The following is a 46,362-nucleotide window of genomic DNA, read 5'->3' on the forward strand; positions in this document are numbered from 1 at the left end:
CCGCCGAGCAGAACCTGTACGCGGCCATCCCCCGCCGGTTCAGCAACCGTGCCCCGTTCTGGCCCGACCCGGTGCCGGCCGACGCCCGCTGGCAGCTCGGCGAGGCGGCCCGGGCCGAGCACTGCTGGCTGGAGCTGCTGATCGGGGTCAGCGCGGTCAACGCGTTCGCCGAGATCGCCCACGGCGCGCACCGGGTGCTCGAACGTGACCCGGCCTACCGGGCGGAGCGGGAGGCGTGGGTACGCGCCGCGCACGCGCCCGACGGGGTACCGGCAGCCGCCGGCGGTCCGCAGGCCGAGCCGCAGGACCTGCTCCCGGCGCGGGGCTTCGGCGGCCCGCAGCGGGCGCCGGGCCGGGACTTCGAGGCAGAGCCGCTGGTGGCGGTGCTCGGTTCGGCCGGCAACACCGCCGTCGACCAGGTCGTCGCCGGCCAGGCGTTGCAGCGGGTGCTGCTCACCGCCACCGACGCCGGGCTGTCCGTGTCGATGCTTTCCCAGCCGATCGAGGTGCCGCCGGCGCGGGAACAGCTGCGGATGTCGCTGGGGCGGTTCGGCACCCCGCAGATGGTGATGCGGATCGGGTACGGCCAGCCGGGACGACCCACCCCCCGCCGGCCGGTCGACGAGGTGCTGGACCTGCCGGTGCGCCTGTCGTAGGACGATCCGGCGTCACCCGGGCGGCATCGGAGCCGGCTGTTCCGCGCCGATCGCGGCAAGTAGGGTGGCTTCCCGGGCCGGGTCGAGGCCGACCGGCGCCCGGGCCGGCCGACCGGCTCGGGCCGGGACGGCACCGACCCGGCGCAGCCACGACCAGGTGTCCGTCACGGTGTCGGCCACCGGCCGGCAGGTCAGCCCGTCGGCGTACGCGAGGCCGACGTCGAGCTGCTGCATCCACCGGTACTCGTGGCCCGGGGGGATCCAGATCGGCAGGTCGTTCCACGGCTCCACGCCGGCGGCGAGGAGCTGTTCCGGGTCGGCCCAGCGCAGCCGGGCGTCGGCGCCGGTGGCCGCAAGGCAGGCGGCGAGCAGCTCACCGGTGGTGGTGTGCCCGGGCCGGCTCACCACGTTGACCGCTCCACCGCGACCGGCGGCCCCGGCGGCCAGCAGGTAGGCCGCCAGGTCCCGGACGTCGACGTACTGCACCGGCAGGTCGGCCGGGCCGGGTGCGAGCACGTCGCCGCCCCGGGCGATGCGGGTCAGCCACCACGGCAGCCGGCCGATGTCCTCCCCCGGGCCGATGATCAGCCCGGCCCGGGCGAGCAGCACGCGGTCGCCGAGGACCTCGCGCAGCGCCCGCTCGGCACCGGCTTTCAGCGTCGGGTAGTCGCCGTCGACGGCGCCCGGGTCGGCGTCGGCCACCGGCGCCTGCTCGGTCGCGCCGGCCGCCACGGGTGGGGCGTAGACGGACGCGCTGGAGACGTAGACGTAATGGCCGACCTGGCCGGCCAGGGCCCGCGCGGTCGCCTGCGCGGCCCGGGGTGCGCCGTCCCAGGTGTCGACGACGAGGTCCCACTCGCCACCGGCCAACGCGGTCAGCCCGTCGGCTGCCGTCCGGTCACCCACCAGTCGGCGTACGCCCTGCGGAGGCGCCCCGTGCCGTCCCCGGTTGAACACGGTCACCGACCAGCCACGGTGGACCGCCTCGGCGACCGTCGCCCCGCCCACGAATCCCGTCCCGCCCAGCATGAGAAGTCTCATGCCGTCCACCCTGCCGGGCCGCTGCACCGGTCGGGTACCTCGTTCACCCTCAGCGGATCTGCCGAGGGCAGAAGGCGGGGCGGGTCGCCCGCGCCCGCCGGACGACTGGTTGTCCGGCGGGAGCGCGGGCTCGGTCGGGCGGTGCCGCGCGGGCACGGCGGGCACCCCCGGCCGGCTCCTTCGTCGAAGGTTGGCGATTGCCATCGTCGGCCCCGGCCGACGCGGGCGTCAACAACTTCCGGAAGACTATCGATAGACTGCTATCCGAGCGGGGCGGCGCTGTCCCGGATGACGAGCTCGGTGGCCAACTCCACCCGGGGGCTCTCCACGGTCTCGCCCCTGGCCAGCCGCAACACCGTCCGGGCGGCCAACATCCCCATCTCCGCCAACGGCTGACGCACCGTGGTCAACGGCGGCGAACACCACCGCACCTCCGGCAGATCGTCGAACCCGACCACACTGATGTCGTCCGGCACCCGCAGCCCCCGCTGCCGCACCGCCTCGTACACACCCAACGCCATCTGGTCACTCGACGCGAAAATCGCCGTCGGCGGATCCGCCAACCCCAACAACCGCACCCCACCGGAGAAACCGGCCTCGTGATAGAAGTCCCCGGGGCACACGAGGTCGTCGTCGACGGCCAGCCCGGCGGCCTCCAGGGCGGCCCGGTAGCCGTCCATCCGGGCCCGGCTGCACATCAGCTGCGGCGGCCCGGCGATGAATCCGATCCGCCGGTGCCCCAGACCGATCAGGTACTCCGTCGCCCGCAGGCCGCCGACCCAGTTGGCGGCGCCGATCGTCGGCGCCTCCCGGGTCGGCAGGCCGTCGGCGTCGACGACGACCAGCGCGACGCCGAGCCGACGCAGCTCGTCCTGCAACGGCGGCTCCACCATCGAGGTCACGAAGATGACGCCCTCGGTGCCGCGTCGGCGCATGCCGTCGAGCCACTGCTTGGCCGACGACGTGCGGCGGTGGATGGCGGAGACCACGGTGCCCACTCCGGCGGCGTGCGTGACGTCCTCCACACCCCGGATGATCTCCACCGCCCACGGGCTGTCCAGGTCGTTGAAGACCAGATCCAGCAGGCCCGAACTCGTTCGCACGCTGGACGGCCGGCGCTGATAGCCGTGCCGGGTCAGCAGCTCCTCCACCCGCTCCCGGGTCTGCGGGGCCACGTCCGAACGACCATTGAGCACCCGCGACACCGTGGGCACCGAAACCCCGGCCAGGTCCGCGATCGCCGAGATGGTGACCTTGCGGGTGTCTCTGGCAACCACAGCACTCCCTAGCCCAGCCGATATGGCGACAGCCCGTGCGGCGACCAGGGGCGACCGGGACGGGCGGCCGGCTGCCGTCCCCACCCTAGTGCCGGAATTTTCGCGCGCCTACCGGTAGTTGGTGCAGGTCACACGGAGCCGCCCGGTGGACCCGGGACAGCCGCCGGGCCGGCCGACCAGCGGGCCGTCAACCCTTGGGCGCCGCCGCACTGTCCCGGACGACGAGTTCGGTGGCGAGTTCGATCCGTGGGCTCTCCACCTTTTCGCCCTTGGCCAGCCGCAACACCGTCCGGGCGGCCAACATCCCCATTTCCGCCAACGGCTGACGCACCGTGGTCAACGGCGGCGAACACCACCGCACCTCCGGCAGATCATCGAACCCGACCACACTGATGTCATCCGGCACCCGCAGCCCCCGCTGCCGCACCGCCTCGTACACACCCAACGCCATCTGGTCACTCGACGCGAAAATCGCCGTCGGCGGATCCGCCAACCCCAACAACCGCACCCCACCGGAGAAACCGGCCTCGTGATAGAAGTTGCCCGGCTGGATCAGCCGGTCGTCGATGGGGATGCCGGCCGTTTCCAGCGCCGCGCGGTAGCCGTCCATCCGGGCCCGGCTGCACATCAGCTGCGGCAGCCCGGCGATGAATCCGATCCGCCGGTGCCCCAGACCGATCAGGTACTCCGTCGCCCGCAGGCTGCCCGCCCAGTTGGTGGCGCCGATCGTCGGCGCGTCCTGGGCCGGCACCCCGGCCGGGTCGACGATCACCACGGGGATGTTGAGCCGGCGCAGATCGGCCTGCTGCGGCGGTTCGAGGGTGGAGGTCACGAAGATGACGCCCTCGGTGGACCGGGTCCGGATGTTGTCGAGCCACTGCTTGGCCGACGATGTACGGCGGTGGATGGCGGAGACCACCGTGCCCACCCCCACGGCGTGGGCGACATCCTCCACGCCTCGGATGATCTCCACCGCCCACGGGCTGTCGAGGTCGGGAAAGACCAGATCCAGCAGGCCGGAACTCGCCCGCATGCTCGGCGGCCGGCGCCGGTAGCCGTGCCGGGTCAGCAGCTCCTCCACCCGCTCCCGGGTCTGCGGGGCCACATCCGAACGACCGTTGATCACGCGCGACACCGTCGGCACCGAAACCCCGGCCAGGCGCGCGATCACGGCGATGGTCACTGTCCGGTTGTCGTTGGCAGCCACACCGGTGCCCTCCTCTGCTCGCTCATCCCTTGACGCTGCCGGCCAAGCCGCCGACGAGCTGACGTTCGGCTATGGCGTAGAAGCCCAGCGCCGGAACCATGGACAGTACGACGTACGCCAGCACCCGGGCGGTGTCGTCAGCGTACTGGCCCTGGAACGCCTGGACCCCGACAGGCAGTGTCCACCAACTCTGGTCGGTGAAGACGACCAGCGGCAGCATGAAGTTGTTCCAGCTGGCCACGATCGCCAGCACCGACACGGTGGCCAACGCCGGCCGGGCCATCGGCAGCAGGATCCGCCAGAAGAACCCGAACGCCGTGCAGCCGTCCAACGTCGCCGCCTCCTCGACCTCGGCGGGGATGGTCCGGAAGAACTGGCGCAGGATGATGATGGTGACCGGCAACCCGAAGGCGGCCTGCGGCAGGACCACGCCGAGCGGATTGTCCAGCAGGCCCATGCTGCGCAGCAGGATGAACAGCGGCAGGATGGCCACCGCGAACGGGAACATCAACCCGACCGCGAACAGGGTGAACAGCAGCTCCCGGCCGCGGAACGCGAAGCGGGCGAAGACGAACGAGGCCAACGCCGCGGCGCCCACCACCACGACGGCGGTGGCCAGCGCGATGAGGGTGCTGTTGCCCAACTGCCGCCAGAACACCCCGGAACCGACGATGCCGACGTAGTTCTCGAACACCCACGGCTCCGGCAGCCCGAGCGGGTTGGTCGACAGCTGCCCGTTGTCCTTGAAACCGCCCAGTACGCCGAAGAGCACGGGCACCACGATCAGCCCGCCGATGGCGACGGAGACCAGGTGCAGTCCAAGGTGGCGGGTCCGCTGCACGGGTTTCGGCGCGGTCATCATTGGACTCCCCTGGTGGTGATCGCGCCCTCGGTGTCCCGCCGCATGACGACCCGCTGGTAGAACAGGGCGAACACGAGGCTCAGCAGGAACATGATGATGCTGATCGCGCTGGCGTAGCCGACCTCGAAGCGGCGGAAGCCGTGCTGGAACATCGTCACCGCCATGGTCTCCGAGGCGTGGATGGGCCCACCGCCGGTGAGCACCCAGACCATGTCGAACAGCTGGATGGTGCCGATCACGGAGAGGAAGACGCTGATCCGGATGGTAGGCCCGAGCAACGGCAGCGTCACGTGCCGGAACACCTGCCAGCTGGACGCCCCGTCGGTGGTGGCGGCCTCGGTCAGCTCCCGCGGGATGTTCTGCCGGCCGGCCAGGTAGAGGATCATGTGGAAGCCGAAGTACTTCCAAGAGATCACCAGGAACAGGGCGAACAGCACGGTGTCCGGGTCGGCGAAGACGGCTTCCACCCCGAGCAGACCCGACAGGGCGTCACCCAACCCCCGGTTCGGCGAGAACACCAGCGTGAACAGCACCGCCGTGGTGACCTCGGAGAGCACGTACGGGGCAAAGAACAGCAGCCGGTAGACGCTGCGTCCGCGCAGCGGCTGGTTGAGCAGCATCGCCAGACCGAGCGACGCGGGCAGCTGGATCACCAGCGACAGCACGATCAGGATCCCGGCCCGCCACAGGTCACCCTGGAAGACGGGGTCGCTGAAGGCCCGGGTGAAGTTGTCCAGGCCGACGTAGTCCTCCGGCAGGCCGAAGCCGTTCCACTTGTACATGCTGGCGTACGCCGCCACCAGGATCGGCGTGATGACCAGCAGCAGGAACAGCACCAGGGCCGGGGCCAGGAAGAGGGCGATGGTGACCAGCCCGCGGGAACGGTCCCGGCGGCCACTGTGGGCCGCCGGGACCGCCGGCGCGAGGTCGGGCACCGCGACGTCGCGTCGCAGACCGGTCACCGGTGAGGGACTCATCGTGCCCGCTCCACTCGGTCGTCGTACGGGGTTCGGCTCGCGGGCATCGCTACTGGCTCTTCGCCACCGTGGTGATGTCCTTGACGATCTGGTCCGGCCGCTTGGTGCCGGCGACCAGTTCGGCGACGCTGTCGTTGATCTGCTGGCCGACCGCCGGCGGGTACGCCTGGTCGAGGTAGAGCTGGAAACCGGTCGCGCTGGCCAGGCTGGCCGCCACGACCTGGTTGTTCGGGTCCTTGATCCCGTCGGCGGCGGCCTTGTTGGTGGGCAGCACGGCACCGGTCGCGGCGGACCTGCGCTGGTTGCCCACCTCCAGCAGCATTCGCAGGAAGTCCACGGTCGAGGCCGGCGCGTTGCGGCCGACCGCGAAGCCGTTGCCGCCGCCGAAGGCGTCCGTGCCCACGCCCTTGCCACCGTCGACGGCCGGGAAGGTGAAGAAGCCGAGCCGGTCGCCGATGCCCTTCTTGCTGGTCGACGACGACGCCTGGACGGCGGGAGCCCACTGGCCCATCAGCTCCATCGCGGCGCCGCCGTTGCCCATCGTCGCGGCCTGGCCGTCGGGCGAGCCGTACTCCGCGCCCAGGAAACCCCGCTGGAACGGCTTCAGGTCGATCAGCTCCTTGAACCGTTCGCCGGCGGCCACGAAGTCCGGGGTGTCGAAGTTCTTCTGCTCGGCCGCCTGCTTCAGCGCCTCCAGGCCACCGATGCGCATCGCGAGGTACGCCCAGTAGTAGTGCCCCGGCCACTTGTCCTTACCGGCGAGGGCGACCGGCACCGTGCCGGCGGCCTTGAGCTTGCCGACCGCGTCCAGCAGGGCGGCCCAGGTCGCCGGCGGCGAGGTGATGCCGGCCTTGTCGAAGTGGTCCTTGTTGTACCAGAAGCCGATCATGCCGATGTCGAACGGAATGCCGTAGATCTTGCCGTCCAGGGTGTACGGCTGCAGCGCCGCCGGCAGCAGCTCGCCGACCCACGGCTCCACGTCCTTGGTGATGTCCTTGACCAGGCCCGCGTCGACCTGCTGCTGCAACACGCCGCCGCCCCAGGACTGGAACAGGTCCGGCGGTGAACCGGCCTGGGTCGCGGTGGTCAGCTTGGCCTTGAACGCCTCGTTCTCCAGCGGCTGGATCTCGACCTTGACGTTGTTGTGCGCGGTCTCGTACTCCTTGGCCATCTCCGCCCAGACCGGCAGCATGGGCTCGGTGTTCTGGATGTGCCACCAGTTGATCGTCTGTGGGCCGTCCGGGTCGCCGGACTCCCCGCCGCCACAGGCGCCGAGCAGGAGCGCGCCGGTGCCCATGCCGGCCAGACCCAGCAGCGACCTGCGGGAGATGTGCGCTGTCATCGTTCATCCCTTCGAGAACGTCTGAGGTGCTCGGAGTGCCGCCCCAGTCGGCGGAAGGTGCGGAAACACGGCCCGGAAGTTTCAGCCCGCTGCCGGTATTTTCGATGTGATGGCCGGCACGTTACGACGCGTTGACGCGTGCGGTCAAGGGGGTGTCGCACGCGGACCCCAGCCGCTACCGTGAGCGGAATTCTGGAGCTTCCGGAGTGGAGACTTCCGGAAAAACACCGGGACCAGAAATTGAAGGAGTCGAACATGTCGACCGAGATCGCAGACGTGGCCACAGCCCGGTCGATCCGCAACCCCGTGCTCACCGGCTTCCACCCGGACCCGTCCATCCTGCGTGTCGGCGACGACTACTACCTGGCCACCTCGACCTTCGAGTGGTACCCGGGCGTACGCGTGCACCACTCGAAGGACCTCGTGCACTGGCGCGCCCTGGGCGGCATCGTCACCGAACGCCGCCTGCTCGACCTGCGCGGCTGCGGCGACTCCAACGGGATCTGGGCACCGGACCTGACCTACCACGACGGGCTGTTCCACCTCGTCTACAGCGACGTGGCCAGCTTCGCCAGCGGGTACTGGGACGCGCAGAACTTCCTCACCACCGCGCCGGACATCGCCGGCCCATGGTCGGACCCGGTGCGACTGCACTCGCACGGCTTCGACGCCTCGCTGTTCCACGACGACGGCACGACCTGGCTGCTGTCGATGAGCGCCGACTGGCGGCCGGGCCGCGACCGATTCGGCGGCATCGAGATCCAGCAGTACGATCCGGCCCGGCGGAAGCTGGTCGGCCAGGCCCGAATCATCTTCACCGGCACCGAGGTCGGCCTGACCGAGGCGCCGCACCTCTACCGCCACGACGGCTGGTACTGGCTGGTCACCGCCGAGGGCGGCACCAGCTGGGAGCACCAGGTCACCGTCGCCCGCTCGCGCGAGCTGTTCGGCCCGTACGAGGTCGACCCGGCCGGGCCACTGCTCAGCTCCGTCGGCCGGCCGGACCTCGCCCTGCAGAAGGCCGGCCACGGCAGCCTGGTACGCACCCAGCACGGCGACTGGTACCTCGCCCACCTGGTGGGCCGCCCCTACACCCCGCTGGGCAACTGCGTGCTCGGCCGGGAGACCGCCCTGCAGAAGGTCGACTGGTCGGCGGGCGGTTGGCCCAGCATCCCCGGCGGCGTCCCGGCCGACGAGATCCCCGCCCCGGACCTGCCGGCCCAGCCGTGGCCCCACGAACCGGCCACCGACCACTTCGAAACGCCCGAGCTGGCCACCTGGTGGTCGACCCTGCGCCGGCCGGCCACCGACGACTGGATCGACCTGCGGTCCCGTCCGTCGCACCTGCGCGTCTACGGTGGACAGTCGCCGGTCGGGAAGCAGACGCCGAGCCTGGTGGCGCGGCGGGCGGGGGCGGCACACTGCTCGCTGGAGACCGTCGTCGAGTTCGACCCCGGCGACCACCGCCACCTGGCCGGGATCACCGGCTACTACAACACCCAGAACTGGCACTACCTCTACCTGACCCGCGCCGACGACGGGCGGATCGTGCTGGAACTGCTCAGCTGCGACAGCGGCCGGCGCACCGCGTACCCGCAACTCACGGTCGACACCGGCGGCGCCCGACGGGTCGTCCTGCGGGTGACGTTCGACGGCCCGGTGCTGCGCTTCGCCTACGACCTGGGCCACGGCTGGCAGCCGGTGCCCGTCGAACTGGACGCCACCATCCTGTCCGACGAGCACGCCGCGCTGATCATCGACGGCGAACCCGCCGCGTGGGGCTTCACCGGCTCGTTCCTCGGGCTCTGGGTGCAGGACCTCGGCGGGGACGGCCGCTACGCCGACTTCGACCACGCCACCTATCTCGAACACTGACTCCGGCCCGACCGACCCGGGCCGGGCGGCCTCCGCCCGGCCCGACACCACCACCTGGATTCACCCGGCACGAAACGTCCGCCCGCACCGGCTCCCGCCGTCGTGGCAGGTCGAGCCCGCCGGCCAGCCACCGACCGGCGATGCCGCGCTGCGACCTGACGGCTCCGAAAGTTTCCGGTCACCTGGCCGACGGCCCCAGCAGCCCACACAGTGGATTTCCGGAAGCTTTCGTGGTTGACCAAGGGCATCGATAGCCCTAATGTTTCGACCAAGTTTCCGGTTTCGATCTGGAACTATCGGCGTCACCCGCGATCGGCACGAGCTCTCGACACCCGCGGCCCGATCGCCGCTTCCACCCGAGCAGAACCTGGCCCGGGGCCCACCCTTCAAGATCGACGTCTCTCGATTGAGTATCGAAAGGAAGGCAGATGAAGCTGAGACGATGGATGGCCGTCGGCGCGGTCGCCGTCGCGACCGTCACGGCGCTGAACACCGTGCCGGCCACCGCGAGCCGGCCCTACGACCCGACCGCGCAGAGCCTGCGCACGCTCGCCCTGCGCCACGGCCTCCAGATCGGCACCGCGGTCGACATGGCCGCGCTCAACAACGCCAACGACCCGCGGTACCGCCAGATCACCGCCACCGAGTTCTCCTCGGTCACCGCGGAGAACGTGATGAAGTGGGAGAGCCTGGAGCCCACTCGCGGCAACTACGACTGGGCCCCGGCCGACCAGCTCATCGACTTCGCCAAACGCAACAAGCAGACCGTACGCGGCCACGTGCTGGTCTGGCAGAACCAGCTGCCCGGCTGGCTGACCAGCGGCGTCGAAGACGGCTCCATCAGCAAGCAGGAGCTGCGCGAACTGCTGCGCAAGCACATCACCACCGTGGTCAGCCGGTACAAGGGCAAGATCTCCCAGTGGGACGTGGTCAACGAGGCCGTCAGCGACCCGTGGGACAACCCGCCCACCCTGCACTACAAGGGCTTCTGGGCCCAGCACCTCGGCCCCGGCTACCTCGCCGACGCATTCCGCTGGGCCCGCGCCGCCGACCCCAAGGTGCTGCTGTTCTACAACGACTACAACATCGAGGCGTTCGGCTCCGGTAACCCGGCCAACGACAAGACCCAGTTCGTCTACGACATGGTCAAGGGACTGCTCGCCCAGCGCGTCCCGATCGACGGCGTCGGCAGCCAGGGCCACCTGGGCACCCAGTACGGCAACTACGACACCCTCCAGGTAACCGACGCGCTGAAGAGGTTCACCGCGCTCGGCCTGGCAACCGCGTTCACCGAGGTCGACGTCCGCAGCGAGATGACCGAGGCGGTCCAGGCCGGCGACTCGGCGGAGATCAACCCCAGATTGCAGGCGTCGGCGGCCAACTTCAGCGTGCTGATGAAGGCCTGCCTCGCCGTCCGCAGTTGCATCTCGTTCACCGTCTGGGGTTTCAGTGACAAGCACTCCTGGGTGCCGACCTGGTTCGACAACCCGCCTGAGGGCCTGGCCACCATCTACGACGAGAACTACCAGCCCAAGCGGGCGTACCACGAGATCAAGTCCGACCTGATCTTCGCCGGGCCGCCGTACGTCCTGCCGCGCATCACGCCCAAACCCCGCCGCTGACGTGCAAGGAAGGGCCCCTTGTTAACGCCTGCGATAGAGGAGGGGCCCCTTTAACAATCGATCTCCGAGTGAGCCGGGTGGAGCGCGCAGCTCCACCCGGCCCACCGGTCCCTCAGAAACGCCAACCCGGAAGGTCCGACCGATGGCACTCCGCACCCACCCCCCGCTGGCAACACACCGCGCCCGGTCCGGGCCGGATGCGACGGTACGGCCCGTAGAGACGATCGACACCGACCACGTCCTCTGCCTCACCTTCGACGACGGACCGCACCCGGTGCACACCCCGCGCCTGCTCGACGTCCTGGCCGGCCACCAGGTCCACGCGGTCTTCTTCCTCCAGGGCAACCGCGTCACCGAGCATCCCGATGTGGTTCGCCGGATCGCCGGCGCCGGGCACGCGCTGGGCAACCACGGCATGCGCCACGACGACATGGGCGCCTGGACCGCCGGCCGGATCGCCTCGGACCTGCTAGAAACCAACGCGGTCATCCGGCAGGCCGTGCCGTACGCCCCGGTGCCCTACTTCCGAGCCCCCTACGGCGCCTGGGGTCAGACCCCCACCGTGGCGACCGCGCTGGGGATGCGGCCGATGGGCTGGCAGCTGGCGGTGACCGACTGGGAGCCGCCCGGCACCGACGAACTGGTCCGACGCCTCACCGAGGGCGTCGCCCCCGGCGCGGTGGTGCTGCTGCACGACGGTGGCGGCGACCGCAGCCAAACCGTCGACGCCGTCGACCGGGTCATTCCGGCGTTGCGGGCCGACGGCTGGCACTTCGCACTGCCCGACGCCGGTACCCGATAAAGCCAGACGGGTCACTGCTGGTGGGCGGCGTGATACTGCTCGTCGGTGACCGGTTCCCGCCAGCTGGTTCCGTCGCCGCTGCCGTCGCCTTCGAACATGGCGAGGTGGCTCATGAGGTTGCCGGCCGTGGCCCCGTGCCAGTGTTCCTCGCCGGGCGGGGTGTGCACGGTGTCCCCGGGACGCAGGGTGATGGTCCGGCCGTCCCGGGTCTGCACCAGGCCGATCCCCTCGGTGACGTGCAGGGTCTGGCCGAGAGCGTGGGAGTGCCAGTTGGTACGGGCACCAGGGGTGAAGCGGACACGGCTGACGATCATCTTCGACGGCTCTTCACCGCGGTGGACGAGGTCGACGTACACGTCTCCGGTGAAGGTCGTCGCCGGCCCTCTGGTGGTCGCCGGGACGGGCTTGAGTTCCATGGCGGTTCTCCTCTCGTCAGTCGATGGCTTCAACGGTGAGCGGGGCGGTGCCGACGTGGTCGGCGCGGGTCAGGGCTGCAGCAGCGCCTTGATGGCGCGCCGTTCGCTCATCGCCCGGTAGCCCTCGGCGACCTGGTCGAGCGGCAGGGTGAGGTCGAAGACCTTGCCCGGGTTGATGTCGCCCTTGAGCACCAGGTCGATCAGCTCGGGCAGGAACCGGCGCACCGGCGCCGGACCGCCGTGCAGCCCGACGTGCGTGAAGAACAGTTCCTCGCCGTTGAGCCGCACGCCGTGCGGGACCCCGACGTAGCCGACGTACCCGCCGGGCCGGGTGGAGGCGACAGCCTGCCGCATGGACTCGGCGGTGCCGACGCATTCGAGTACGGCGTCGGCGCCGATGCCGCCGGTCAGCTCCTTGATCCGGGCCGCGCCTTCGTCGCCGCGTTCGGTGACGATGTCGGTGGCACCGTACTCGGTGGCGAGCTTCTGCCGGGTCTCGTGGCGACTCATCACGATGATGCGTTCGGCGCCGAACCGGCTGGCGGCCAGGACGCCGAGCAGCCCGACCGCGCCGTCGCCGACGACGGCGACGGTCTGACCGGGCTTGACCTGGGCCGCGACGGCGGCGAACCAGCCGGTGCCCATCACGTCCGACAGCGTGAGCAGGCTCGGGATCAGCTCCGGCGCCGGGAGATCCGGCGTCGCGACCAGGGTGCCGTCGGCCAGCGGTACGCGCAGCGCCTCGGCCTGGGCCCCGCCCACGAGTTCCCGGTGTACACAGGAGCTCTGGTAGCCGGCCCGGCAGTTCGGGCAGGTGTTGTCGGAGGCGAAGAACGACCCGATGACGAACTGGCCCGGCTTGATCGTGGCGACGTCGCTGCCGACCTCCTCGACGACGCCGACGTACTCATGGCCCATCGGCACGGGCCGGGTGACCGGGTTGACGCCTCGGTAGTCCCACAGGTCGGAGCCGCAGACGCAGGCGGCGGAGATTCGGATGATCGCGTCGGTTGGCACGATGAGACGAGGGTCGGCGCGATCTTCGAGCCGCACGTCGCCGGGGGCGTAGATGACAGTTCCACGCATCACTGGGTTCCTCTCAACGGATGCGGAAATCGCACATTTACGAATTGGCGTGCCAGCGGACGGGGTCAGCCGTCGCAGCAGGCCAGACCCAGGTAACCGGCTGTCCGCGCGCAATGGGAGGGCTTGTTGAGGCAGGTAATGACAGAACCCCTCAGGCCCACGGCGCGGGTCGTACCGTGGCTGTCGTGGACCACCGGAACGACATCCGCGAGTTCCTGGCCTCCCGGCGGGCCAGGATCACTCCCGAACGGGCCGGGCTGCCGAACTACGGCGGCACCCGTCGCGTCGCGGGGTTGCGCCGGGCCGAGGTCGCGATGCTGGCCGGGGTGAGCCCCGACTACTACACCCGTCTGGAACGCGGCAACCTCACCGGTGTCTCCGACAGCGTGCTGGCCGCCATCGCCCGCGCCCTGCAACTCGACGAGGCCGAGCGCTCCCACCTGTACGACCTGGCCCGCGCCGCCAACACGACACCGCGCACCCGGCGGCGACCGGCCAAGCAGCAGATCCGCCCCGGCGTGCAGAGCCTGCTCGACGCGATGACCGAGGCGCCCGCGTTCGTCCGCAACGGGCGTCTCGACGTGCTCGCCGTCAACCGCCTCGGGCAGGCCCTCTACGCGCCGGCCTTCGACGCCCCCGGCCGGCCGGTCAACCTGGCCCGGTTCTGCTTCCTCGACCCGCGCGCCGACGACTTCTACCCCGACTGGGACGACGCCGCCAACACCACCGTCGCACTGCTACGCACCGAAGCCGGCCGCGACCCGTACGACCGGGCCCTGACCGACCTCGTCGGCGAACTCGCCACCCGCAGCGACGACTTCCGCAACCGGTGGGCGGCGCACAACGTGCGCCTGCACTACACCGGGTTCAAACACTTCCATCACCCCGTGGTCGGTCGGCTCGATCTGGCTTTCGAGGCCATGCCGATGCCGGCCGACCCCGGCCTGACCTTGACCGCCTACAGTGCCGAACCCGGCACGCCCGCGTGGGACAGCCTGCGACTGCTCGCCAGCCTGGCCGCGACGACCACCCAGACCGATGACCCGCACCAGGCGGAACGCCCCTGAGACCGGGCCAAACAAATGAGAACGCATTTATGGTGGGCGATACTGGGTTTGAACCAGTGACCTCTTCCGTGTCAAGGAAGCGCGCTCCCACTGCGCCAATCGCCCGTGGAGACCACCCACACCGGCAGGTGTGGACGGATCGCGAGCGGACGACGGGATTCGAACCCGCGACCCTCACCTTGGCAAGGTGATGCGCTACCAGCTGCGCTACGTCCGCATGCCCCCGGTATCGCCGGGGACGTGCCAACTCTACCCGATGACAAGATCGCCCGAGCGGTGCCCCCGGCGGCCGGGTGATTGCGCAGATCACCGCCGGGGTACAGATCTCCCCCGACAGCACACCGCATCCCTGACAAAGGAGGCTGTCATGGGTATCGGCACCAGCATTTTCCTGCTCGCGGTCGGCGCCATCCTCACCTTCGCGATCGACGCCAGCATCGGCGGCCTCGACCTCGACGTGGTCGGGTGGATCCTGATGGCCGCCGGCGTGCTCGGCCTGATCATGACCACCATCGTCTGGGGGCGCCGCCGCCAGGTGGTCGCCACCACCGAGGAGCCGGTGGAGTACCGCCGGGTCGAGGAACGTCGGGACATCGCACCGCCGCTGTGACCCGGGGTCCGACGGAGCTGATCGGTCGCCCGATCCACATCCCGGTGGCGACCACCTTGCATGGTGGTCGCCACCGGGCTGGGGACGGACAGCAAAAGGCCCGCCATCGGGCTGGGACGGACAGCAGAAGGCCCGTCACCGGATGTCCGGTAACGGGCCTTTTGGTGCCTGTTTCAACTGGTGGGCGATACTGGGTTTGAACCAGTGACCTCTTCCGTGTCAAGGAAGCGCGCTCCCACTGCGCCAATCGCCCTCGCTATCTTGCCGAGGTGGGGACGGGATTTGAACCCGCGTACACGGCTTTGCAGGCCGTTGCCTCGCCTCTCGGCCACCCCACCGAGGTTGCCCCCGTCACGCGTGGCGGCAGCTCCGAGCGGACGACGGGATTCGAACCCGCGACCCTCACCTTGGCAAGGTGATGCGCTACCAGCTGCGCTACGTCCGCACGCCCCCGGCGTTTCCCGGTGACGGATGAGAACTTTAGCCGAGCGATGGAACGGTTGCCAAATCGGGGCCGGTCCGGGCGCGTCCGAAATCCATTCCCTAGAGCTTCCTAGGAGACTGGATCGATAGCCCCGGGCGACAGGGACGGGAGGGGCCGCCTCCGGCGGCAGTGGCCCTGAGCAGCCAAAACGTGAAACTTACGTGCCGGCAACTGTCCGGCTTCCGACTGTCGCAAGCCAGATCAACCGGGTTTCGGTGACTGACTGTGTCCGATTCGATGGGCTACGGTGACGGGCGTGACGAGACGTGCGGCCGAGATCCGCCTGGATGCCCTGCTGCGGACCGCATGTGACGTGATCGTGCAGCGCGGGCTCGCGAACACCCGCACCTCGGACGTGGCGCAGGCCGCCGGCGTCAGCCAGGCGCTGGTCTTCTACCACTTCGCCACGAAGGAGCGGCTGCTCGCCCAGGCCTTCGCGTACGCCGTCGAGCAGGATCTGGCCCGGCTGGACGCGGTCACCCGGTCCAGCGCCCCGCCGCTGACCAAGCTCCGGCGGATTCTGCGGCTCTACACCCCGGCCGGGCGCCCCACCTCCTGGTCGATGTGGATCGACGGCTGGGCGGAGTCGCTGCGTACGCCCGAGTTGGAGAAGGTCTCCCGCAAGCTGGACCTGCGCTGGCGGCAGGACCTCGCCACGGTGATCTCCGACGGGGTCAGCGAGGGCGTCTTCGAGTGCGCGGACCCGGCGGGCGCGGCCTGGCGGATCAGCGCGGTGATGGACGGCCTGGCGGTGCAGCTCGCGGTGCACGAGCGGGTGATCTCCCGGCGACAGCTCGCCGAGTGGGTACGCCTGGTGACCGCCCGCGAGTTGGGGCTCGACCCGGCGCAGCTCGACTGATCGGCGGCAGCCCCGGCCACCGTCGGGCGAACCGGCCGCCGCCGGGGCCGCAGCCGGCAACAATGACGGCATGGACCTGCTGGAGACGTACCGGCGCAGCCTGGTGGAGTTCACCGACCGGGTGGAACAGGTCGGCGCCGGGCAGTGGTCGGCCCCGACCCCGTGCCCGGACTGGGACGTCCGCACCCTGGTCAACCACGTGGTCGGGGAGGACCGCTGGAGCGTGCCCCTGTTCGCCGGCCGGACCATCGCGGAGGTCGGCGACCGGTACGACGGCGACCAACTCGGCACCGACCCGGTCGAGGCCGCCCGCGACGCGGCGGCCCAGGCCGAACTGGCCGCCACCCATCCCGGGGTACTGGAACGCACGGTCCATCTCTCGGCCGGCGACACCCCCGCCGAGGAGTACCTGCACCAACTGATCGCCGAACACCTCGTGCACGGCTGGGACCTGGCCGTGGCGATCGGCGCCGACCCCCGGCTGGACGCCGACGCGGTCGCCGAGTGCGCCCGCTGGTTCGCCCGCCGCGTCGGCGACTACCAGCAGTTCGGGCTGACCCGTCCCGAGGTCGGGTTGCCCACCGCAGCCGACGAACAGGACCGGCTCATCGCCGCCTTCGGCCGCGACCCCGAGTGGACCCCGTAGCGGCAGCCGCCGACCCGGCGACTGCCGCCGCCGGTCAGTTCAGCGGGTAACCACCGTCGCGGGGCACGGTCCGCCACTGCGACCGCCGGCTGGGCTGCCGCTCCCAGCGTCCAGCGGTCGCGGCACCGGCTTCGGCCGGGTCGGGTTCGCGGGTCAGTTGCCGCAACCGCAGCAACAGCCCGACCCCGAGGAAGAGCAGCAGACCGCCGAGCAGGAAGGCGGCCTCGGTCAGGCCGATACCGGCACCGGTCTGCGAGACCTGGTTGCCGGCCGCGCCGGCGGCCGGCGGATCGACCGTCCCGCCGGCGTACCCCTCGTCGTCGGCGAGGTCGCTGTCCTCGTCGGCCGGATCCACCGTCGGGACCTCCACCGGCTCCTCGGTCGGGTCGACGGTCGGCACCGGTGTCGGCGTCGGTGTCGGCGTGGTGGGTCGGGCCGCCGCGCCCCGGCCGACCACCGCCCGCGTCGCCGTCTGGCGGGACAGCAGTTGCAGGTTCACGTCGTACGCCTCGGCGGCGAGGCTGACCCGCCCCCGGCCGACGTCCCCGGTGAAGGCGATCCGGTACTGGGCGGTCACCGTACGGCCCGGGCAGAGCGTGCCCGGATCGAGCTGGCGGTCGGTCAACCGGGCCACGTCACCGTCGATCCGGACCTCCACTGGAAACGACCCGGTCTCCTCGATCCGGTCCACCCGGACCTGGTCCAGCCGCAGCCCCTGCACGCCGAGCACCATCGACCAGCGGACCTTGATGCAGTCGCCCTGGTCCGAGCGGGACACCACGGCGGAGACCGTCGCCACCCGTCCCCCGGCGGTGAACTGGTCCGGCAGTCCGCTGAGCTCGGTGGCGAACGCCGCGTGCGCCGGTGTGGCCATGGCGACGTCCACCCCGGTGAGACATGCCAGCGCCACCCCGATCCGTAGCGTGCTCCGCCACAGCCTCATCACGATCCGTCCTCCCGTTGGTCGCCTCCATTGGCAACGCTAGGAGCGGCGGAGGCCACCGGGTAGACGGGCGTGTTCGCACGAACCGTCAAGCAAGATGCCCCATTTCACGTACGGTATTGAACCGATCGCGGCCTCCCCGCGACACGCCGTCGGGCCGGGCGGTGGACAATCACCGACGTGTCCGCGCTCTCCACCGCCTTCGTCCGGCTGCACGCCCGGCTCGCGCCCGTCGCCTTCGTACCCGAGGTGCGGCTGCACCAGGCGGACGAGCCGATCGGCTTGTGGGAGCTGACCGAGGGCGAGTTCCGCAGCGACCAGCCACCGCCGTTCTGGGCCTTCGCCTGGGCCGGCGGTCAGGGCCTGGCCCGGTACGTCACCGACCACCCGCAGCTGGTCGCCGGTCGCCGGGTGCTCGACCTGGCCTCCGGCTCCGGCCTGGTGGCCATCGCCGCCGCCCGGGCCGGCGCGGCCACCGTCCGCGCGGTGGAGGTCGACGAACTGGCCGTCGCCGCGGTCGCGCTGAACGCCGAGGCCAACGGGGTACGCGTGGACGCCGAACTCGGCGACATCCTCGACGGCGACGCCGGCGACGCCGAGGTGATCCTCGCCGGTGACGTGTTCTACAGCCAGGTGATGGCCAACCGGGTGCTGCGGTTCCTGCTGCGCGCCGCCCGCTCCGGGGCGCGGGTGCTGGTCGGCGATCCCGGTCGGGCCTTCCTGCCCCGGGACCGCTTCGACGAACTCGCCGGCTACGACGTGCCGGTCAGCGAGGCGCTGGAGAGCGTACGGGTGAAGCGCACCACGGTGTGGCAGCTGCGCGCCGGGCAGCCGAAGGCGGCCGGTTAGCGTGACGCCGTGCTGTTCCGCAGCTGGGAGCAGGCCCCGCAGGCCCGGTGGCCGGACGTGGCCCCCGTCGCCGACCACGTGGGTGTCGAACACCTGCTGGTGACCCGGCACGCGCTGGTCCGGCAGGTGCTCACCGACCCCGGGACGTACCGGCCGGACAACGCCCTGGACGCGGTCACCCCGATGCCGGTGGCCGCACTGCGGGTGCTCGCCGCGCACCGGTTCCGGCTGCCGCCGACGCTGGCCAACAACGGCGGCGCCAGCCACCCGGAGATCCGCGCGCTGGTCGCCGACGCCCTGCACCCGACGCGGGTGGCCGCCCAGCGGGACTGGCTGGCCGCGCTGGTCCGGCGGCGGGTGGCCGACCTGAGCGTCCGGCTGGACGCCGGCGAGCCGGTGGACCTGCACGCCGAACTCGCCGCCGACCTGCCGCTGCTGGTCCTGGCCCGGCTGGTCGAACTGCCCGACGCGCCGGTCGCGGCGGTGAAGGGCTTCGCCCGCGCGGCGCTGGAACTGTTCTGGGCCCCGCTGGACGCCGACCGGCAGCAGACCCTCGCCACCGAGGTGGGCCTTTTCCATCAGCTGCTGCGGGACTTCGCGGCCACCGGCGGCGGGCTGGCCGGGTCGCTGCGGGCCGCCGGGCACTCGCCCGACGTGCTGGTCGGCGCGCTGTTCTTCCTGCTGGTCGCCGGCCAGGAGACCACCTCGCAGTTCCTCACCCTGCTGATGCACCGGCTCACCGGCGAGCCGGCGATACTCGCCGGGCTGCGGAACGGCTCGGTGGCGGTCGCCGACGTGGTCGAGGAGGGGCTGCGGCTGGAGCCGCCGATCGTCACCTGGCGGCGGATCGCCGCGGTGGACACCACGCTGGGCGGTACGCCGGTGGCGGCGGGCACCAGCGTGGTGCTGTGGCTGGCCCGCGCCGGCCGGGACCCGGTCACGGTCGACTCGCCGGACGAGTTCCGACCGGGGCAGCGCGGGTCACGCCGGCACCTGGCCTTCGGGGCGGGCGTACACCGCTGCGTCGGCGACCAACTCGCCCGGATGGAGGCCGCGACGGTGGTGGCGGAGGTCGCGCCACTGCTGGCCGGGGTGCGCGTGGTCCGCCCGCCCCGCTGCCCGGACAACCTCACCTTCCGGATGCCCGACGCCTTCGTCGTCCGCCGCTGACCGGCAGCCCGGACACCGACGAATGTCAGCTGCTCAGCTGATCTCCTCGGCCCAGGCGCGCCAGTCGTCGAGCACGCCGTACAGCGCCGGGGTCAGCCAGCCCGGCGCGGACCGCCGGAACACTCCCGGGTCCATCGCCCCGGCACCGGCCGGCAGCGCGCCGAGCAGGTTCGGCAGCAGGTCGCTCAGGTTGGCCCAGTGCACCAGCTCGGGGTCGGCCGGCCAGGCGCCGATCACCACGCCGGCCGGCACCGCCCGCCGGTCGAGCGCCTCCAGGGTGAGCGCCGTGTGGTTGAGGGTGCCGAGCCCGGCGCGGGCCACCACCACCGCCGGGGCACCCAGCGACACGGCCAGGTCGGCCACCGTCCAGGGCTCCCCGGACGGCCGCAACCCCATCGGTACGAGCAGCCCGCCGGCCCCCTCGACCAGCACCAGGTCGTGCTTGTCGGCCTCCTCGCGGACGGCGTCCACGGCGTTGTACAGCTCCAGCGGCGGCAGCTCGGCCACCCGGGCGGCGGCCAGTGGAGCGAGCGGGTCGGGGAAGCTGGCCAGGGTCCGGCCGGTCATCGGGGCGGCCAGCCGGGTGACCGCCTCGACGTCGGTGGGCTCGCCGGTGGCCGTACCGGTCTGGCCGGGTTTGACCACCGCGACCCGCAGCCCGGCCGCCTGCGCGGCGGCCGCGATCGCCGCGGTCACCACCGTCTTGCCGACCTCGGTGTCGGTCCCGGTGACCAGCACCGGTCCCCGCCACTGATCCGTCACGGCGCACATTCCACGATGACCTCCAGGGCGCGTTCGAAGTCCGCCCGTGGCACCCCCGCGCTGATGGTCAGCCGCAGCCGGGAGCGGCTGTCCGGGGTGGAGGGCGGGCGGAAGCAGCCGACTGCCACGCCCCGGTCCCGGCAGGCGGTGGCCCAGGCGGTCGCCGCCTCGGGCCCCGGGGCGGTGACCGAGACGACGGCGGCGTCGGGCGCGGAGACGCCGAGGCCGGCGGCCCGCAGCCGGCGCACCACCAGGTCGGCCCGCTCGGCCAACTCCTGACGCAGGTCGTCGCCGGCCCGGGCCAGCCCGACGGCGGCGCGCACCCCGGCCGCTACCGCCGGCGGTAGGGCGGTGTCGTAGATGAAGGTCCGGGCGGTCTCCACCAGGTGCCGGACGAACTCGGCCGGGCCGGCGACCACACCGCCGGCACCGCCGAGCGCCTTGGACAGGGTGGCGGTGACCACCACGTCGGGCTCGCCGGCCAGCCCGGCGGCGGCCACCGCGCCGGCCCCGGCCGGTCCGGTCACGCCGAGGGCGTGCGCGTCGTCGACCAGCAGCAGCGCCCCGTGCTCGCGGGCGGTGGCGTGCAGCCGCGCCAGCGGGGCCAGGTCGCCGTCGACGGAGAAGACCGACTCGGTGACCACCACCGCCGGGCGGCCGGGCGCGGCCGCGAGGGCCGCCGCGACCGCCGCCACGTCGGCGTGCGGGGTGACCACGGTCTCCGCCCCGGAGATGCGGCACCCGTCGATCAGCGAGGCGTGGTTGTGCGCGTCGGAAACCAGCAGCGTGCGGGGCCGCACCAGCGCGCGGACCGCGCCGACGTTGGCCAGGTACCCGGAGGAGAAGACCAGCGCCCGGTCGGTGCCGAGCCAGCCGGCGAGGCTGTCCTCAAGCGCGTGGTGGGCGTCCGTGGAGCCGCGGACCAGCCGCGACCCGGTCGCCCCCAGCCCGTACGCGGACAGCGCCCGCGCCGCGGCGGCGACCACCTCGGGATGCGTGGCCAGACCCAGGTAGTCGTTGCCGGCCAGGTCGACCACGGCGTCGCCGGCGTCGCGCGGGTGCAGCCGGCGGGTCAGTCCCGCCTTCGCCCGCAGCTCGGCGCGGCGGTCCAGCGCCGCCAGCCAGTCCGCCACCGTACGTCCCTTCCGCGCCGACCGTCGCCCGTCCGGCCCTTCCGCGGGGCGAAACTACCACCCGCCGGTGGGGCCCCCGGCGGACCCACTCCGGGCTTGACCTCAACCTCGGTTGAACTAGAACGCTCAGCCGGTGCGAATCCCGACACGCTGGGCCGCCGCGCTGCTGCGCCGCGCCATCGAGAGTGCCTTGTTGCTGGCCGCCGCCGATCCGACCGCGCCACCGCTGACCCGCACACTGCTGCTCGACGGCCGGCCCACACCGGACCCGGAGCCCGTTTCTCGCGGTCAGAGGGCCTTGTAGGGTACGAGCCATGCCAGAGATCCTCGACCAGGCCCGGACCCAGGTGCTGGAGAACGGCGTCGGCCTCGACGAGGCCGGCGTCCTCGCCGTGCTGAACCTGCCCGACGAGCACCTGCCCGCCGCCCTCCAGCTCGCCCACGAGGTGCGGATGCGTTGGTGCGGCCCGGAGGTCGAGGTCGAGGGCATCGTCTCGCTGAAGACCGGCGGCTGCCCGGAAGACTGCCACTTCTGCTCGCAGTCCGGCCTGTTCACCTCGCCGGTACGGTCGGTCTGGCTGGACATCCCCTCGCTGGTCAAGGCGGCCAAGCAGACCGCCGAGACCGGGGCGACCGAGTTCTGCATCGTGGCCGCCGTGCGCGGCCCGGACGCCCGGCTGATGAAGCAGATGCGCGAGGGCGTCGCCGCGATCAAGGCGGAGGTCGACATCCAGGTCGCCGCCTCGCTGGGCATGCTTACCCAGGAGCAGGTCGACGAACTGGTCGAGATGGGTGTGCACCGCTACAACCACAACCTGGAGACCTGCCGGTCGTACTTCCCGAACGTGGTCACCACGCACTCCTGGGAGGAGCGCTGGGAGACCCTGCGGATGGTCCGCGAATCCGGCATGGAGGTCTGCTGCGGCGGCATCCTCGGCCTCGGCGAGACGGTGGAGCAGCGGGCCGAGTTCGCCGCCCAGCTGGCCGAGCTGGACCCGCACGAGGTGCCGCTGAACTTCCTCAACCCCCGCCCCGGCACCCCGCTGGGCGACCGCCCGGTGGTCGAGGGCAAGGACGCGCTGCGGGCCATCGCCGCGTTCCGGCTGGCCATGCCGCGCACCATCCTGCGGTACGCGGGTGGCCGCGAGATCACCCTAGGCGACCTCGGCACCCGCGACGGGCTGCTCGGCGGCATCAACGCGGTGATCGTCGGTAACTACCTGACCACCCTCGGCCGGCCGGCGACCGACGACCTGAAGCTGCTCGACGACCTGAAGATGCCGGTCAAGGCGCTCTCGGCGACGCTGTGATGCCGACCGGCGAGCGCGCGGCGGACGCCGCCAGCCGACCCGGGCGCGGGCAGACCGCGCCGACGGCGGGCGGGCCGTGGTGCGACCGGTGCGGGGAAGCTGCGGCGACCGGGCCGCACGTGGGGTGCGCCGCAGCGCGGGCGCTGGAGCCGCCCCGGTACTGCGCGCACTGCCGCCGCCGGATGAAGGTGCAGGTGCTGCCGGTCGGCTGGTCGGCGGTCTGCGTCGAGCACGGCGAGCTGCGAGGCTGAGCGCGATGCTGCGAGGCGAGACGGTGACCCTGCGGCCGGCGACGGCCGCGGACGTGCCGGCCCTCGCGGCGATCCGCGCCGAACCGGAGGTACGCCGCTGGTGGCGCGGCGGCGACGACCTGGCCGCCGCGGTCACGGCCGACCTCGCCGACGAGAGCACGACGGTGTACGCCGTCGAGCACCACGGCCGGGTGATAGGCGCGATCCAGTGGTACGCCGAGGACGATCCGGACTACCGGCACGCGAGCATCGACATCTTCCTCGACCCGTCGGTACGCGGCGCCGGGCTCGGCCGGGACGCGATCCGTACCCTCGTCCGGCATCTGATCGACGCCCACGGGCACCACCGGTTCACCATCGACCCGGCGGCGGCGAACACCGCCGCGATCCGGGCGTACGCGAAGGTCGGCTTCCGGCCGGTCGGCGTGCTGCGCCGCTACGAGCGCGGCGAGGACGGCCGCTGGCACGACGGCCTGCTGATGGACCTCCTCGCCGACGAATTGCGCTGAACCGCTCACCAGCTGGGCTCAATCTTGGACAGTTTCCGTTAGCGCGCTAACGGAAACTGTCCAAGATCTCCGCTGCACGAGTTGGTGGAGACCGGGGCCGACGCCGCGTGGGTCGGTTGGGGTTTCGTCGCCGTCGGAGCGGGGTGGGTTCCGGCCGGGTCAGTCGACCCGGAGCGAGTCGGCGATCGCGTCGGCGAGCGCCGGATCGTCGGCGACGGCGATGACGACGACCTGCCGCTCGGGAACCACCACCACCCGCCGCGCCCGGCCGTCCGGCAGCACTTCTGCGCCCCGCCGTACGGGGTGGCCGGCCGCGTCGCCCTCCTCGGTCGCGATCGTCGCCACCGGATCGCTCGCGACATCCGCGGAGCGCCTGATTTCGGCATAGTCGACGCGGGGCACCGGCATCAGCGCGCAGCCCGCGATCACGTCGAGGTCCACGATGTAGGTGTCCTCCACCGGCGTTCCGCACCTGAGGGCGTTGCGCGGCCACGCCGCCGGCACCGAGATCCGTACGCCTTCGCTGGCGACCTCCTGCTCGCCGGACGGGCCCCCGCCGCGCGCGGCCGTCAGACCCCAGGTGGCGAGGGCGACCACGGCCAGCACCGCGCCGGCGACGAGCACCATCGGCAGGCCCTTGCGACGCTTCACGTCGGCGCTCATTCCACTCGGCCCCCATGCGCTGTGGCCGCTTTCGGGCGGTACGCACAGCAGCCTAGTAACTAGCCGCGCTCGCCGACGGCGCCGGCACGTGCAACCGCAACCCGGGCATACAGCGAAGGTGGGCTTCCGGCCGGTCGGCGTGCTGCGCCGCTACCAGCGCGGCGCGGACGGCTGCTGGCACGACGGCCTGCTGATGGACCTCCTCGCCGACGAACTGCCCGACTGACCAACCGGCTCAGGTCGGCCAGGGAGGATCAGTCATCGGTGGGGTGGAGCGGATCATCCGCAGCCAACGACGATGGCGCCGCCACAGCAGCAGGACGCCCACGACGATCACGACCGGCAGGGCCAACGGCACCGCCACCAGCAGGATGATCGGCCGGGCCGGAAACGGGCGTGGCTCGGTCGCCGGGGCGCCGAACGCACCGGCCTCCAGCAGGTCCCGGGCCACGTCCAGGGACCACACCTCGTCCGGCGGGTCGAGCAGGACCTCGGTGGCTCCGTCCGGGCGCAACGCGATCAGTTGCACACGCCCGCTCTCCCAGTAGCCGGTGTCGTTCCAGTAGTCGCCTTCGCGCATGCCGTTGCCCGGATCCGCTTCGTACCGCACAGCCACCAGGTCGGTGCCGAGCCGCCAGCCCAGCGCGCGCAACGCCTGCCCCCGCACTGGGGTGAGGGTCGGCCCGGCGACGTCCTGGCCGGTCGCCGCGTCGAGCCAGGTCACCGTCCAGGTACGCGCCGCCAGGGCGGCGGAGTCGCAGCCGGACAGGCAGCCGTCCAGGTCGGCGACGGCGATCCGGGACCCGTCGGCGGTAAATGCTCCACTGCCGGCAAGCTTGCGCCGCGGCCCGAGATCACGGGACCAGAGCGTCCGGCCGTCGCGGTCGAGCAGGCTCAGCCGATCTCCGGCGGTCGCGGCGATCCGGGACCCGTCCGGCGAGAAGGCCGCAACCGAGGCGGTACGCAGTTTCCACCGGTCACCGAGGTCGTCGAGGAGGGTCCGGGTGGCACCGGTGGCCAACTCCAGCAGGGTCAGCCGGGCGGCTTGCCCGTCGGCGTCAGAGCGACGCGGCTCGTAGCCGTATTCCAGGACGAGCAGCGAGGCGCCGTCGCGGGACCAGGCGACCGGAGTGCCCTCGCTGTCCTTCGTCGGTCCGCTGAAGCCCCGCCGACTGCCGTCGGTCAGGTCGGTCACGGTCAACCAGGGCGGGCCCAGGGTGCCGTCGGCGACGTACCGGCCGTCCGGGGAGAGCTGCACGTCGTCGCCGGCACTGCTCTCGGTGCCGCCGTAGAGCAGCATCCGGTAGTCGCCGCCCCGGCCGACCACGGCGATCTTGCCCTCGTGGTCCACGAAGTCGCTTCCCCGAAGTCCGAGCCCACCGCCGCCGAACAGCACCGACGCCGGTCCGGGCGGGTCCTGCTCGACGGTCGCCTGCCACATCCAGGGCAGGCTGATCCGCTCCGGCACGCCCTCGCCGGCCGCCGCCGGCATCGTTCCGGCCCCCGATCCACCCAGTGCCGCGGCGACGCCGAGCACACTGACCAGGACGGCAACCAGAGCCGCGACGCCGGTACGTCGTGCCGCGCGCCGCCGCTGACGCCGGCCGACCAGCCAGGGGTCACTCGCCAGCCGGGCCGCCGGCATCCGCTCACCCAGCTCACGCAGCGCGGTACGCAGATCCTCGCTCACCGTTCCTCCCCTGCCGCAGCGCCGATGCCGACCAGTTCGGCCAGTTCGGGGGCGTGGGCGCGCAGCCGGGCCAGCGCGTCGCGGGTCTGGCTCTTCACCGTGGACACCGAGCAACCGAGTGCGGCGGCGGCTTCGACCTCGGTGAGATCCTCGAAGAACCGCAGCACGAGCACCGCACGTTGGCGCGGGGCCAGCCGAGCCAGCGCCGCCCGGACGACCAGTGCCTGGGCGACACCGGCGGTGCCGTCCGGCATCGTCTGCTCCGGCGGGTCCGCGCGAAGGTCGACGCCCCGCCAGCGGCGTCGCCACAGCGAGACGTGCTGGCTGTACATCGTCCGCCGCACGTACGGTTCCGGGTCGCCGGCCGCGCAGACCCGCTCCCAGTGCCGGGCGACCCGCACCAGTGTCAGCTGCACCAGGTCCTCGGCCTGGTGCCGGTCACCGGTCAGCAGCCATGCCGCCCGGGACAGCGCCGCGATCCGTCCGGCGACGTACGCCCGGAACGACTCTTCCCCGTCCACGCCCACCTCCCGACCACCAACACGCCCGTCCCGGGTCTTTCGGGTGGGGGACGGTCACCGTAACCGGTAGAGGGCAGGTGCCCGGCCGGCGTGGACCGGGCAGGGCGCCCCGCCATCTGGCGAGGCGCCCTGCCGAGACGGTGCGTCCGTCAGGAGACGGTGCAGGTGGAGCCGTTGAGCGTGAAGCTCGCCGGCCTGGGGTTGCTGCCGGTGTACGTACCGTTGAAGCCGATGCTCGTGGACGCGCCCGGCGCGAGCGTGCCGTTGTAGGACAGGTTCGTCGCGGTCACCGCCGCACCGGTCTGCTGGAAGGTGGCCGACCAGCCCTGGCCCACCCGCTGCGAGGTGGTCGGGAAGGTGAACGCCAGCGTCCAGCCGTTGAGCGCCGTGGTACCGGTGTTGGTGATCGTGATGTTCGCGGTGAAGCCGGTGCCCCAGTCGTTGCTGCTCCAGTCCACCCGGCAGGGTGAGCTGGGCGGCGGCGCCGAGGTGGTCACCGACACCTTCGCCGAGGGCGGCGAGGCGTTGCCGGCCGCGTCGATCGCCACCACGTGGAACTGGTACGTGGTCTGCGGGCTCAACCCGGTAACCGTGTACGTGGTGCCGGTGACCGTGGCGACCAGGACGTCGGTCAGACCGGGGCCACGGTAGATCCGGTACCCGGTGACGCCCACGTTGTCGGTCGACGGCCCCCAGCTGAGCGTCGCCCCGGTCGCGGTGACCGCCGAGACGGTCAGCGGCCCGGGCGTGCTCGGCGGGACGGTGTCCCCGGTGTCGGCCGCGGGGGTGGTCACGGTCAGCTTCGCCGACGAGGGCGAGCTGTTACCGGCCCGGTCCACGGCCCGCACCTGGAACTCGTACGTCCGGGCTGGTAGGAGTGGGGTGACGACCAACGAGTTGGTGGTGGCGTCCCGCTGGACGACCACGTCGCTGCCGAGCATGTACTCGCTGACCACGTACCGGTCCAGCCCGCTGCCGCTGTCGGTGGACGCCGTCCAGGTCAGGCTCACCGAGGTGGCGCTGACCGCGGTCGCCACCGGGGTGCCGGGGATGGTCGGCGGGGTGGTGTCCGGGGTGGTCGTGGGCTCCGAGCCCCACACCCGGGTTCCGCCGGCGTAGAGGGGCACGTTGCGGTTCGGGCCGGCGGTCGCCTGGTACGACGGGTCGTTCGCCGGGTTCCAGGTGCCGCCTTCGGGTACGCCGACCTTGAACTGCACCTCCATCCGGTGCTGCGACTGCCCGGCGGGGGCGATGGTGTAGCCGGTGCAGTCGACCTCGACGTACCAGAGGTCACCGCCGGCCTGGCGGGCGGTGGTCGGTGCCGGGCAGCCCTGGGTGTAGCCGGGGGTGACCTGCACCGGGCCGGTGCCGTCGGGGCGGAAGTAGTAGCGGAACTTCGCGTCGGTCAGCGCCCGCGCCGGGAACGCCGACTTGTTGTAGATCATCACTTTGAGCCCGGTGGCCCGTGGCTCGTTCTGCATGACCGTGGTCTCCACGGTCAACTCGTCGATGTCGGGCCGCTCGGGCACCGGGAAGTTGGCCAGCGGGGTGCCGCCGTACTCCTGGATCAGCCGGGCCAGCGCGGAGGTGAAGCCGGCGTTGTAGTCGGTGGCGACCTCGTTCATCACGTAGTCCGACCGGCTGTCGGTGTACGCGTCGTTCGGTGACGACGGTCCGCCGACCAGCGCGCCGTAGAGGGTGTGCCGGGTCTCGGTGGGCACGGTCATGTTGTCCCACCAGGAGCCGTGCGCGGTGCGGTGGTGCGGGTTGCGCGGCGGATTGTTGCCGAAGCCGATCACGTAGCTGGAGTTGCGCGGGTTGTCGCCGAGCGCGTAGTTGATCTGCCGGACGGCGAAGTCGTGGTAGCGCGTCTTGCGGGTCGTGTCGGTGATCTTGTCGCTGTAGACCAGCGCGGCGAACGCCGTGTTGGCGGCGTAGCGCAGCGCGCCCCACGAGTCGAGCACGGCCATGCCGCCGGGCGAGTACCGGACCCGCTCCCCGCCCACCCCGACGGTCCAGTAGTCCAACCACCGATTGGCGTCGTCGACGTACTTCTGCTTCCCGGTCAGGTTGGCCAGCAGCACGTACGCCCCGAACTGCTTGTTGTCCCAGGCGACGGTCCACTTGTAGGAGCGGGTGGTGGTCTGCGGCTCGGTGCCGAGCCGGTCGTACTCGCTCTCCGCCTTGGTCAGGTACGCGGCGTCGCCGGTGGCCCGGTACAGCCAGATCGCGCCCCAGACCAGTTCGTCCTGCCACCCGCTCCAGGAGCGGTAGAAGCTGGTCGCGTCGGTGATGCACTCGTGGTAGCTGCGCCGCACCGTGTCGGCGAAGGTGTAGAGCTGCCGGGCGTGGGTGAGCAGCCGGTCGGCGTACGCGGCGTCGGTGGGCCGGAAGACCATCGACGATGCGGCCATTGCCGCCGCCGTCTCCCCCGCCAGGTCCGCGCCACCACAGCTCGCATCGATCTTGTACGCGGGCCGCGCCATCGGCATCACCTCGGCCGGCCCCCACCACTTGTGGTCGTCGTCGCCCTTGCCCACCTGTCCGTAGAGGACGTTCGGGGACGGGTGCGCCTTGATGAAGTAGTCGTTGACGTAGCGCAGGTTGTTCAGCAGGTGGGTGAGCTGACCGGAGGCGGCGTACCCGGCCCGGTACTCGACCGCGCCCCAGGCGAGCATGGTGGCGCTGAACGCCATCGGGAAGCCGAACTTCACGTGGTCGCCGGCGTCGTACCAGCCGCCGGTGAGGTCGAGCCCGACGTCGGCACCGTCGCGCAGGGCCGAGGCGCCGCGCCACGAGACCCGGTTCCAGTCCGGCAACCGGCCGGACTGCTGCGCCTCGTAGAACAGCAGGGACTTCTGAAGCGCCTCGGCGTAGTTGAAGTTGGCCGCAGCAGCCGGGGCGGCGGCCTCGGAGGTCGGTGCGGCGGCGGCCCCGGTCGCGGGTGCGCCGGCCGCGAGGGCGAGCGCGGCGGCGAGTGCCGTGCCGGCGGCCAGCAGGCGGCGCGGCCAGGGCTGATCGTGACGGGCGCGGCCCGGCCGTCTGGTGTGGTGCATGTGGCTGCTCCTGTCGGTGCGTGGCAGGCAGCACCGACGCGTGCCGCGTCGGTTCGGACGGCTGCCGGGTGGTGGTGGCGAGGCGGCTCCAGCAGGACCGGGAGCGCTCCCATGGATAATCAGCAATGTAATCCGCCGGCCGCCGGTTTGGGAAGTCCGAGCCTCCGCCGGGCAGGTGCCGTCGAACCGCCGGGTAACGCCTTCCGTACCCACCAGTAACAACGGGGCGTTCATCACATTATCGATGATGTTCGATTTGATAGCTGCAAAACCCGCAGGTGAGACTGGATCCGGCGCGACTCGCGACCCACCTCCACAGAGGAGAGAGCAGGGCCGGGCGTCCTGCAATACGGAACGTGCTGTTGCCGCTGCGCTGCGCGGCGCGCGACAGTACGCGACACCTGGCGGCGCCGTCGATGCCGCCGCTCTCCCGCCCACCCTGAGGAGATCGCGATGGCTCTACGACTCGCCGACGGCACCTCCTGGTCCGACACCCTCGCCCGGGCGGTGGCCGCCACCCCGGAGGCGTTCGACCAGCCGGTCGACGGCGTCACCACGCTGCACAACCTGCTCTCCGGCCAGTGGCGGGCGGGCGGCGTACCCACGCCGGTGCGCACCCCGGTAGACAACACCGTGCTGGTCAACCTGCCCCGCCTGGATGCGCAGACCGCACGCGCCGCGGTCGCCCACGCCGCGACCAGCCACGCCGACTGGGCCGCCACCCCGCTCGACGAGCGCAAGGCCCGGGTCGGCGACGCCCTGGACGCCCTCACCGCCCACCGCGACCTGCTCGCCCTGCTGCTGGTCTGGGAGATCGGCAAGCCCTGGCGACTGGCCTGCGCCGACGTGGACCGCGCCCTGGACGGGGTGCGCTGGTACGTCGGCGAGATCGACCGGATGCTCGCCGACGGCCGCGAGCCGCTGCCCGGCCCGGTCAGCAACATCGCCTCGTGGAACTACCCGATGAGCGTGCTCGTGCACGCCGAGCTGGTGCAGCTGCTGGCCGGCAACGCGGTCATCGCCAAGACACCGTCGCAGGGCGGCGCGGTGTGCCTGACCGTGGCGCACGCCTTGCTGCACCGCGCCGGGCTGCCCGTCACCCTGCTCTCCGGCAGCGGCGAGGCACTGTCGGAGGTCCTGGTCCGGGCGCCGGAGATCGGCGCGGTGGCGTTCGTCGGCGGGCGCTCCAACGGCGGCAAGGTGGCCGCCGCGCTGCTCGACTCCGACAAGCGCCACTTCATCGAGCAGGAGGGCCTCAACGCCTGGGGGGTCTGGAACTTCTCCCAGTGGGACCTGCTCGCCGCCCACCTCAAGAAGGGCTTCGAGTACGGCAAGCAACGCTGCACCGCGTACCCGCGGTTCGTGGTCCAGCGGGACCTGGTCGACGAGTTCCTCGACATGTACCTGCCCGTGGTCCGATCGATCCGATTCGGCCATCCACTGGCGGTGGACGACACCTGGCAGCCCGGTGACCCGCTGCCGGAGCTGGACTTCGGCCCGCTGATCAGCGGAGCCAAGGCCGACGAGCTGCGCCGCAAGGTCGACGAGGCGGTACGCGGCGGCGCCATCCCGCTGTACCGGGGCAAGCTCGACGGCGCACCGTTCCTGCCCGGGCAGGACACCTCGGCGTACGTCGCGCCGTCGGTGCTGCTCGCGCCGCCCGGCCGGTCCCGGCTGATGCACGCCGAGCCGTTCGGACCGGTCGACACCATCGTGGTGGTGGACACCACCGACGAGCTGCTGGCCCAGATGAACGCCTCGAACGGCGCGCTGGTGGCCTCGCTGGCCTGCGACGACACCGACGAGGCGGCCAAGCTGGCCGTCGACCTGCAAGCCTTCAAGGTGGGCATCAACAAGCCCCGCTCCCGCGGCGACCGGGCGGAGCCGTTCGGCGGCCGGGGCGCCTCCTGGAAGGGTGCCTTCGTCGGCGGGGACCTGCTGGTGCAGGCGGTCACCACCGGCGGCGACGACCGCCTCTACGGCAACTTCCCAGGTTGGACGGCCCTCCCACCACACATCTGACCCACACCCGTGATCACGCCCGGTCCGGGATCGAATGGCCCCGGGTCGCGCGGCCGAGGGCGTGCGCGGCGGCGTTGGGCGTACGGGAGTGGGGTGATCTCGATCCGGCGTAGCCCATCGGGCATCACGAACAGCTGCCGCTTGGCTGTTGCGTCGCCGTACGTGTCGAGCTGGTAGCACTGGATCCAGGTCCAGCCGTACGGCGGGTGCCAGTCGGTCTGCTCGCGGAACACCCGAACCGTGATCGGCTTGACGAACTGTGGGCTCGCGTCCCGGGTCAACAGGTACACACCCGGCTCCACCGTCGGCGTGCCGTCGGGCCGGCGGCGTATCACCCGGCACGGCTCGGGACGATCTCGGCCCGGTCCACCCGCACCCGCGCGTAGCGGCTTCGGATCTGAAGCGTCCCGTCGCCCTTCACCGCGTGCCCGTTCACCTCGGCCCAGACGTGGCCGTCCGGCTGGACCGCCCGGCCGATCACCTCGGCCACATAGAGCAGCAGCTCCCCTGTGCCGGGAAGGTATGCCTCCTCGGGCACCCGAATGACGTCCCCCACCGCCACCGTGGCTAGCCCCTCCCCACCGAGCCCGGCGGGTGGCGACCAGCGCGACGGCGGCGGGGTGTCGGTCGGCTCCTGGATGGACATGTGCGCCTCTTTCGTCGCCGGTCTGGAACGGTGGCCGCCGTGGATGCTCGCCCAGCGGCGACCCCCGGGACGAACGCGCCCGCCGGGCCAGGGGGATTGGCCTCCACCGAACGCGCCATCTGAACACGACCTTGCCAAGGGTTGCGGTGCAGTTACACCGCGTAGGAGTGTGTACCGCAGACATTCCGGACGATGCGTTTGGAGAGCGGGATGAACCGGGCTGTTCAGGTGGCGATGGCAGAGGCTGGCGAGACCGCCGACAGCCTCGCAGCTCAGGTGGGGGTCGACCCGAAGACCGCCGCGCGGTGGGTGAGCCAGGGACGGGTACCGCAGACACGCCATCGTGCCCGCGTGGCCGAGATCCTGCGGCGGGACATGGAAGACCTCTGGCCGGAGGCGCAGCGGCGGAAGGAACCCGCGTGGTTCCTGCCCTGGCCGCAGATCGAGCGGGAAGCCGCCGGGCTGCGCTGGTACGAGTCGTCGGTGATCCCGGGCCTGCTCCAGACCGAGGCGTACGCGCGGGCCGTGCTCGCCTGCGGGCCGCTGAGCGCCGACACCGACAGCCACGTCGTCCTCCGGCTGGAGCGGCAGGCGGCGGTCTTCGAGCGGCCCCGACCACCGCTGGCGGTCTTCGTGATCGACGAGGCCGCGTTGCGTCGAGGCGCCCCGCAGGTCATGGGCCCGCAGCTCGACCACCTGGTGACGATGGCGGCGCGGTCGAACCTCATGGTGCACGTACTGCCGCAGGATGCCGGACTGCACCCGGGCCAGGCCGGGCCGTTCGTGATCGCCACGACGGCGGACGGCGACGACGTCGGCTACCTGGACGACCAGGCCGAGGGGCGCATCACCAACGACGTTGCTCCACTCTGGGCGGTCTGGGATACCGTGAGGTCGGTAGCGCTTCCGCGTAACCAGTCCATCGACTTCCTGAGAGCGCGAGCATGGCTGACCTGACCGGCGCCCACTGGCGCAAGAGCACCCGTAGCAGCTCCAACGGCGGCGCCTGCGTGGAGGTCGCCGACAACCTGCCCGGCGTCGTCGGCGTCCGGGACTCGAAGGACCCCACCGGCCCGGCCCTGACCTTCGGCCCCGCCGCGTGGCAGGCGTTCGTCGCGCACCTCACCGAGCGGGCCTGACCGACCACAACAGACACCCGAGAACGCCCGGTGGGCGCTCCTGTGTTCCACGGCCGGATCGCCCGGACGAGCCAACGCGACCCGGCGACCTGAGACAGGCGATGGGCAGGGCACCCGCACCGGGAGCCCTGCCCACCTCACCGTCCTCCGCACCGGAGGCCGGTCGTCTGATCAGCCGGTGCGCTCCGCCGGCATCGGCACATCGGCCGTCAGGGGCACGGTCAGGGTCAGCAGCCCGCCGTCCCGCTCGACCGTGGTCGGTCGGGACAGCCGGCGCAGCGTACGCAGCATCGGCGCGTTGTCGGCCTGGACGTGCAGCACCATCGCCGCGTAGCCGGCCGACTCGGCCTGCCGGGTGAGCCGGCGCAACAGCGTCGAACCCAGCCCGCGCCGCTGCCAGTCGTCGCGTACCAGCAGCGCCAGCTCGGCCTCGTCGCCCTCGGCGAGCAGGTTCGCCATCGCGACGACCGACTCCGCCGCCCCGCCGGAGCCGGTCGTGGTGGCGACCAGGGTCAGCCCGCGGGCCGGCTCCAGCAGCCGGCGCAGCCGGGCCGGCGACGGCTGGACCGCCCCGCCCAGGTAGCGGCGTTGACGGCTGCGTGCCGAGCAGCCCTCGTGCAGCTCGACCACCGCCGCCAGGTCGTCCGCGACCGCCGGTCGGACGGTCAGCTCGGCACCGTCCGGCAGGACCACGGTGACCTGCTCGGCGGCCCGGCGGGCCGCGGTGGCACCCAACTCCAGCAGCGCCTGCGCCCGCGCGTACTCCGCCGGGGTGAAGCTCGGCGCGACCCGGTGCAGGGCGTACGACCCGCCGTTGGGGTCGGCCAGCAGCATGGTTGCGCCGTCGATCCCGGACCGGGCCACGGCCGGCGCGGGTCGCCAGGTCACCTCGTCGGCACCGAGCAGGGCGCGCAGCACCTCCCCGGTCGCGTCCGGGTCGTGGACCAGCCGGGTGGCCAGCCCGAGCACCCGGGTGGGCTGGTCGGCCAGGCCGCGCGCCTCGCTGCGCGCCACCCAGCAGTCCCGGCCCCGGCCCCGCTCCACGGCGGCGATGAGGTCCGCCTCGTCGAGGGTGTCCGGCGCGTCGACGAGGAAGTCGTCGACGGCACCGCGCTCGGTGGTGTGCACCTGCACGGTGAGGATGTTGACTCCACGCAACGCGAGGCTCGCCGTGAGCACCGACAGGTAGCCCGGCCGGTCGTCCACGGTGGCTCGGATCCGCCACAGCGTCATCGTTGCCTCCCTTCCCGTGCCACCATCGCCTGCCCCTGTTGCCGGCCGGTTGCCCCACCGTGTCCGGCCGCGACCAGCCCTGCGGTCTGCGTCACAGCTGGTGGGACGCGGTCACGGGTTGGCGCTCACCGGCGGGGCGCCGACCAGGTCCAGGCGGTCACCGAGGATCACCGCGCTGGCCCGGACCAGCTGCGCCAGCCGGTCCACCTCGGTGGCGTGGAACGCGGCCGGCGCGAGCGTCTCGCTGTGCTCGCGGGACACCACCAGGACCAGCCCGGCCCGGCCGAACGGCGCGACCGCGAAGTGGCCACCGTCGGGCATGGTCATCGACCGGCCGCGCAGCGGGGTCACCTCCGGCAACCGCGGCGGTACGGGCGTACGCCAGCTGGCATGCCCCACCGTCGCCCCGCCGCCACCGGTACGGGAGGCCCAGTCGACCGGCACCACCGCGGCGACCGCCCATTCGGCGGCGAGCAGCCCGGGCACCGCGTCGACCAGGGTGGCCAGCCCGTCGGCCGGATTGGCCGCGACCTGCGCCAGCAGCTCGGCGTCCTGGCCGGTGGTGGTGGGCGCGCCGATCGCCCGCCAGACCCCGTCCACCCGTACCCCCGGGATGGCCGCCAGGCCGGCCAACAGCCGTTCCACCCGCGCGGCGCCCGGCCACACCACGGTGAAGTCGTCGACCGCGCGCCCGCCGAGGCGTTCCAGCACCACCACCTGGACGATGTCCGCGCCCGACACTCCGAGGGTGCGGGCCACCTGGCCGAGCGTGCCTGGACGGTCCGGCAGGGTGACCCGAACGCGCAGCAACATCTGAACCCCTCCGCTCGGCGGGCCGGCACAGTGGCCGGCAGGCTGGTCCCCAGCCTGGCAGTTGACCATTTCGTCCCTGTTGCGGCGGCATGTCCCCAGGGTCAAACCCGACCTTGACAACCCGTCCCAGCTGCCATGAACTGTCCGGATGACCGATCCGGCCGCCCGCCGGGCCGCCCCCGATCACCAACCGGCGGCCGGCGAGACCCCCGATCCGGCGGCCGACAACACGCCCGAACCGGCCGCCGGCTCCCCCGCCGGTCTGGATCTCGACCGGCTCGGCGACTACCTGGCGGAGCACCGGCCCGAGCTGGCCGCCGGCCCGCTGCGGGCCGAGCTGATCGCCGGCGGCCGGTCCAACCTGACCTACCTGCTCCGGGCCGGCGGGCGCGAGCTGGTGCTGCGCCGGCCACCGCTCGGGCACGTGCTGGCTACCGCACACGACATGGCCCGGGAGTTCCGGGTGATCTCGGCGCTGGCCCCGACCGCCGTCCCGGTGCCGCGGGCGCTGCTGCTGTGCCCGGACGCCGACCTGCTCGGCGCGCCGTTCTACCTGATGGAACGGGTTCCCGGCGAGGTGTTCCGCAGCCGGGTCCGGACCGACCAGCTCACCGCCGAGCAGCGGCGCGGGCTGGCCATGGCGATGATGGACACCCTCGCGACGCTGCACGGGGTGGAGCCGGCGTCGGTCGGCCTGGCCGACTTCGGCCGCCCCGAGGGCTACCTCGCCCGGCAGGTCCGCCGCTGGGCCGGCCAACTGGACCGGTCCCGCAGCCGGCCACTACCCGGCATCGACGAGCTGCGCGACCGGCTCGCCGCCACCGCACCCGAGGGCGCCAACGCGGGCCGGATCGTGCACGGCGACTACCGGCTGGACAACCTGCTCGCCACGGTCGCCCCGGTGACGGTGACGGCGGTGCTGGACTGGGAGATGGCCACCCTCGGCGACCCCCTCGCCGACCTCGGGCTGCTGCTGACGTACTGGGACGTGCTCGGCGACAGCGACATCTCCGCCGGCAACCCGGTCGCCGACGGGCTGGGCCCGCGCGCCGGTTTCCCGACCGGCGCGGAGCTGATCGACCGGTACGCCGCCGGCAGCGACACGGACGTCGGCCCGCTGCACTGGCACGTGGCGCTGGGCTGCTTCAAGCTCGCGGTGATCTGCGAGGGCATCCACTACCGGCACGCCCTCGGGCAGACCCTCGGCGACGGCTTCGACACCATCGGCGAGATGGTCGCTCCGCTGGTCGCACACGGACTGACGACCCTACGGGAGGCGTGATGGACTTCGCGTACGACGTCCGCACCGAACAGCTGCGCGGGGAGCTGACCGAGTTCCTGGCGCAGCACGTCCACCCGGCCGAGGCGGTGCACGCCGCCCAGGTCGCCGCCGCCGGTGACCCGTGGGCCCGGCCGCCGGTGCTGGCCGAGTTGAAGGCCGAGGCCCGCCGGCGCGGCCTGTGGAACCTCTTCCTCTCCGACCCGCGCTACGGTGCCGGGCTGACCAACCTCCAGTACGCACCGCTGGCCGAGCTGACCGGGCGCAGCCCCCATCTCGCCCCCGAGGCGCTCAACTGCGCCGCGCCGGACACCGGCAACATGGAACTGCTCGCCGAGTTCGGCTCCCCCGCCCAACGCGAACGCTGGCTCACCCCGCTGCTGGCCGGCGAGATCCGCTCGGCGTTCTGCATGACCGAGCCCGAGGTCGCCTCCTCCGACGCGACGAACATCGCCACCTCGATCCGCCGTGACGGCGACCACTACGTGATCGACGGCCGCAAGTGGTGGTCGTCCGGGGCGATGGACCCGGCCTGCGAGATCCTCATCGTGATGGGCAAGACCGACCCGGGCGCCGACCGGCACCGGCAGCAGAGCATGATCCTGGTCCCCCGGGACACCCCGGGCGTCACGGTCCGCCGGGGCATGACGGTCTTCGGCTACACCGACGCCCCGCACGGCGGGCACGCCGAGATCGACTTCGCCGGCGTACGGGTGCCGGCGGAGCACCTGGTCGGCGCGGAGGGCATCGGTTTCGCCATCGCCCAGGCCCGCCTCGGCCCCGGCCGGATCCACCACTGCATGCGTCTGGTCGGCATGGCCGAACGGGCCCTGGAGCTGCTCTGCCGGCGGGCCACCGAACGGGTCGCGTTCGGCCGCCCGCTCGCCGAGCAGGGCGTGGTACGCGAATGGATCGCCGAGTCCCGGGTCCGCATCGAGCAGGCCCGGCTGCTGGTACTCAAGACCGCCTGGCTGATGGACACGGTCGGCAACAAGGGCGCGCACACCGAGATCCAGGCCATCAAGATCGCCACGCCGGCGATGACGGAGTGGGTGATCGACAAGGCGATCCAGGCGCACGGCGCCGCCGGCGTCAGCCAGGACACCCCGCTCGCGGCGCTCTGGGCCCAGGCCCGCACCCTCCGGCTGGCCGACGGCCCCGACGAGGTGCACCGGGCCAGCCTCGCCAAGCGCGAGCTGCGCCGCTGGACCAGCCCCACCTGACCGCCCCGCCGTCCGGTCCGCCCCGCAGTCCGCTCCGCCGTCCGCCGTCCGGTCCGCCGTCCACCTCGCCCGACCGGCCGTCCGGCACCACCGGCTGCCGCATACTGCGCAAGATCACGCTCGATCCCTGATCGAGTGGTGTCGTCGCGAGGCTGAAGCCACTCATTCCCGGATCGAGCGCGACATCGTCGCGCGACGGAAGCCACCCAATCCCTGATTGCGTCGTGTCGCCGCAGGACGGAAGCCACCCAATCCCGCATCGAGCGCGTTGTCACCGCGCGCCAGCCCACCACCCAGCTCCCAGGTCGCAGACTCCGAAGCCACCCAGTCCCGCATCGAGTGGTGTCGGCGCAGGGCGGAGGCCGCTCGATCCCGGATCGAGTGGTGCCGTCACGACCTGGAGGCCACTCGATCCCGGATCGAGCGTGATCTTGTGGGCGGACGGACGCCAGCCGAGGTGCTCAGGCGGACGGGTCGAACGGGGCAGACCGGGGTCGAGGTGGTCAGGCGGAGGCGCGTTCGACGAGTTGGGTGTCCAGGACGATATGCGGGTCGGGAATCTCGTCGCCGCGGATCCGGGCGACCAGCAGCCGCGCCATCTGCCGACCCATCTCGTCCACCGGCTGGAACACCGACGTCAACGGCGGGTCGCTCTGCCGGGCGATGGGTGCGTCGTCGAAGCCGATCACGGCCACGTCCTGCGGCACCCGCCGGCCGGCCTCGCGCAGCGTCCGCATCGCGCCGAAGGCCATCAGGTCGGCCGCGACGAACACCGCGTCCAGGTCGGGGCAGCGGTCCAGCAGCTGCCGCATGGCCGTCGCCCCGCTCTGCTCGCCGAAGTCGCCGTACGCGATCAGGTCGGGGTTGACCCCGAACCCGGCGGCCCGTACCGCGTCCCGGTAGCCGGACAACCGGGCCAGGCCGGCGCCCATGTCCTGCGGGCCGGCGATGGTGGCGATCCGCCGCCGCCCCCGGCCGGCCAGGTATTCCACCGCCTGCCGCGCCCCACCGGCGTTGTCCACGTCGACGAACGAGGCGGGCTGGGCGTCGGGGTGCAGCATCCGCGCGGGCCGACCGCCGAGCACGGTGGGCAGGCCGCGTTCCTCCAGCAGGGTGGGCAGCGGATCGGCGTCGTGCAGCGACAGCAGCAGTACGCCGTCGACGTGCTGGTTGGTCAGGTGGTGCTCGACCCGTTCCCGCTCCAGCGGGGACTGCGCCATGGCCAGCCAGAGCTGCAGCGGCGTCTCCAGCAGCACCGAGCTGATCCCCCGCACGATGCCGGCGAAGAACGGCTCGGCGAAGAGCCGCTCACCGGACTCGCTGACCACCAGGGCCACCGAGTCGGTCCGCTGGGTGACCAGCGCCCGGGCGGCCCGGTTCGGCACGTACCCCAGCTCGGCGATGGCCTGCTGCACGGCGGCGCGGGCCTCCGGGCTCACCTGCGGAGAGCCGTTGACCACGCGGGAGACCGTGCCGCGGCCGACTCCGGCGCGGGCCGCGACCGCGTCGAGGGTCGGGCGCCCGAGCGACCGGGTGCGCTGCGTTGTCATCGTCTGCTCCTCCGACGTCAGGCGGCCCCGGCACCTGGCTCAGCGTCGGTGCCGGGCCGCCCGTTACTGGCTGGCCGTCGCCCTATTGTGCGGCCAGACCGTTGCGTCGGATCACCTCGGCGTACCAGCTGGCGCTGGACTTGGGGATGCGGGTCTGGCTGTCGTAATCGACGTAGATCATGCCGAACCGCTTGGTGTAGCCCCAGGCCCACTCGAAATTATCCAACAGCGACCAGGCGAAGTATCCCCGCAGGGGAACGCCCGCGCCGATCGCCTCGTGCGCGGCGCGCAGGTGCGCGTCGAAGTACGCCAGCCGCTCGGCGTCGTCGACCTGACCGTCGATCACCGCGTCGACGAAGGCCGACCCGTTCTCGGTGACGTACAGCGGCAGGTCGGTGTACTCCTCGTGCACCCGGCGCAGCGTCTCCACCAGGCCCGGGGCGTCGATCTCCCAGTCCATGTCGGTGACCGGCACGCCCCGGCTGACGAACCGGACGTCCTCGCTGCCCGGCCAGTTGGACGGGGCCCGCCAGTAGGGCTCCGGCTGCTCGCCGGGCGACGGGGCGGCCACCACGTGGCGGCTGTAGTAGTTGACCCCGACCAGGTCCAGCGGCGTGGCGATGGTGGCCAGGTCGCCGTCGCGTACGTGCCCGAAGTCGGTCACCTTCGCCAGGTCGGCGACCAGGTCGTCGGGGTACTCCCCGCGCAGGATCGGATCCAGGAAGAACCGGTTGGCCAGCCCGTCGATGCGCCGGGCGGCGTCCACGTCGCCGGGCGAGCCGGTCGCCGGGGTCACCGGGTACAGGTTGACGGTCACCCCGAGCTGGGCGGTCGGCCGGGCCGCGCGCAGGGCCTGCACGGCGAGCCCGTGCCCGAGCATCAGGTGGTGCCCGGCGCGGATCGCGTCGGCCCCGTCGGAGCGGCCCGGGGCGTGCACCCCCGAGCCGTAGCCGAGGAAGGCCGAGCACCACGGCTCGTTGAGCGTGGTCCAGTACTGCACCCGGTCACCCAGTGCGTCCGCCACCAGCTGGGTGTAGTCGGCGAACCGGGCCGCGGTGTCCCGGGCCGGCCAGCCGCCGGCATCCTCCAACTCCTGGGGCAGATCCCAGTGGTAGAGCGTGAGCCAGGGCTCGATCCCGTTGGCCAGCAGCTCGTCGACCAGCCGCCGGTAGAAGTCCAGCCCCTCGGCGTTGGCCGGGCCCGCCCCGCCCGGCTGCACCCGCGGCCAGGAGACCGAGAAGCGGTACGACTTCAGCCCCAGCTCGGCCATCAGCCGCACGTCGTCGCCGAGCCGGTGGTAGTGGTCGCAGGCGACGTCGCCGGTGTGCCCGGCGACGGTCCGGCCCTCGGTGTGGCTGAAGGTGTCCCAGATCGACGGGGTACGGCCGCCCTCGGCCGCCGCGCCCTCGATCTGGTACGCGGCGGTCGCCGCCCCCCAGAGGAAGCCGGGCGGGAAGGTCAGCGGCGCGCGCTCGTCGAGGACGCCGACGGCGGGCGGGGTGGCGGGGTTGCTCACGACTTGACTGCACCTTCCATGATCCCGCCGATGATCTGGCGGCCGAACAGGATGAAGACGACCACCAGCGGCAGGGTACCCACTGCCGTGGCGGCGAAGACCTGCGAGTAGTCGGTGTAGTAGGCGTACGAGAGGAAGGAGAGCGAGACCTGCAGGGTCGGGTTCTCCGGGGTGAGGATCGCGTACGGCCAGAGGAACGAGTTCCACGTCTCCATGAAGGTCAGCAGACCCAGGACGGCCGCGGCCGGGCGTAGCGCGGGCAGCACGATGTTCCAGTAGATCCGGAACGTGCTGGCCCCGTCGACCCGGCCGGCCTCGATCAGCTCGTCGGAGATCGCCTGGCTGGCGTACTGGCGCATCATGAACACGCCGAAGGCGCTGACCAGGAACGGCACGGTGACGGCGTACAGGGTGTCGTACCACCCGAGCGTCTGCATCATGCCCCAGAGCGGGATGAGGCCCATCTGGGTCGGGATCATCATGGTGACGATGATCGCCAGTAGCAGGATGTTACGGCCCCGGAACCGCAGCTTCGCGAAGGCGAACCCGGCCAGCGAGCCGGTGAGCACCACCGACACGGTGACCACCGAGGAGACGATGATCGAGTTGATCAGGCCGGTGACGAAGTTCGCCGCGTCGTTGGCGAGGACCCGGTCGAAGTTGTCGCCGAAGGCACCGCCGGGGGTGAGCGGCGGCGGCACATCGTTGATCGAGTCCAGGGTGCGGGTGCCGATCACCACCATGTAGTAGAAGGGGTAGATCGACAGCAGGGCCGCCAGGACGAGCGCGATGTAGGTCAGCGGACTGGTGCGCCACAGGCGCTGGGAAGCCGAGATCATTGATCTCTCCTCACTTGGCCGAGCGGCGGACGAGTACGAAGTTGAGCAGCGACATCAACACGATGATCACGAAGATCGCCCAGGCGACGGCGGCTCCGTAGCCGGCGCTGTTGAGGTTCTCGATGCCCATCTCGTACATGTACATGGCCAGCGTCTGGAACTCCCGCTGGTTGCCACCGAGGATGCGGCCGTTGCCGAAGAGCAGCGGCTCGGTGAAGAGCTGCATGCCGCCGATCGTGGAGAGGATGACCACGAAGATGAGGGTGGGCCGGACCATCGGCAGGGTGATCCGCCAGAACTGCCGCCACGGACCGGCCCCGTCGATCGCCGCGGCCTCGTACAGGTCCTTGGGGATGGCCTGCATACCGGCGAGCAGGATCAGGGTGTTGTAGCCGGTCCACCGCCAGTTGACCATCGAGGCGATCGCCGTCCAGGAGCTCCACCGCTGGCCGTCCCAGTCGACCTGGTCGATGCCGACGAAGCTGAGCAGCCAGTTGATCAGGCCGAACTCCCGCTGGAACAGCATGCCGAAGACGATCGCGACCGCGGCCACCGAGACCACGTTCGGGATGAAGATGGCCATCCGGAAGAAGGTCTTGGCGCGCAGCAGGGTGCGGTTGAGCAGGTTCGCCAGGAACAGCGCCAGCAGCAGCTGCGGAATGGTCGACAGGGCGAAGATGCCGAAGGTGTTGACCAGCGCGTTCCAGAAGTATTCGTCGGAGAGCAACCGGGTGTAGTTGTCGATCCCGATGAACGAGTGGTCGCCGATCATGTCCCAGTCGTGCAGGGACATCCAGGCGGTACGCAGCATCGGGTACAGCCCGAACGAGCCGAAGATCAGGAAGAACGGCGCGATGTACAGGTACGGCGAGTACTTGAGATCGAGATGGTTGAGGAGGTATCCCCGGCGGCGCCGGGAAGCGGCATCGGGTGGTGGCGGTGCTGCTGGTGACGGCGGCGCCGTGGTAGCCGACAGGCTCATGACAGTTCCTTTCCCGGTGGGGCCCGGGGGGTGGCCTCGCACAGGGTGCTACGCGGAGGGGGACCGACCGGTGGCGTCCGGGATGGTCCCCGGACGCCACCGGTTGGGAATCACTCAGAAGGCGCCCTGGATACCGGCGTCCTTCACGAACTGCTCCCAGGCCTTCGCCTTGCTGGCCTGCCCGTTCTCGAACGACCGCAGGGCCGGCTCGAGCGCGTTCTCCTTCACCGCCTGGTGCTTCGGGCCCAGGTGCACCGGCTCGATCTTGCTGACGCTCTCACCGAAGATCTTGCCGGTCGGCGCGCCGCTGAAGTACTCGTTGGTGTAGCTGAGGAATGCCTCGTTCTTCAGCGCCTCCAGGTTGGTGGGCAGCGGGCCCTTGGCCTTGAAGGCCTCCACCTGGCTGGTGGCGTTGGTCAGGAACTCGGCGAGCTTCGCCGCCTCCTTCGGGTACTTGCTCTGCTCCGGCACGGCCAGCCAGGAGCCACCCCAGTTACCGCCGCCACCCGGCACGGCCGCCACGTCCCACTTGCCCTTGTTGGCCTCACCGGAGTTGTCCGCGACGATGCCGAGCATCCAGGACGGGCAGAAGGTGGCCGCGAAGGTGCCCTGCTTGAAGCCACCCGACCACTCCGGCGACCAGGTCGCCGTCTTGGCGGAGATGTCCACCATCGAGGTCGCGGTCTCCCAGGCGGCCTTCACCGCGGGGCTGGTGTCCGCGATGATGTTGTTCTCCTTGTCGTAGAACAGGTCGCTGCCCTGCTGGAACAGCACGCCGTTCGAGACGGCGGTGACCGAGTCGATGAAGGCCTTGCCGCCGCTGCCCTGCTTGTACTTGCGGCCGGCCTCGTGGAAGCCGTTCCAGTCCGGCCAGAGCGCCGACACCTGGTCCCGGTCGGTGGGCAGGCCAGCGGCCTCGAACAGGTCCTTGCGGTAGCAGACCGCGAGGCTGCCGACGTCGGTCGGCAGGCCGATCAGCCGGCCGTCCGGCGCCTTGCCCAGCTCCCACTTCCAGGGCAGGTACTCCGTGGAGTGGTCGGCGACCAGCGGGGTCAGGTCGGCCCAGTTGCGCGGGTTGGCCTTGAACTCGTTGAGAATGCCCTCTTCCAGGGCGGTCACGTCGGCCGCGCCCTTGCCGGTGGCCAGGTAGCGGACCAGCTTGGGCCGGTACTCCCCGAGCTGTGCGGTCTTGCGCAGCTCGACCTTGATGCCGGTCTGCTGCTCGTACTGCTTGACGAGCTCGTCGTAGCCCATCTCGCCGAAGGTGTCGACGACCAGCTTGGCGGGCTTCTCGCCCTCGGCTGGCGTGTCGTCGTCCTTGCCGCAGGCCGCGAGACCGCCGACGGCGGTGATCGCCGCCAGGGCGGCCGCCGCCATGCGGGTACGCCGCGTGGTGAGGCTCATCCTGACCCCTCTTTCGATGGTGAGGCTGGTTGTTTGTGGTGGGGGGTGCCGCAGCGTCTGCCGGCGCCGGCTCAGTCAGCCGGCGTCGGCGTCCCGGGCGCCGGACTGTGATCCACGCCTCCTGGGAACGCTCCCATGAGATTGCCGGTGTGTATCAGGAGTGTCAATAGGCCGATGGGAGCGTTCCCAGATCGTTACCGCGAGAGTGGACCGCGATGGTGGTCAGCGGGGGTGGTCAGCGGGGTGGATCGCCTGATGGGTCAGCAGAGACGCCGCAGCAGCGTGTCGACTCGGCCGGCGTCGAAGGCGGCCGGGTCGAAGCCCGCGCCCGCCCAGTCGCGCATCGCGTCGTGCTCGGGGTGGCCCGGATCGGCGAGCGCGGCGAGGAACACCAGATAGCCCTGCGGACCGCCGACATCCTCCGGCGGGCCGGCCCGCTCGCCGTCGAGGCAGCTCGGGTAGCGCTCGTCCGCCTCGGCGGCGAAGGCGTCCTCCACCAGCAGGTCGTGCTCCCACCAGTCGCCGAAGTCGTACGTGTAGTGGAACCGGCTGCCCTTGCCGACCACCGCGTCCAGCCGGACGTCCAGTTCGTCCTGCACGGCCAGCTCGCCGTCGGGATCGGGCTCGCCGTACTGCAAGCCGTCGATCTCGAACGAGTGCAGATGGCAGTCGCGCCAACCCATCGCGTGCTGCACCACCCGGTGCACCCGGTCCAGGGTGTAGCCACCGGGCACCAGCACCCGACGCCAGATGGCGGGACGGACCCCGGACAGCGACATCCTCAGCTGGAAGATCTGACGCGGCATGCTGTCCCATCCTCCCGCGGCATAGGCTGCGAGCATGATCTGCCGAGCGTGCCGGACGCGGCGGCACGACGACTGTCCGGGCCGGAACTGGTGCGACTGCCAGCACCGTACCCCCCGACCCACCCCTCCGGTCACCGGTCCGGCCAGCGAATGAGCGTCGGACTTCCGATTTCCGCGCTCTGGCCGGACCCGTCACCCGCGCCGCTCGACGACGACACGCTCACCGCACGGTACGGTCGCGCCGACCGGCCCCACCTCCGGATGAACTTCGTGACCAGCGTCGACGGCGCGGTCAGCGTCGACGGTCTCTCCGCCGGGTTGTCCGGCGAGCCCGACAAGCGGGTGTTCGGGCTGCTGCGGATGCTCTGCGACACGTTGCTGGTGGCGGCCGGCACGCTGCGCCGGGAGGGATACCGGGCGGTCCGCCTCGACGAGCGGCGCCGGGCCTGGCGACGCGCGCACGGGCTGGCCGAATACCCGACGCTCGTGGTGGTCTCCGGCATCCTCGACCTCGATCCGACCCAGGCGGCCTTCGCCGACGCACCGGTACGCCCGCTGGTACTCACCCGCGACGACGCGCCGGCCCCACCCGGGCTGGCCGCCGTGGCCGACCTGGTGCGCTGCGGTGACGGCCGGGTCGACCTCACCGCCGGGCTGGCCGAGCTACGCCGCCGCGGGCTCGACCAGGTGCTCTGCGAGGGCGGGCCGCGACTGTTCGGCGCACTCACCACCGCCGACCTGGTCGACGAGGTCTGCCTGTCGGTCGCCCCGCTGCTCGCCGGAGCCGGAGCCGACCGGATCACCACCGGCGACCCGAGCCCGGCCCGCCACCTGCCACTGCGCCACGTCCTGCTCGCCGGCGACGGCACCCTGCTGCTGCGCTACGCCCGCCGGTGACCCGGACCACCGGACGACGGGTGTCCCGGGGCCGGCGGCGCCGGTGACCCGGGCCGACAGGGCCGACGGGTAGGCCGGGTCGACCGGCCGGCGGGCCGCGAGTTCGCCGAAACGGCCGCGTAACGGCAGCTCAGCTCACTACCGTGAACCGGGATCGGCAGCTGCCGGGAGGCGGGACGTTGGCACACGAGGTAGTCGAGCTGCGGGTGCACGGTGTCTCGGGGACGTCCGCCGAAGCGCTGCTGGATCACCCGATCGTGACCCGGGTGGCCGGGGACGACAATGCCGGTTTCTACCGGCCCCGGCCGGGGTTCGGGATCAGTGACC

Annotated in this window: 45 protein-coding genes and 5 tRNA genes; 20 read left to right on the plus strand and 30 right to left on the minus strand. The window is 71.8% G+C overall.

Annotated elements, in window-relative coordinates; all coding sequences use genetic code 11:
* A partial coding sequence (locus C1I95_RS05050; protein WP_111212593.1) for an Acg family FMN-binding oxidoreductase occupies window positions 1-656 on the plus strand: 656 nt, incomplete at its 5' end.
* 12 nt (window positions 657-668) lie between these two features.
* Here C1I95_RS05050 and C1I95_RS05055 read toward each other — a convergent pair.
* The 6 genes from C1I95_RS05055 to C1I95_RS05080 form a co-directional block, all read right to left on the minus strand.
* Window positions 669-1,697, minus strand: a complete 1,029-nt coding sequence (locus C1I95_RS05055) for an NAD-dependent epimerase/dehydratase family protein (RefSeq protein WP_111212633.1) — start codon at window positions 1,695-1,697, stop codon at window positions 669-671.
* Between the two features lie 260 nt (window positions 1,698-1,957).
* Complete coding sequence (locus C1I95_RS05060; protein ID WP_111212594.1) at window positions 1,958-2,974, minus strand: LacI family DNA-binding transcriptional regulator; 1,017 nt, start codon at window positions 2,972-2,974, stop codon at window positions 1,958-1,960.
* 187 nt (window positions 2,975-3,161) lie between these two features.
* Window positions 3,162-4,181 (minus strand): LacI family DNA-binding transcriptional regulator, encoded by a 1,020-nt coding sequence (locus C1I95_RS05065; RefSeq protein ID WP_111212595.1) that lies wholly within the window; start codon window positions 4,179-4,181, stop codon window positions 3,162-3,164.
* A 22-nt stretch (window positions 4,182-4,203) separates the two neighbouring features.
* Complete coding sequence (locus tag C1I95_RS05070) at window positions 4,204-5,040, minus strand: carbohydrate ABC transporter permease (protein WP_111212596.1); 837 nt, start codon at window positions 5,038-5,040, stop codon at window positions 4,204-4,206.
* Window positions 5,040-6,020 carry a carbohydrate ABC transporter permease gene (locus C1I95_RS05075; RefSeq protein WP_111212597.1) on the minus strand — a complete coding sequence of 327 codons (981 nt, stop codon included), beginning with the start codon at window positions 6,018-6,020 and terminating at the stop codon, window positions 5,040-5,042. The genes C1I95_RS05070 and C1I95_RS05075 overlap by 1 nt, the downstream gene beginning before the upstream one ends.
* A 49-nt stretch (window positions 6,021-6,069) precedes the next feature.
* The gene (locus C1I95_RS05080; RefSeq protein WP_111212598.1) at window positions 6,070-7,362 is read right to left on the minus strand and encodes an extracellular solute-binding protein; all 1,293 of its coding nucleotides are present in this window, start codon (window positions 7,360-7,362) and stop codon (window positions 6,070-6,072) included.
* A gap of 255 nt (window positions 7,363-7,617) precedes the next feature.
* On the opposite strand from C1I95_RS05080, the gene C1I95_RS05085 reads away from it, so the two are divergent.
* The 3 genes from C1I95_RS05085 to C1I95_RS05095 all read left to right on the plus strand — a co-directional run bounded on the left by C1I95_RS05085 (window position 7,618) and on the right by C1I95_RS05095 (window position 11,661).
* Complete coding sequence (locus C1I95_RS05085) at window positions 7,618-9,237, plus strand: glycoside hydrolase family 43 protein (RefSeq protein WP_111212599.1); 1,620 nt, start codon at window positions 7,618-7,620, stop codon at window positions 9,235-9,237.
* A 428-nt stretch (window positions 9,238-9,665) separates the two neighbouring features.
* Window positions 9,666-10,859, plus strand: coding sequence for an endo-1,4-beta-xylanase (locus C1I95_RS05090; RefSeq protein WP_111212600.1), 1,194 nt, complete (start codon window positions 9,666-9,668; stop codon window positions 10,857-10,859).
* A gap of 142 nt (window positions 10,860-11,001) precedes the next feature.
* Window positions 11,002-11,661, plus strand: coding sequence for a polysaccharide deacetylase family protein (locus C1I95_RS05095; protein ID WP_111212601.1), 660 nt, complete (start codon window positions 11,002-11,004; stop codon window positions 11,659-11,661).
* 11 nt (window positions 11,662-11,672) lie between these two features.
* Here C1I95_RS05095 and C1I95_RS05100 read toward each other — a convergent pair whose 3' ends face one another.
* Both C1I95_RS05100 and C1I95_RS05105 read right to left on the minus strand, forming a co-directional pair.
* Entirely contained in the window at window positions 11,673-12,077 is a 405-nt protein-coding gene (locus C1I95_RS05100; protein WP_111212602.1) for a (R)-mandelonitrile lyase, read from the minus strand.
* Window positions 12,078-12,146: 69 nt separating this feature from the next.
* The gene (locus C1I95_RS05105) at window positions 12,147-13,163 is read right to left on the minus strand and encodes a zinc-dependent alcohol dehydrogenase family protein (protein ID WP_111212603.1); all 1,017 of its coding nucleotides are present in this window, start codon (window positions 13,161-13,163) and stop codon (window positions 12,147-12,149) included.
* A 185-nt stretch (window positions 13,164-13,348) separates the two neighbouring features.
* Between C1I95_RS05105 and C1I95_RS05110 the strand changes: the two genes are divergently transcribed.
* Window positions 13,349-14,230, plus strand: a complete 882-nt coding sequence (locus C1I95_RS05110) for a helix-turn-helix transcriptional regulator (RefSeq protein ID WP_111212604.1) — start codon at window positions 13,349-13,351, stop codon at window positions 14,228-14,230.
* Window positions 14,231-14,260: 30 nt separating this feature from the next.
* Here the strand turns inward: C1I95_RS05110 and C1I95_RS05115 are convergent.
* Window positions 14,261-14,335: transfer RNA gene (locus tag C1I95_RS05115), tRNA-Val, on the minus strand.
* 39 nt (window positions 14,336-14,374) lie between these two features.
* Window positions 14,375-14,447: transfer RNA gene (locus tag C1I95_RS05120), tRNA-Gly, on the minus strand.
* 150 nt (window positions 14,448-14,597) lie between these two features.
* Here C1I95_RS05120 and C1I95_RS05125 point away from each other — a divergent pair.
* Window positions 14,598-14,840: a DUF6458 family protein gene (locus tag C1I95_RS05125; protein ID WP_111212605.1), complete on the plus strand. Its 243-nt coding sequence runs from the start codon at window positions 14,598-14,600 to the stop codon at window positions 14,838-14,840.
* Window positions 14,841-15,018: 178 nt separating this feature from the next.
* Here the strand turns inward: C1I95_RS05125 and C1I95_RS05130 are convergent.
* From C1I95_RS05130 to C1I95_RS05140, 3 genes are all read right to left on the minus strand, one after another.
* Window positions 15,019-15,093, minus strand: a tRNA-Val gene (locus tag C1I95_RS05130).
* A 14-nt stretch (window positions 15,094-15,107) separates the two neighbouring features.
* A tRNA-Cys gene (locus C1I95_RS05135) sits at window positions 15,108-15,178 on the minus strand.
* 34 nt (window positions 15,179-15,212) lie between these two features.
* A tRNA-Gly gene (locus tag C1I95_RS05140) sits at window positions 15,213-15,285 on the minus strand.
* A gap of 295 nt (window positions 15,286-15,580) precedes the next feature.
* Here C1I95_RS05140 and C1I95_RS05145 point away from each other — a divergent pair.
* Together C1I95_RS05145 and C1I95_RS05150 are read left to right on the plus strand one after the other, a co-directional pair.
* Window positions 15,581-16,183: a TetR/AcrR family transcriptional regulator gene (locus C1I95_RS05145; protein WP_111212606.1), complete on the plus strand. Its 603-nt coding sequence runs from the start codon at window positions 15,581-15,583 to the stop codon at window positions 16,181-16,183.
* A 70-nt stretch (window positions 16,184-16,253) separates the two neighbouring features.
* Window positions 16,254-16,829 (plus strand): TIGR03086 family metal-binding protein, encoded by a 576-nt coding sequence (locus tag C1I95_RS05150; protein WP_111212607.1) that lies wholly within the window; start codon window positions 16,254-16,256, stop codon window positions 16,827-16,829.
* Between the two features lie 34 nt (window positions 16,830-16,863).
* Here the strand turns inward: C1I95_RS05150 and C1I95_RS05155 are convergent, their stop codons facing one another.
* A complete protein-coding gene (locus C1I95_RS05155) occupies window positions 16,864-17,772 on the minus strand; it encodes a hypothetical protein (RefSeq protein WP_233513369.1) in 909 nt (302 codons plus the stop codon).
* 180 nt (window positions 17,773-17,952) lie between these two features.
* On the opposite strand from C1I95_RS05155, the gene C1I95_RS05160 reads away from it, so the two are divergent.
* Together C1I95_RS05160 and C1I95_RS05165 are read left to right on the plus strand one after the other, a co-directional pair.
* The gene (locus C1I95_RS05160) at window positions 17,953-18,621 is read left to right on the plus strand and encodes a class I SAM-dependent methyltransferase (RefSeq protein ID WP_111212608.1); all 669 of its coding nucleotides are present in this window, start codon (window positions 17,953-17,955) and stop codon (window positions 18,619-18,621) included.
* Between the two features lie 9 nt (window positions 18,622-18,630).
* Window positions 18,631-19,791: a cytochrome P450 gene (locus C1I95_RS05165; RefSeq protein ID WP_111212609.1), complete on the plus strand. Its 1,161-nt coding sequence runs from the start codon at window positions 18,631-18,633 to the stop codon at window positions 19,789-19,791.
* 33 nt (window positions 19,792-19,824) lie between these two features.
* Here C1I95_RS05165 and bioD read toward each other — a convergent pair whose 3' ends face one another.
* Both bioD and C1I95_RS05175 read right to left on the minus strand, forming a co-directional pair.
* The gene (bioD, locus tag C1I95_RS05170) at window positions 19,825-20,562 is read right to left on the minus strand and encodes a dethiobiotin synthase (RefSeq protein ID WP_111212610.1); all 738 of its coding nucleotides are present in this window, start codon (window positions 20,560-20,562) and stop codon (window positions 19,825-19,827) included.
* A complete protein-coding gene (locus C1I95_RS05175; RefSeq protein ID WP_111212611.1) occupies window positions 20,550-21,686 on the minus strand; it encodes an 8-amino-7-oxononanoate synthase in 1,137 nt (378 codons plus the stop codon). The genes bioD and C1I95_RS05175 overlap by 13 nt, the downstream gene beginning before the upstream one ends.
* Window positions 21,687-21,819: 133 nt before the next feature.
* On the opposite strand from C1I95_RS05175, the gene C1I95_RS35135 reads away from it, so the two are divergent.
* The 4 genes from C1I95_RS35135 to C1I95_RS05190 are packed head-to-tail and all read left to right on the plus strand — an operon-like array spanning window position 21,820 to window position 23,756.
* Window positions 21,820-21,990 (plus strand): hypothetical protein, encoded by a 171-nt coding sequence (locus tag C1I95_RS35135; RefSeq protein ID WP_158566294.1) that lies wholly within the window; start codon window positions 21,820-21,822, stop codon window positions 21,988-21,990.
* Between the two features lie 10 nt (window positions 21,991-22,000).
* Window positions 22,001-22,996 (plus strand): biotin synthase BioB, encoded by a 996-nt coding sequence (gene bioB / locus C1I95_RS05180; protein ID WP_111212612.1) that lies wholly within the window; start codon window positions 22,001-22,003, stop codon window positions 22,994-22,996.
* The gene (gene bsaP, locus C1I95_RS05185) at window positions 22,996-23,247 is read left to right on the plus strand and encodes a biotin synthase auxiliary protein BsaP (protein ID WP_111212613.1); all 252 of its coding nucleotides are present in this window, start codon (window positions 22,996-22,998) and stop codon (window positions 23,245-23,247) included. Before bioB ends, bsaP begins: the two co-directional genes overlap by 1 nt.
* A 5-nt stretch (window positions 23,248-23,252) precedes the next feature.
* Entirely contained in the window at window positions 23,253-23,756 is a 504-nt protein-coding gene (locus C1I95_RS05190) for a GNAT family N-acetyltransferase (protein ID WP_111212614.1), read from the plus strand.
* A 159-nt stretch (window positions 23,757-23,915) separates the two neighbouring features.
* Here C1I95_RS05190 and C1I95_RS05195 read toward each other — a convergent pair whose 3' ends face one another.
* The 4 genes from C1I95_RS05195 to C1I95_RS05215 all read right to left on the minus strand — a co-directional run bounded on the left by C1I95_RS05195 (window position 23,916) and on the right by C1I95_RS05215 (window position 29,686).
* Entirely contained in the window at window positions 23,916-24,407 is a 492-nt protein-coding gene (locus C1I95_RS05195) for a hypothetical protein (protein WP_146605635.1), read from the minus strand.
* A gap of 247 nt (window positions 24,408-24,654) precedes the next feature.
* Window positions 24,655-26,109, minus strand: coding sequence for a WD40 repeat domain-containing protein (locus C1I95_RS05205; RefSeq protein ID WP_111212616.1), 1,455 nt, complete (start codon window positions 26,107-26,109; stop codon window positions 24,655-24,657).
* Window positions 26,106-26,630: a SigE family RNA polymerase sigma factor gene (locus tag C1I95_RS05210; protein WP_199523615.1), complete on the minus strand. Its 525-nt coding sequence runs from the start codon at window positions 26,628-26,630 to the stop codon at window positions 26,106-26,108. Before C1I95_RS05210 ends, C1I95_RS05205 begins: the two co-directional genes overlap by 4 nt.
* A gap of 149 nt (window positions 26,631-26,779) precedes the next feature.
* Entirely contained in the window at window positions 26,780-29,686 is a 2,907-nt protein-coding gene (locus C1I95_RS05215; protein WP_111212618.1) for a glycoside hydrolase family 9 protein, read from the minus strand.
* 453 nt (window positions 29,687-30,139) lie between these two features.
* Here C1I95_RS05215 and C1I95_RS05220 point away from each other — a divergent pair, with 453 nt between their 5' ends.
* Window positions 30,140-31,708, plus strand: a complete 1,569-nt coding sequence (locus tag C1I95_RS05220; protein WP_111212619.1) for an aldehyde dehydrogenase family protein — start codon at window positions 30,140-30,142, stop codon at window positions 31,706-31,708.
* Here C1I95_RS05220 and C1I95_RS35710 read toward each other — a convergent pair.
* Window positions 31,663-32,043 (minus strand): hypothetical protein, encoded by a 381-nt coding sequence (locus C1I95_RS35710; protein WP_199523616.1) that lies wholly within the window; start codon window positions 32,041-32,043, stop codon window positions 31,663-31,665. The two genes, C1I95_RS05220 and C1I95_RS35710, sit on opposite strands and share 46 nt — an antisense overlap.
* Complete coding sequence (locus C1I95_RS05230; protein ID WP_111212620.1) at window positions 32,040-32,354, minus strand: hypothetical protein; 315 nt, start codon at window positions 32,352-32,354, stop codon at window positions 32,040-32,042. Before C1I95_RS05230 ends, C1I95_RS35710 begins: the two co-directional genes overlap by 4 nt.
* Before the next feature lie 210 nt (window positions 32,355-32,564).
* On the opposite strand from C1I95_RS05230, the gene C1I95_RS05235 reads away from it, so the two are divergent.
* Window positions 32,565-33,311 carry a DUF5753 domain-containing protein gene (locus C1I95_RS05235; RefSeq protein WP_111212621.1) on the plus strand — a complete coding sequence of 249 codons (747 nt, stop codon included), beginning with the start codon at window positions 32,565-32,567 and terminating at the stop codon, window positions 33,309-33,311.
* The gene (locus tag C1I95_RS05240) at window positions 33,299-33,493 is read left to right on the plus strand and encodes a DUF397 domain-containing protein (RefSeq protein ID WP_111212622.1); all 195 of its coding nucleotides are present in this window, start codon (window positions 33,299-33,301) and stop codon (window positions 33,491-33,493) included. Before C1I95_RS05235 ends, C1I95_RS05240 begins: the two co-directional genes overlap by 13 nt.
* A 171-nt stretch (window positions 33,494-33,664) precedes the next feature.
* Here C1I95_RS05240 and C1I95_RS05245 read toward each other — a convergent pair whose 3' ends face one another.
* Both C1I95_RS05245 and C1I95_RS05250 read right to left on the minus strand, forming a co-directional pair.
* Window positions 33,665-34,726: a GNAT family N-acetyltransferase gene (locus tag C1I95_RS05245; RefSeq protein ID WP_111212623.1), complete on the minus strand. Its 1,062-nt coding sequence runs from the start codon at window positions 34,724-34,726 to the stop codon at window positions 33,665-33,667.
* Between the two features lie 111 nt (window positions 34,727-34,837).
* A complete protein-coding gene (locus C1I95_RS05250; RefSeq protein WP_111212624.1) occupies window positions 34,838-35,539 on the minus strand; it encodes an ACT domain-containing protein in 702 nt (233 codons plus the stop codon).
* 148 nt (window positions 35,540-35,687) lie between these two features.
* Between C1I95_RS05250 and C1I95_RS05255 the strand changes: the two genes are divergently transcribed.
* Both C1I95_RS05255 and C1I95_RS05260 read left to right on the plus strand, forming a co-directional pair.
* Window positions 35,688-36,821 (plus strand): phosphotransferase family protein, encoded by a 1,134-nt coding sequence (locus C1I95_RS05255; protein ID WP_111212625.1) that lies wholly within the window; start codon window positions 35,688-35,690, stop codon window positions 36,819-36,821.
* Window positions 36,821-38,041 carry an acyl-CoA dehydrogenase family protein gene (locus C1I95_RS05260; RefSeq protein ID WP_111212626.1) on the plus strand — a complete coding sequence of 407 codons (1,221 nt, stop codon included), beginning with the start codon at window positions 36,821-36,823 and terminating at the stop codon, window positions 38,039-38,041. Before C1I95_RS05255 ends, C1I95_RS05260 begins: the two co-directional genes overlap by 1 nt.
* Window positions 38,042-38,544: 503 nt before the next feature.
* Here the strand turns inward: C1I95_RS05260 and C1I95_RS05265 are convergent.
* The 6 genes from C1I95_RS05265 to C1I95_RS05290 form a co-directional block, all read right to left on the minus strand.
* Window positions 38,545-39,591, minus strand: a complete 1,047-nt coding sequence (locus C1I95_RS05265; RefSeq protein ID WP_111212627.1) for a LacI family DNA-binding transcriptional regulator — start codon at window positions 39,589-39,591, stop codon at window positions 38,545-38,547.
* 82 nt (window positions 39,592-39,673) lie between these two features.
* Window positions 39,674-41,107 (minus strand): GH1 family beta-glucosidase, encoded by a 1,434-nt coding sequence (locus tag C1I95_RS05270; protein ID WP_111212628.1) that lies wholly within the window; start codon window positions 41,105-41,107, stop codon window positions 39,674-39,676.
* Window positions 41,104-41,946 carry a carbohydrate ABC transporter permease gene (locus C1I95_RS05275; protein ID WP_111212629.1) on the minus strand — a complete coding sequence of 281 codons (843 nt, stop codon included), beginning with the start codon at window positions 41,944-41,946 and terminating at the stop codon, window positions 41,104-41,106. The genes C1I95_RS05270 and C1I95_RS05275 overlap by 4 nt, the downstream gene beginning before the upstream one ends.
* A 10-nt stretch (window positions 41,947-41,956) precedes the next feature.
* The gene (locus C1I95_RS05280; RefSeq protein WP_111212630.1) at window positions 41,957-42,928 is read right to left on the minus strand and encodes a carbohydrate ABC transporter permease; all 972 of its coding nucleotides are present in this window, start codon (window positions 42,926-42,928) and stop codon (window positions 41,957-41,959) included.
* Between the two features lie 114 nt (window positions 42,929-43,042).
* Window positions 43,043-44,332 (minus strand): ABC transporter substrate-binding protein, encoded by a 1,290-nt coding sequence (locus tag C1I95_RS05285; RefSeq protein WP_111212631.1) that lies wholly within the window; start codon window positions 44,330-44,332, stop codon window positions 43,043-43,045.
* A 260-nt stretch (window positions 44,333-44,592) separates the two neighbouring features.
* The gene (locus tag C1I95_RS05290; RefSeq protein ID WP_111212634.1) at window positions 44,593-45,138 is read right to left on the minus strand and encodes a plasmid pRiA4b ORF-3 family protein; all 546 of its coding nucleotides are present in this window, start codon (window positions 45,136-45,138) and stop codon (window positions 44,593-44,595) included.
* A 150-nt stretch (window positions 45,139-45,288) separates the two neighbouring features.
* Here C1I95_RS05290 and C1I95_RS05295 point away from each other — a divergent pair, with 150 nt between their 5' ends.
* Window positions 45,289-46,035 carry a pyrimidine reductase family protein gene (locus C1I95_RS05295; protein WP_111212632.1) on the plus strand — a complete coding sequence of 249 codons (747 nt, stop codon included), beginning with the start codon at window positions 45,289-45,291 and terminating at the stop codon, window positions 46,033-46,035.
* Window positions 46,036-46,362 lie beyond the last annotated feature (327 nt).

The organism is Micromonospora craterilacus (genome assembly GCF_003236315.1).
Classification (GTDB): domain Bacteria; phylum Actinomycetota; class Actinomycetes; order Mycobacteriales; family Micromonosporaceae; genus Micromonospora; species Micromonospora craterilacus.

What these genes read in the sequence shown, in the direction of transcription:
- C1I95_RS05055 (WP_111212633.1), bottom strand. Translation starts at nt 1,697, where the DNA reads ATGAGACTTCTCATGCTGGGCGGGACGGGATTCGTGGGCGGGGCGACG.
- C1I95_RS05070 (WP_111212596.1), bottom strand. Translation starts at nt 5,040, where the DNA reads ATGACCGCGCCGAAACCCGTGCAGCGGACCCGCCACCTTGGACTGCAC.
- C1I95_RS05075 (WP_111212597.1), bottom strand. Translation starts at nt 6,020, where the DNA reads ATGAGTCCCTCACCGGTGACCGGTCTGCGACGCGACGTCGCGGTGCCC.
- C1I95_RS05080 (WP_111212598.1), bottom strand. Translation starts at nt 7,362, where the DNA reads ATGACAGCGCACATCTCCCGCAGGTCGCTGCTGGGTCTGGCCGGCATG.
- C1I95_RS05085 (WP_111212599.1), top strand. Translation starts at nt 7,618, where the DNA reads ATGTCGACCGAGATCGCAGACGTGGCCACAGCCCGGTCGATCCGCAAC.
- C1I95_RS05090 (WP_111212600.1), top strand. Translation starts at nt 9,666, where the DNA reads ATGAAGCTGAGACGATGGATGGCCGTCGGCGCGGTCGCCGTCGCGACC.
- C1I95_RS05095 (WP_111212601.1), top strand. Translation starts at nt 11,002, where the DNA reads ATGGCACTCCGCACCCACCCCCCGCTGGCAACACACCGCGCCCGGTCC.
- C1I95_RS05100 (WP_111212602.1), bottom strand. Translation starts at nt 12,077, where the DNA reads ATGGAACTCAAGCCCGTCCCGGCGACCACCAGAGGGCCGGCGACGACC.
- C1I95_RS05105 (WP_111212603.1), bottom strand. Translation starts at nt 13,163, where the DNA reads ATGCGTGGAACTGTCATCTACGCCCCCGGCGACGTGCGGCTCGAAGAT.
- C1I95_RS05125 (WP_111212605.1), top strand. Translation starts at nt 14,598, where the DNA reads ATGGGTATCGGCACCAGCATTTTCCTGCTCGCGGTCGGCGCCATCCTC.
- C1I95_RS05150 (WP_111212607.1), top strand. Translation starts at nt 16,254, where the DNA reads ATGGACCTGCTGGAGACGTACCGGCGCAGCCTGGTGGAGTTCACCGAC.
- C1I95_RS05155 (WP_233513369.1), bottom strand. Translation starts at nt 17,772, where the DNA reads ATGAGGCTGTGGCGGAGCACGCTACGGATCGGGGTGGCGCTGGCATGT.
- bioD (WP_111212610.1), bottom strand. Translation starts at nt 20,562, where the DNA reads ATGTGCGCCGTGACGGATCAGTGGCGGGGACCGGTGCTGGTCACCGGG.
- bioB (WP_111212612.1), top strand. Translation starts at nt 22,001, where the DNA reads ATGCCAGAGATCCTCGACCAGGCCCGGACCCAGGTGCTGGAGAACGGC.
- bsaP (WP_111212613.1), top strand. Translation starts at nt 22,996, where the DNA reads ATGCCGACCGGCGAGCGCGCGGCGGACGCCGCCAGCCGACCCGGGCGC.
- C1I95_RS05190 (WP_111212614.1), top strand. Translation starts at nt 23,253, where the DNA reads ATGCTGCGAGGCGAGACGGTGACCCTGCGGCCGGCGACGGCCGCGGAC.
- C1I95_RS05215 (WP_111212618.1), bottom strand. Translation starts at nt 29,686, where the DNA reads ATGCACCACACCAGACGGCCGGGCCGCGCCCGTCACGATCAGCCCTGG.
- C1I95_RS05220 (WP_111212619.1), top strand. Translation starts at nt 30,140, where the DNA reads ATGGCTCTACGACTCGCCGACGGCACCTCCTGGTCCGACACCCTCGCC.
- C1I95_RS05230 (WP_111212620.1), bottom strand. Translation starts at nt 32,354, where the DNA reads ATGTCCATCCAGGAGCCGACCGACACCCCGCCGCCGTCGCGCTGGTCG.
- C1I95_RS05235 (WP_111212621.1), top strand. Translation starts at nt 32,565, where the DNA reads ATGAACCGGGCTGTTCAGGTGGCGATGGCAGAGGCTGGCGAGACCGCC.
- C1I95_RS05240 (WP_111212622.1), top strand. Translation starts at nt 33,299, where the DNA reads ATGGCTGACCTGACCGGCGCCCACTGGCGCAAGAGCACCCGTAGCAGC.
- C1I95_RS05245 (WP_111212623.1), bottom strand. Translation starts at nt 34,726, where the DNA reads ATGACGCTGTGGCGGATCCGAGCCACCGTGGACGACCGGCCGGGCTAC.
- C1I95_RS05250 (WP_111212624.1), bottom strand. Translation starts at nt 35,539, where the DNA reads ATGTTGCTGCGCGTTCGGGTCACCCTGCCGGACCGTCCAGGCACGCTC.
- C1I95_RS05255 (WP_111212625.1), top strand. Translation starts at nt 35,688, where the DNA reads ATGACCGATCCGGCCGCCCGCCGGGCCGCCCCCGATCACCAACCGGCG.
- C1I95_RS05260 (WP_111212626.1), top strand. Translation starts at nt 36,821, where the DNA reads ATGGACTTCGCGTACGACGTCCGCACCGAACAGCTGCGCGGGGAGCTG.
- C1I95_RS05265 (WP_111212627.1), bottom strand. Translation starts at nt 39,591, where the DNA reads ATGACAACGCAGCGCACCCGGTCGCTCGGGCGCCCGACCCTCGACGCG.
- C1I95_RS05275 (WP_111212629.1), bottom strand. Translation starts at nt 41,946, where the DNA reads ATGATCTCGGCTTCCCAGCGCCTGTGGCGCACCAGTCCGCTGACCTAC.
- C1I95_RS05280 (WP_111212630.1), bottom strand. Translation starts at nt 42,928, where the DNA reads ATGAGCCTGTCGGCTACCACGGCGCCGCCGTCACCAGCAGCACCGCCA.
- C1I95_RS05285 (WP_111212631.1), bottom strand. Translation starts at nt 44,332, where the DNA reads ATGAGCCTCACCACGCGGCGTACCCGCATGGCGGCGGCCGCCCTGGCG.
- C1I95_RS05290 (WP_111212634.1), bottom strand. Translation starts at nt 45,138, where the DNA reads ATGCCGCGTCAGATCTTCCAGCTGAGGATGTCGCTGTCCGGGGTCCGT.
- C1I95_RS05295 (WP_111212632.1), top strand. Translation starts at nt 45,289, where the DNA reads ATGAGCGTCGGACTTCCGATTTCCGCGCTCTGGCCGGACCCGTCACCC.